General features: G+C 60.9%; 41 protein-coding genes and 2 tRNA genes (1 of these 43 running past the window's edge). 19 read left to right on the top strand and 24 right to left on the bottom strand.

Annotated elements, in window-relative coordinates:
- Both C8D82_RS02555 and C8D82_RS02550 read right to left on the bottom strand, forming a co-directional pair.
- Positions 1-1014 carry the 5' portion of a prepilin-type N-terminal cleavage/methylation domain-containing protein gene (locus tag C8D82_RS02555; protein ID WP_116882702.1) on the bottom strand. Its footprint begins 66 nt before the window's first position, so 1014 of the gene's 1080 nt are visible here — the first part of the coding sequence; it begins with the start codon at positions 1012-1014; its stop codon lies off the left edge, out of view.
- 9 nt (positions 1015-1023) lie between these two features.
- Entirely contained in the window at positions 1024-2013 is a 990-nt protein-coding gene (locus C8D82_RS02550; protein WP_116882701.1) for a LacI family DNA-binding transcriptional regulator, read from the bottom strand.
- A gap of 267 nt (positions 2014-2280) precedes the next feature.
- Here C8D82_RS02550 and C8D82_RS02545 point away from each other — a divergent pair, with 267 nt between their 5' ends.
- Both C8D82_RS02545 and C8D82_RS02540 read left to right on the top strand, forming a co-directional pair.
- Positions 2281-2817: a lipocalin family protein gene (locus tag C8D82_RS02545; RefSeq protein ID WP_116882700.1), complete on the top strand. Its 537-nt coding sequence runs from the start codon at positions 2281-2283 to the stop codon at positions 2815-2817.
- Positions 2814-3320 (top strand): hypothetical protein, encoded by a 507-nt coding sequence (locus C8D82_RS02540; protein WP_116882699.1) that lies wholly within the window; start codon positions 2814-2816, stop codon positions 3318-3320. The genes C8D82_RS02545 and C8D82_RS02540 overlap by 4 nt, the downstream gene beginning before the upstream one ends.
- Positions 3321-3324: 4 nt before the next feature.
- Here C8D82_RS02540 and C8D82_RS02535 read toward each other — a convergent pair whose 3' ends face one another.
- The 5 genes from C8D82_RS02535 to C8D82_RS02515 all read right to left on the bottom strand — a co-directional run bounded on the left by C8D82_RS02535 (position 3325) and on the right by C8D82_RS02515 (position 10795).
- The gene (locus C8D82_RS02535) at positions 3325-4347 is read right to left on the bottom strand and encodes a hydroxyacid dehydrogenase (protein ID WP_116882698.1); all 1023 of its coding nucleotides are present in this window, start codon (positions 4345-4347) and stop codon (positions 3325-3327) included.
- Between the two features lies 1 nt (position 4348).
- Positions 4349-8518: a LamG-like jellyroll fold domain-containing protein gene (locus C8D82_RS02530; protein ID WP_165832787.1), complete on the bottom strand. Its 4170-nt coding sequence runs from the start codon at positions 8516-8518 to the stop codon at positions 4349-4351.
- A 19-nt stretch (positions 8519-8537) separates the two neighbouring features.
- Positions 8538-9464 (bottom strand): prepilin-type N-terminal cleavage/methylation domain-containing protein, encoded by a 927-nt coding sequence (locus tag C8D82_RS02525; protein ID WP_116882696.1) that lies wholly within the window; start codon positions 9462-9464, stop codon positions 8538-8540.
- 316 nt (positions 9465-9780) lie between these two features.
- Positions 9781-10344 carry a LacI family DNA-binding transcriptional regulator gene (locus C8D82_RS02520; protein ID WP_116882695.1) on the bottom strand — a complete coding sequence of 188 codons (564 nt, stop codon included), beginning with the start codon at positions 10342-10344 and terminating at the stop codon, positions 9781-9783.
- On the bottom strand, positions 10271-10795 hold the full coding sequence (locus tag C8D82_RS02515; RefSeq protein ID WP_165832786.1) for a GntR family transcriptional regulator: 525 nt from the start codon (positions 10793-10795) through the stop codon (positions 10271-10273). Before C8D82_RS02515 ends, C8D82_RS02520 begins: the two co-directional genes overlap by 74 nt.
- A gap of 251 nt (positions 10796-11046) precedes the next feature.
- Between C8D82_RS02515 and C8D82_RS02510 the strand changes: the two genes are divergently transcribed.
- Entirely contained in the window at positions 11047-12063 is a 1017-nt protein-coding gene (locus C8D82_RS02510; protein ID WP_116882693.1) for a winged helix-turn-helix domain-containing protein, read from the top strand.
- Between the two features lie 9 nt (positions 12064-12072).
- Here C8D82_RS02510 and C8D82_RS02505 read toward each other — a convergent pair whose 3' ends face one another.
- The 4 genes from C8D82_RS02505 to C8D82_RS02490 all read right to left on the bottom strand — a co-directional run bounded on the left by C8D82_RS02505 (position 12073) and on the right by C8D82_RS02490 (position 18078).
- A complete protein-coding gene (locus C8D82_RS02505) occupies positions 12073-15501 on the bottom strand; it encodes an endo-1,4-beta-xylanase (RefSeq protein ID WP_116882692.1) in 3429 nt (1142 codons plus the stop codon).
- Between the two features lie 13 nt (positions 15502-15514).
- Positions 15515-16288: a DUF1559 family PulG-like putative transporter gene (locus C8D82_RS02500; protein WP_116882691.1), complete on the bottom strand. Its 774-nt coding sequence runs from the start codon at positions 16286-16288 to the stop codon at positions 15515-15517.
- A gap of 13 nt (positions 16289-16301) precedes the next feature.
- Complete coding sequence (locus C8D82_RS02495) at positions 16302-17381, bottom strand: substrate-binding domain-containing protein (RefSeq protein WP_116882690.1); 1080 nt, start codon at positions 17379-17381, stop codon at positions 16302-16304.
- A gap of 139 nt (positions 17382-17520) precedes the next feature.
- Positions 17521-18078: a helix-turn-helix domain-containing protein gene (locus C8D82_RS02490; RefSeq protein ID WP_116882689.1), complete on the bottom strand. Its 558-nt coding sequence runs from the start codon at positions 18076-18078 to the stop codon at positions 17521-17523.
- A 148-nt stretch (positions 18079-18226) separates the two neighbouring features.
- Here C8D82_RS02490 and C8D82_RS02485 point away from each other — a divergent pair, with 148 nt between their 5' ends.
- The 3 genes from C8D82_RS02485 to C8D82_RS02475 all read left to right on the top strand — a co-directional run bounded on the left by C8D82_RS02485 (position 18227) and on the right by C8D82_RS02475 (position 25128).
- Positions 18227-19516 (top strand): 3-isopropylmalate dehydratase large subunit, encoded by a 1290-nt coding sequence (locus tag C8D82_RS02485; protein ID WP_116882688.1) that lies wholly within the window; start codon positions 18227-18229, stop codon positions 19514-19516.
- A gap of 18 nt (positions 19517-19534) precedes the next feature.
- A complete protein-coding gene (locus C8D82_RS02480) occupies positions 19535-20059 on the top strand; it encodes a 3-isopropylmalate dehydratase small subunit (RefSeq protein WP_116882687.1) in 525 nt (174 codons plus the stop codon).
- A gap of 137 nt (positions 20060-20196) precedes the next feature.
- On the top strand, positions 20197-25128 hold the full coding sequence (locus C8D82_RS02475) for a fibronectin type III domain-containing protein (protein WP_116882686.1): 4932 nt from the start codon (positions 20197-20199) through the stop codon (positions 25126-25128).
- Between the two features lie 17 nt (positions 25129-25145).
- Here C8D82_RS02475 and C8D82_RS02470 read toward each other — a convergent pair whose 3' ends face one another.
- From C8D82_RS02470 to C8D82_RS20975, 3 genes are all read right to left on the bottom strand, one after another.
- Complete coding sequence (locus C8D82_RS02470; protein ID WP_165832785.1) at positions 25146-26327, bottom strand: substrate-binding domain-containing protein; 1182 nt, start codon at positions 26325-26327, stop codon at positions 25146-25148.
- Between the two features lie 85 nt (positions 26328-26412).
- Positions 26413-29031 (bottom strand): hypothetical protein, encoded by a 2619-nt coding sequence (locus tag C8D82_RS02465; protein WP_116882684.1) that lies wholly within the window; start codon positions 29029-29031, stop codon positions 26413-26415.
- A gap of 20 nt (positions 29032-29051) precedes the next feature.
- Complete coding sequence (locus C8D82_RS20975; protein ID WP_147835800.1) at positions 29052-30128, bottom strand: type II secretion system protein; 1077 nt, start codon at positions 30126-30128, stop codon at positions 29052-29054.
- Between the two features lie 302 nt (positions 30129-30430).
- On the opposite strand from C8D82_RS20975, the gene C8D82_RS02455 reads away from it, so the two are divergent.
- From C8D82_RS02455 to C8D82_RS02430, 6 genes are all read left to right on the top strand, one after another.
- A complete protein-coding gene (locus C8D82_RS02455) occupies positions 30431-31237 on the top strand; it encodes a 3'-5' exonuclease (protein WP_206212458.1) in 807 nt (268 codons plus the stop codon).
- Positions 31221-32066, top strand: coding sequence for a hypothetical protein (locus C8D82_RS02450; protein ID WP_116882683.1), 846 nt, complete (start codon positions 31221-31223; stop codon positions 32064-32066). Before C8D82_RS02455 ends, C8D82_RS02450 begins: the two co-directional genes overlap by 17 nt.
- Positions 32067-32131: 65 nt before the next feature.
- A complete protein-coding gene (gene hisB / locus C8D82_RS02445; RefSeq protein ID WP_116882682.1) occupies positions 32132-32728 on the top strand; it encodes an imidazoleglycerol-phosphate dehydratase HisB in 597 nt (198 codons plus the stop codon).
- Between the two features lie 65 nt (positions 32729-32793).
- On the top strand, positions 32794-34011 hold the full coding sequence (locus C8D82_RS02440) for an MFS transporter (protein WP_116882681.1): 1218 nt from the start codon (positions 32794-32796) through the stop codon (positions 34009-34011).
- Positions 34008-37715 (top strand): ATP-dependent RNA helicase HrpA, encoded by a 3708-nt coding sequence (gene hrpA, locus C8D82_RS02435; RefSeq protein WP_116882680.1) that lies wholly within the window; start codon positions 34008-34010, stop codon positions 37713-37715. Before C8D82_RS02440 ends, hrpA begins: the two co-directional genes overlap by 4 nt.
- 11 nt (positions 37716-37726) lie before the next feature.
- Positions 37727-38176, top strand: a complete 450-nt coding sequence (locus C8D82_RS02430) for a C-GCAxxG-C-C family protein (RefSeq protein ID WP_116882679.1) — start codon at positions 37727-37729, stop codon at positions 38174-38176.
- 8 nt (positions 38177-38184) lie between these two features.
- On the opposite strand, the gene C8D82_RS02425 is transcribed toward C8D82_RS02430, so the two are convergent.
- The 5 genes from C8D82_RS02425 to C8D82_RS02405 all read right to left on the bottom strand — a co-directional run bounded on the left by C8D82_RS02425 (position 38185) and on the right by C8D82_RS02405 (position 44245).
- Positions 38185-38640 carry an SHOCT domain-containing protein gene (locus C8D82_RS02425; protein ID WP_116882678.1) on the bottom strand — a complete coding sequence of 152 codons (456 nt, stop codon included), beginning with the start codon at positions 38638-38640 and terminating at the stop codon, positions 38185-38187.
- Between the two features lie 23 nt (positions 38641-38663).
- The gene (locus C8D82_RS02420; RefSeq protein WP_165832784.1) at positions 38664-39668 is read right to left on the bottom strand and encodes a tRNA dihydrouridine synthase; all 1005 of its coding nucleotides are present in this window, start codon (positions 39666-39668) and stop codon (positions 38664-38666) included.
- Between the two features lies 1 nt (position 39669).
- A complete protein-coding gene (locus C8D82_RS02415; RefSeq protein WP_165832783.1) occupies positions 39670-40416 on the bottom strand; it encodes a sigma-70 family RNA polymerase sigma factor in 747 nt (248 codons plus the stop codon).
- 29 nt (positions 40417-40445) lie between these two features.
- Entirely contained in the window at positions 40446-43415 is a 2970-nt protein-coding gene (locus C8D82_RS02410) for an AIR synthase-related protein (protein ID WP_116882675.1), read from the bottom strand.
- Between the two features lie 155 nt (positions 43416-43570).
- Entirely contained in the window at positions 43571-44245 is a 675-nt protein-coding gene (locus C8D82_RS02405; RefSeq protein ID WP_116882674.1) for a type 1 glutamine amidotransferase domain-containing protein, read from the bottom strand.
- A gap of 162 nt (positions 44246-44407) precedes the next feature.
- Here C8D82_RS02405 and C8D82_RS02400 point away from each other — a divergent pair.
- Positions 44408-44484 (top strand) — tRNA-Met (locus C8D82_RS02400).
- Positions 44485-44495: 11 nt separating this feature from the next.
- Here C8D82_RS02400 and C8D82_RS02395 read toward each other — a convergent pair.
- Both C8D82_RS02395 and C8D82_RS02390 read right to left on the bottom strand, forming a co-directional pair.
- Positions 44496-45836, bottom strand: coding sequence for an MFS transporter (locus tag C8D82_RS02395; protein WP_116882673.1), 1341 nt, complete (start codon positions 45834-45836; stop codon positions 44496-44498).
- A gap of 14 nt (positions 45837-45850) precedes the next feature.
- A complete protein-coding gene (locus C8D82_RS02390) occupies positions 45851-47293 on the bottom strand; it encodes a mannitol dehydrogenase family protein (RefSeq protein ID WP_116882672.1) in 1443 nt (480 codons plus the stop codon).
- Positions 47294-47373: 80 nt separating this feature from the next.
- Between C8D82_RS02390 and C8D82_RS20510 the strand changes: the two genes are divergently transcribed.
- From C8D82_RS20510 to C8D82_RS02365, 6 genes are all read left to right on the top strand, one after another.
- A complete protein-coding gene (locus tag C8D82_RS20510) occupies positions 47374-47625 on the top strand; it encodes a hypothetical protein (protein WP_133245023.1) in 252 nt (83 codons plus the stop codon).
- A gap of 6 nt (positions 47626-47631) precedes the next feature.
- Positions 47632-47708 (top strand) — tRNA-Met (locus tag C8D82_RS02385).
- Positions 47709-47949: 241 nt separating this feature from the next.
- Positions 47950-48981, top strand: coding sequence for a LacI family DNA-binding transcriptional regulator (locus tag C8D82_RS02380; protein WP_165832782.1), 1032 nt, complete (start codon positions 47950-47952; stop codon positions 48979-48981).
- Positions 48982-49000: 19 nt separating this feature from the next.
- On the top strand, positions 49001-52438 hold the full coding sequence (locus C8D82_RS02375) for a DOMON domain-containing protein (protein WP_116882670.1): 3438 nt from the start codon (positions 49001-49003) through the stop codon (positions 52436-52438).
- 11 nt (positions 52439-52449) lie between these two features.
- Positions 52450-53163 (top strand): type II secretion system protein, encoded by a 714-nt coding sequence (locus tag C8D82_RS02370; protein WP_116882669.1) that lies wholly within the window; start codon positions 52450-52452, stop codon positions 53161-53163.
- A gap of 2 nt (positions 53164-53165) precedes the next feature.
- Positions 53166-53966 carry a carbohydrate-binding family 9-like protein gene (locus C8D82_RS02365; protein ID WP_116882668.1) on the top strand — a complete coding sequence of 267 codons (801 nt, stop codon included), beginning with the start codon at positions 53166-53168 and terminating at the stop codon, positions 53964-53966.
- On the opposite strand, the gene C8D82_RS02360 is transcribed toward C8D82_RS02365, so the two are convergent.
- The 3 genes from C8D82_RS02360 to C8D82_RS02350 are packed head-to-tail and all read right to left on the bottom strand — an operon-like array spanning position 53914 to position 57543.
- The gene (locus C8D82_RS02360) at positions 53914-54831 is read right to left on the bottom strand and encodes an apurinic/apyrimidinic endonuclease family protein (RefSeq protein WP_116882667.1); all 918 of its coding nucleotides are present in this window, start codon (positions 54829-54831) and stop codon (positions 53914-53916) included. The genes C8D82_RS02365 and C8D82_RS02360 overlap by 53 nt on opposite strands.
- On the bottom strand, positions 54828-56342 hold the full coding sequence (locus tag C8D82_RS02355) for a TIM barrel protein (protein ID WP_116882666.1): 1515 nt from the start codon (positions 56340-56342) through the stop codon (positions 54828-54830). The genes C8D82_RS02360 and C8D82_RS02355 overlap by 4 nt, the downstream gene beginning before the upstream one ends.
- A 1-nt stretch (position 56343) precedes the next feature.
- Positions 56344-57543 (bottom strand): sensor histidine kinase, encoded by a 1200-nt coding sequence (locus C8D82_RS02350; RefSeq protein WP_116882665.1) that lies wholly within the window; start codon positions 57541-57543, stop codon positions 56344-56346.
- Positions 57544-57671 lie beyond the last annotated feature (128 nt).

Here is a 57671-nt window from a genome sequence, read left to right as displayed (position 1 = left end):
ACGTCCGTCCACCATCAATGCATTGGTCGCGTTGCCGTGCCGGAAATTCTTCGGCACCCGCACCGGCTGTTTCAACACCTCGTTCTCGCTGCCCAGAAACATGATGTCATTGTGACCGTCCATCAGATAGACGGTGCGCGACGGTGCTTTGAGCCGGTCCAGCTTGCGCCAGAAATTCAAATAGGAGATCGCGGTCAGGCCGGGCGCTCCCGTCACGCTGACGTCGCACGCGTAACTGATCAGCGCGCCCCGGTCGGGATGAAAATAACGCGCCTCGTTGTCTTCCGTGGCGCGCGCCCACGCTTCGCCGCCGGTCGGGCAGTAAAAGGTCTTGCGGGAGGGGAAATAACGGGAAAGGTCCTGATACCAGTAGTAGTAATATTTTCCGTCAAACCGCCGGTTGGATTGGCCGCTCACCAGATAACCGTCGTTGTCGTTGCCGTAAAAACCGAGTCCCAGCCCCATCGTTTTCTGGTTGTTCATGCAGGTCACCGCATTCGCCTTCTCCCGCGCCTTGTTCAAAGCCGGCAGCAGCATCGCCGCCAATATCGCGATGATCGCAATCACTACGAGCAGCTCAATCAGCGTAAATTTTGCGGTAGTCAGCCTTAAGCAGCGGTATGCGGGGGGCGTATCCGCCGCCCCCCGCGCCCCCTGCGTCCGGCAAGGTGCCGGTGCCGGGTACGGGGCGGTCGACAGGCGGAGGCGCGGTCGGCCGGCGGGGAAGGAAGATCCGCAATAACGTGAAGTTGTCTTCCCGCTTTTTTGCGGAAAAACAACTTCACGTTTTTGCTCCGACTTGCCGCTTGCAGAGCATTGGCAAAGGCGTAAGAGCTTGCGAAGAATGAGAGAGATGTTCAGATTGGTTGGTACGGGGAGAGACGCGGCGCAAATCGCCGCTTTCTCTCCCCCGAACCCCTCTCTTTTACGCAGAGCGGCAGCCGTGGACTGATTGTATATTTTACAAGTTGTGTTCACGAGCAGTTCAATCAGAGTAAAATCATACTTTTTCATCTTTTTCTCCTACTTGCTGAGTTGAAAAGGTGCAAATGATTCACGTAAAAAGATTTGTTCATCCACATGTTCCTTGACGACAATGGGGCCGTGGTCGAGATTCTTCAGGATGATTTCGGCGGCGCGGCGGCCGATCTCCGGCATCGGAATCGCGACCGAGGAAAGAGTCGGCGTCAGGTATTCCAGAAAACGGCTGTTGTTCCAGCCGATTACCGACAACTCCTCCGGCACCCGCACCTGACGGGCGGCCAGCACCCGCAGCAACTGGCAGGCGATCCGGTCGTCGGAGCCGATCACCAGCGAAAAATCCCCGGTGCGATCCCCGAAAATCCGCTCCACCGCTTCAAAGGAAATCTCCTCGGCCACAAACACTTCGCACTCTTCGGCGATCCCGGCGTTCTCGGCGGCGGCCTTGAAGCCCCGGATTCGTTCATTCAGGCCGACGCAGTCGAAGTGAAAGCTCAGGAAAGCGATCCTGCGGTGTCCCGCCATGATGCACGCCTCCGTCAGGCGGCGCGCGCTTTTGAAGTCATTGCCTTTCACGAAGGAGATCAGCTCATTTTCCGTCTCCTCCAGCGAGACCAGCGCGATGCCGCCGCGGATGGTCTCCTCGAACATCCTCTCATCCGCGGAGGCCGGCTGCACGATGATGCCATCCACCTTGCGCTGCATCAGGTTATGGAAAATCCGGCGTTCCTTGGCCGGATCGCCGTCCGTGTTGCACAGGATCACGTTGAAGGAGTCGCCGAGGGCCTCCTCAATCGCCTTGACCACCCCGTGCCAGAAGTCGTTGTCGATGTTATGGACCACCAGAGCGACGTTGTTGGTGCGCCGGAGCCGGAAGTTCCGGGCCTGTTCGTTGCGTTTGAAACCGTGCTTGTCCGCATATTCGAGAATCCGGCCGCGCGTTTTTTCCGCCACCCGCCGGTCTCCGTTCAGCGCCAGCGAAACCGTCGCCGCCGAAACCCCGAGATTGGTTGCGATGTCGTAGATTGTCATGCTGTCTCGCCTGTTTAATCGATTTAAATTTCAACAAAAAAGAAAAATCGATCCGTTTTAATCGATTTAAATATTCTGTCTATAATTATACCAAAACTTTCCGCCGATGTCAAGGGGCAATTGTTTAAAAGTTTAAGAAAAGTTGGAAAAGTTTAAGAAAACCGCCATTTGTTGAAATCGGAAGTTTAAAAAACGGGCGTGATTCTTTTCCGGGCTTGACACTTTCCGAAATAAGTTGTACAATAATGGCAAGGAGGAATAGATAAGATGAAGATACACCAACTGTTACAAATTGCGCTGCTGTTTCTGCTGGTTCTCGCCGGAGGCTGCATGTCGGGGCGAAGCACGGAAAAAATCCCGGCGGTCACCGGCTTCGAGCTGCCGCGTTACCTCGGCGCCTGGTACGAAATCGCCCGGCTGCCGCACCGTTTCGAGCGCGGTATGGACCGCGTCACCGCCGAATACACGCAAAACCCGGATGGAACCGTCAAAGTGGTCAACCGGGGCTTTCGCGACGGCGTCGAACACCGGGCCGAAGGTATTGCGAAATTCAGCGGAAAACCGACCGTAGGCGAACTGGAGGTCTCGTTCTTCCGCCCCTTCTACGGGGATTACCGGATCATCCGGCTCGATCCGGAGTACCGGCATGCGGTGGTCACCAGCTCGACCGACGACTATCTCTGGATTCTCGCCCGCACGCCGCAGCTGCCGGATGATGAACTGCTGGAACTGGTGGAATATGTCAAAAAATGCGGCTTCGCGACGGACCGGCTGGAATTTCCCGGACAGGAGAACTCCCGATGAAACCGCGTGAAATCGTCGTCAACGACCTGATGCAGCAGCAGTACTGCTATCGTCTCACGGAACCCGCCGGCAGGAATTTTCACGCCGGCTTCGAGCCTCAGCTGACCCCGAAGGAGATGTTGAAGCTCGGGGTGTTCGGCGGCAGATACATGACCGACTGCACCGCCGAGTTTCCAGACGACTGGTTTGAGCACGCCCGGCTCTGTCACGAGCGCCACGATCCTGAACTCAACTTCTTCAAAATCAACGCCTCGCTGCCGCTGGCCGTATGGCGGAAAAAGGAGTGGATCTACTTCGAGGACCCGCGCGGCTGGTTCCAGTGGTACTGCCGGTACTGGATGGGGCGGCGCTGCCCGGACGACGAACGCCAGATCCGGCGCTGGAAGGCGATGACGCGCCACCTCGCCCAGCTCCGCCATTGTCCGCTGCCCGGCGACTGGAACTGCCGCCGCAAACAGCGCCAGGCCCTGCTCCACTGGGCCTACGACTGCCGTAATCTTTGAATTTTCAACGATTTACGCAGTTCTCGGTCATAAAGGCAATCTTTTCCGGCGCGACTTCGTTGCGAAGCGGTTCGTTGCGGAAACAGCGGCCGAACTCCTCCAGCACCGTCGCGATATAGCTGCTGCGACTCGGGTAACCGGCGTTGTGCGGCGTCAGGACCACATTCGGCAGCGTATGCAGAATATGTTCCGCCGGAAGCGGTTCCTGATGGTAGACGTCGAGCACCGCGTTGAAACGCCCCCGGGCAAGTTCGGCGTAGAAATCAGCCTCGTTCATCAACTGTCCCCGCCCCCCGTTCACCAGCGTCATGCCGTCCTTGAGCAGGGCGAGGCGGGAGGCGTCGAGCATTCCGGCTGTGTTTCTGTTCAGTCCGGCCAGAGTGAACAGGATATCGCTCCGGCGCAGCACCTCCTCGAATCCGGCCAGCTCCACGCCGAACTCCGCGGCGCGCGCCGCCGCCAGGTGGCCGCTGAACACCAGAACCTTCGCCGGACGAAGCGGTTCGAGCATCCGCACCAGATGCTCCGCCACCATGCCGAACCCCCAGATTCCGACCACCGCGTTCCGCACCGAACCGCAGGCGGAACGGCCCGGAAAATTCAACCGTCCCGCCGTCCCGAACTCCGAATAGGCGGCCACGTTGCGCCGCCCCATCAGCGCCCCCATCAGACACCACTCCGCAACCGCGTGCGCCATGTCGGTATTGGCCGAAGTGACCTTCACCCCGGCCTCGAACAGCTCCGGCGACACATATCCGGCCAGCGAACCGGCGGCGTGGCCGACGATCCTCAGCTTCGGGGCGACGCGCAGGATTCCGGCGTCGATCCTCGGCGAAAACCAGGTCGTGACGATCCCCTCGGCTCCGGCGAGAAACTCCCGCCAGCGTTCCCGCGTTCCCTCAAAGCGGGTGAAACCGGGAATCGCGATCTCGTAACCGAGCCTTGCCGCCGTTTCTTTGGCCTGTGCGCTCCAGAGTTCCGGGAAGAAGCTCTCCTCGCGGGTTCCCGCATAAACTATCTTCGGCATATCAAAACGCCTCCTGTCCTATGATGTAAATTCGATCGGAGCTGCCCAGCACGGCAAAGCCGCTCCCCCCGGCAAGAAGCGGAGCCTGCGCCTCTCCCGGGTCATGAATATAGGCGTACCGCTTCACAACGGCGGGCGCCCCGGAAAGCTCATACAGAATGCCGTCACGCCCCGCCGCCAGCAGCGAATCGCCGCAAACACACATCGCCGCAAGCGGCGCGGGCAGTGTCGCCGCCGCCCGGAGTTTTCCGTCGAAGCCGACCTTCACCACCTGTCCCGGCAGCGTGCCGGCGTACAATGCCCCGTCCAACACCGCCAATCCGACCGGACGGCCCCCTACGGAGACGCTCCACGGCCTGAAGCCGTTCGCGGGCGGACAGGAGACCTGCAGACTCCCGTCGCTCCGGCCGGTGACCGCTTCGGCCCTGCCGTCGCCGTCAAGGTCCGCCGCAACTGCGGAATAAATCCACGGAGCAGTGGTTTTGCGGTCGAGTTCCCTGCCGTTGCGGTCGAAAATCAAATGGTAATAGTATTCGTTGCCCGCCACGATTTCGTCGTTGCCGTCGCCGTCGAGATCGGCGGCCAGTCCGACAGTTGCGCCGTGATAGACCTGTCGCCGCCACAGTTCCCGCCCCTCCGGGGAGAACACATGGTAACGCCACGCCTCGCTTCCGGCAGCCAGCGCCCAGCCGCCGTCCGCGAAACGAACCGGAAACACGGTACGCACCGTGCCGTTGCGCTGCTGCAAAACCGGAATCTCCCTATGCCACAGCAGCTTGCCGGAAACATCGAAAAGTGCGATGCTGCCGGGGGCCGGGCGGTTGCCGGTTCCGGCGGTTCCGGCGGCGTAGAGGCTCCCGCCCCGCACGTCAATCACGGCGACGGCAGTGACCGGAGCCGCAAACCGGTGCCGGAAAAGCTCTTTACCCTCGCGGGAGATCACCCGGAAGACACCGTCGGCAAATCCGGCTGCCAATGTCTGTTCCCCTGCCGCCAGCGCGGTCACGGCGGCATCGAATTTCAATGCCGGAAGTTCCGGGAGCGTCCGGGACGGGACGGCAGCAGCCGGAACAGGCCGGGCCGCCGCTTCGAGCCGCCGTTTCAGTTCACGCCATGCGTTTTGCGTAAACTCCAGCGCCACGTCGCGCGGCGCGTCGCTCTCCCACGCCACGGGGCCGAACTTCAGCCGCGTAGCTCCGGCGGCAGTCACTCCGGCGGGGGAAACCAGACAAGTATCCGCCGCGATTTCGATATCCGGCCCGGAAACCGGACCGGCGGCGAACAGGCTTTCCGGAGCCAGCCACAGGTTTTCCCCGAGCTGCCTGACCTCCGCCGCGACAGGCGTAAAGAGGTTGACAAAGCGGAGTTCCGCCCCCTTTTCCACAGTTTCCGCGCGGCGCTGCACCACGATCCGCGTCTCCGGCCCGGCCTGCGGGCTGCCGGAGTAATAGCCGTTATCCCGGCCGGCTTCCTCGTGGCCGCCGTCGAACTGCGAATAGCGGAAACTTTCCGCGCCGGTCAACTCCCGCCAGTGCAGTTCCGCGCCGTTCTTCTGGCGGAAGCTCTGCGGACCGGCCGGTTCTCCGAGCAGCCGCCAGCGGCACTGCGCCAGAAATTCGCCCGGCTCCCGCGCCGTCAGCTTATCGGCAATCCACACCCCCTGCCCGGCAATCCAGCCGATCCGGCGGTTCCAGTCGGCACATCCGCCGTACTCCTCGACCCGCAGCGAGAGCAGCGCCTGATTCCGTTTCGGAACATTCACGGCTCCAACGACCTGCGCAGCGCGGGAGCGGTGACGTCCCGCCGGATATGCGGTCCGGCCATTGCGGGAAACCTCCACGGTATTGTGTTCGTCCGGGTATTTCCTGATATAGTCGCCCTCGGTCAGCCACAGGTTCGGGCCGATCTGGAACCGGCTGATCCCGCCCGCGTCGAAGTGGCCGTGCGGCGCGCCGTTCATGCCGTTGACCATCAGAAATTCGCCGTCCCGGCGGCTCCACGAACTGCGGAACACCGCCTTGTCCAGCGTGGGACGGCCGAACAGCCCGTCAATCCGGAAGAATTTCTCCCGGAAGGCGTTGTTGGTGAAGATGTTCAATCCCAGCGTCTCTTTGCCCGGCTCCGGCAGGCCGCGGCGCGGCGCGATCTCCCGCAGCACGCTCCGGTAGAACGGCGACGGCGGATTTTCAGCCAGCCGCGCCAGCAGGAATTCGGCCTCCTCATCGTTGAACAGCTCCACAGCGTCGCGCAGCACGCTCCAGTGCCCGGCGCGCGCCATCGGGGCGTTGTCGCCGTAACCGGCGCTGAAACAGTCGGTTCCGCACAGATTCTTCACATAACGGATGTAGTCGCGGTAAGCGCCGTTGCGGAAAAAGTCGTCCGCATACAACCCGGAGGCGACCGCGTAATTCATGAAAATCCGGTAGGTGATATACTGGTAATTCGCGGAATCCTCCGGTGAAAACGGTTCGTTCTCCACACCGCGCATCGCGTTGGCCGCCACCGCTTTCCAGTAGCGTGCCGGTTCGTAGCTGCAATGCCGTTCCAGATAATCGGCGGCCATGTAGACGCTGCGCGAAGCGAAGATGTGGTGATTGGTCAGGTATCCGGTTTCGCCGGAGTCGTACAGCCGCATCGGCTCGGCCATCTCCCAGTAGTCGAGCATGTTTTCGACCGCCTTGACCATCAGTTTCGCGGCGGCGGCGCGGTCCTCCGCGGTAAAGGCGTCCGAAACTTCGACCGATTCGACCATCCACGGGAACTCGTGAAAGGTAAAGGAGGGCGGCGTGCCGCGCACCCCTCTGGCCGCGTCATAATGTTCCAGCACGATCCGGACCATATCGCCGAAGGCGCGGGCGTACTCCGGCTTCCCGCTTATCAGGAACGCCCGCGCCGGAGCGCGGAAAAGGCGGATCGCCGACTGGTTCGGGATATAATCCGGCGGCTCCGCATAGTGACGGCGCAGCGCCTCGACCATCCCGGCTGCGTCGGGCAACTCCCCCGCCCTTTCGCATTCCGAAATCAGCGGCACCTCCGCAGGGGCCGGAAACCGTTTGAAAAAAATATCGAGCGCCCTTTCCACCGCCTCGCGGGTCCGCCCTCCGAAATAGAGTCCGCCCACGCGCCAGTCGAGCATTTCCGGGAGCATCCGCAGCTCACAGCCCTCGGCCGGAACCGCCAGCTGCAAATTGGCCGCCAACCGGCGCAACGCCGCGTTACCGCGCGCATCCCCGTTGAAAATCAACGGCTTGCCGCTTTTGACGGCATCGGCGGCGGGGAGAATCGGCAGTTCGACCTTCCACTCCTTCCGAAACCGGTCGCGTACTATCGGCGCCCAGTCGTCGCGCCCCTGCTCCGCCGCAACGATCACCGCCGTGCTGAACGAACAGCTCCGGCGCGGCGCGGCCGGGAACGTCACCGGCCAGGCCGAACTGTCCAACCGGGGCAGCCGTCCCTCCGGCAGAGCCGCCGCCGGGAGCTTTCCCGCCGCATACTCCCTGATTTCCGCTTCGGTCAGCGCACCCCGGAACAGCATCGGTTCGTCGAGCAGTCCCGGAAAGAAATCTGTTCCGTAGGGAGAGCCGTTCCCGAAGAACAGCTCCGGGCTTTCCGGCAGCGGCTGCTTCATGCGCCGTTTGCAGAGCGGCCTGCCGTCCAGCCAGATCCGGATCTCTTCCGCCTTTCCCGTCACCGTCAGCAGACGCCAGCGGCCGGTTTCAAGCGCGACAGGAGCGGAAAAGCACTGTTCCCGGTTCGCGAGGTTCTGCACGAAAAAGCGGCCGCTCCGCGGGTTGCAGCCGACCCGCCAGCTTTTATTGAACACCGCGAAATAGAACGGTTTCTCCGGCAGTTCCTCCGGCTTGAACCAGAATTGAAAGCTGAATCCCTCCGCAAACCGGAACGGCTTCCCGTCGCGCTTGATCCACACCAATGCGCCGTTGCCGCGCAGGGAACTGCGGCTGTTTTTCCCCAGCACCGCCGGAGCCTCCGCCACCCGCTCCGGCGCTTTTCCTCCGGCCCGGTCCGGCTTATAGCGGCAGAATGCGCCACGCCGTGCCAGATCGTTCCGGTCCAGCTTCGTCAACGGTCCGGGCGCACCTTCAAACCCGAAGCGCAATTCCAGCTCCGCGCCGCAGGCTGCGGCGGCCACTCCCAGCAGCAAACTCTTCATTATCAACTTCATCGCAACCTCACATCGATTTCGGGCGGCCGTCCGCATACGTCTTGCCGTCGGGACGCCAGTGCACGATATCCCAGCCGGTCGAGGTCCCGGAATCCGGCCTCACATCGCTGCCGCCCGAACAGAAAACCGATCCGGCATGGGAACCGGCGTGCCCGTCTGCGAACAGCACATTCATCCGCCCCGAATGCACGAACCGGGCGTACTTCGTCCACGCCGCACCGGGCGACATGTAGAACTGGTCGGCGTCGCCGTGCAGCAGCGTCAGGCTCGGCCGCTTCACCCTGCCGGTCTTGACCGCCACGCACTGCTCGCCGGTGGAAGCGTTGGTCTTCCAACCGCCGTCCGTGCCGACCGAGCCGAAGTACTCATTGCGCCCGTACCCGCCCCAGCTGTTCGAGGTGTTGCCGAGCTTGGGATGCGTCGAAGTGATCGTCGGACAGAGCGGCACCTCCGGCCACGAGTAAATATAGTATCCGCGGGTGCGCGACTCGTAGAATATTCCGCTGTTCGCCATATTCTCCATCCCGGTCGTATGTCGCGCCAGAATCTCGAACCAGTTGTTGTGGGCGTTTTTCCGGTCCCGGCTGATCGCGTAGTAGTCGTCCGAATCCCCGCAGTACGACAACTCGATCAATCCGATCTGCTTGAGCCGGTTCACGCAGTCGATCGCCCTCGCCCGGTCGCGCGCCTTGTTCAGCGCCGGCAGCAGCATTGCAGCCAATATCGCTATGATTGCGATCACTATGAGCAGCTCAATCAGCGTAAAACTGCAGCGGGATAGTCTCCGACGGAGGATTTCGCACCTACTGGAGCGACCAGCGCTTTCGCCGCTGGACCACGACCGGCAAGGTGCCGGTGCCGGGTACGGGACGGTCGACAGGTGGGGGCGCGTTCGGCCGGCGGGGAAGGAAGATTCGCAATAACGTGAAATCATCTTCCCGCTTTTTTGCGGAAAGATAATTTCACGTTTTTGCTCCGACTTGCCGCTTGCAGAGCATTGGCGAAGGCGTGAGAGCTTGCCGGGAGTGTGTGAGAGGTTAAGATTGATTGGTACGGGGAGAGACGCGGCGCAAGTCGCCGCTTTCTCTCCTCCGAACCCCTCTCTTTTACGCAGAGCGGTATATGGAAAAAGATTGTATATTTGACAAGTTTTAATGACGAGCAGTTCGACAAGGGCTGCCGCTCCTGCGGCGCTGCGCGGACCGGTTTCATTCAATTCTGACGGCATTTTACAGTTCCTTTCCTGAAAGTCATACGGCAAGCCTGCCGCACAGGTTGATGTTTTTGACCGGTTCCGCCGGATTCTCCATCCGGGCGCAAAGCTCCCGGTAGAGGCACTGCCCAAGCAGCCGCCAGTCGATCGCAAGGGTCGGGAAGCGGAAGAAATCCGCGCGCAGGAGACGCTTCCCGTCGATGCTGAGCATCGGCACATATTCGAACGGAGGCTTTGCACCAGTCTCCGCCGCGGCTTCACAGGCCTGCTGGCAGACCTGATCCGACGTGAACAAATATCCGTTGGCCGGATCGAACTCCGGCGGAATCCCATCCGAAAACACGCAACTGCCCCCTTCGCTCCGCCACAGTGCGGCGAACAGCCGGCCGCGGGTCATGAAAAGTTTCCGGGAGCTGGAAGTGATCACCACATGGCGCACCCGTTTCAGCCGGAAATATTCGACCGCCTGCCGGGCCGCGTCCAGCGCATCGAGATTCACCACGCTCAGAGTGCCGTCAAGGTTGCCGTCAAACAGCGCCCCGACCGCCGCGCTTCCGGCCGGAAGCGGTTCCAGCGGCCAGTAAAAGGAGTTGAAGATCACCAGTCCCGTCCGCCTCCCGCGCGTTCTCCCGCAGCACCCGGTTGCAGTCGGAATCGTGCGGCAGCGGCGTCATCACGATGCAATCCCCGCGTTTCGACGCGCTCTGGCTGAATCCGAGCAGCGCCGTATACCACAGGCTTTGGCAATCCGCATCCAGTTCGGAGCCGATGAAGAACACGATCTTCCTGCCGCCGGCCCCCCCGCCGATCAGCAGCGGAGTTTCCTGCCGGCATACGTAAATGCCGCGCTTGGAAGCCTTTTCCAGCTTTCCCTGTTCGCACAGGAAATCGATGCCGCGTATCGCCGAACCGTAGCTCAAGCAGAACTTCGCGGCCAGCCGCCGCACTGACGGAATACGCATCCCGGGGCGGTATTCGCCCGCGAGCAGCCGCTCTTCCAGATAGTTGATCAATTGTTCACTGATTTCCGGTTTCCGCATCTGATTTTCCATTCCTGCCGGATGATCCATCCTGATTCGTCACACTTTTAATTATGACGCATCCGCCGCAGAAACGCAAGAGACATGAACCGGAAACGGATCACAAACTGATCCACACTGATCCAATATAATCAAATCTGATCCAGATCACGGATCAGTTTGGTCGCTCCCATCGCAATTTTTCCCGCAGGGCTTGAACCATGCCGGAAACCGGGCTATACTAAAAAAACGCGTTACAGAACCGCAATTTTCAGGGCTGCACCATGAAAACAATTTCGCCGCTCGCCGGTCAATTGGTCGAATATATTGAAAGCCGGATCGTCTCCGGGGAGTACGGCGTCGGCAGCCGGCTCCCCTCCATCCGCCGCTTCGCCGCCAAATTCCGCCTGAGCTACGGCACCGCCTACCGGGCCGTCGAAAAGCTCTGTGAAAACGGCCTGCTCGAACAGCGCGGCCCCTCCGGCGTCTTCGTCAGGGCGCGCCGAAGCATCGGCACCGGGCGCTCCGGCCGGATCGCGGTGCTGATGGAGCCGTATGTCGGGGAGTCCGGCACCGGGCTTTGCCACACCGCCTTCATGGGCATGCTCGACGCGGCGTCGAAGGCCGGTTATCAACTGCTGGTCCAGTATGTTTCCGGGACCGACATCACCCCGGAACTGATCCGCCGGACCGCCGGGACCGCCGACGGCGTGATCCTGCTCAATGAATACGACTCGGAGCTCGGCGACTATCCGCAGCTGCCCTGCCCCACCGTCGGCATGCTCGTGCAGAACTCCTGGAACGGGCGGATTTCCACCGTGAACCTCGATCCGCTGGAGATGGCGTGCTGCGCGGAACTCTATTTCCGGCGTGCCCGGACTTTTCTGCGCAGAGTGAAAATCTTCGCCAGCCCCAAGCCGGTCTACCTGACGCGCGGGCGGCTGTTCAAACGGCAGTGGGAGGAGCGCGGCGGCCGGGCGGAATTTCATGTCGGCCTGCCCACGGATGGTTACGAGGAAGATTGCGGCTACTTTTTCACGTCGGACCAACTGCTTCAGAGCGCCTCCGCCGCCTATCTCGCCGATACCGGCGAACAACTGGCCGACCGCTGCACCGTGCTCAGCGTGGACGGCAAACAGTTCCTCGACCCGGATTTCTTCCGCTTTCCGACCATCGCCGCCGACTGGCAGCGGATGGGCGAATGCGTCCTCTCCGAAATGCTCCGGCTGTTGAATGATCCGCGCGCCCTGCCCCGGAACATCAATATCTGCGGCAGGCTCCGACTGCCGCAGCAGGAGTGATTTACCGCATCAGGGAAAAAGGATCAACGGGTATTTGGCGGGGTCCTTGTTTTCGCCGATCCCCGGCGCAATCTGGATCCAGCCTTCACGCCCCTCGCCGTCGTCGTCGTTGATCAGCGCGTTGAACCTGGCTCCGGCGGCGAGCGCCTCCGGCGTCGTTCCCAGCACCGACAGCGGAATCGTCGCGTCATAGCAGGTCACCGTCCCCTCGCGGGAAGTTGCGAGCCGTATCCCGGCGGCACTTCCGGCTACATCAAAGCCGGATGGGGCACTCCAGATGAATACCTCACTCTTTCCGGAATCCAACCGGGAAAGGCCGATCTCCCACATCCGGTCCTGTCCGGGCAGCAGCAGCGCGAACTGCACGCAGTCTCCCTTCCAGACCCCGGCACCGCTGTTCGGCTGCACGTGGCGGTCGTCGGTCACCGCGAACCGCAGCCGCAGTTGCGTTCCGTCGCGGCGCAGCCAGACCCGGGCGGAACGGTCCTCCGGCCCCTGCCAGGTCAGGTGGACCTTGCCCGGATCGGCTTCGAAGAGCGAAATTGCCTGATCGCGGCGATCCATCCTGAAATCCGGCGCCTCCGGCTTCATCTCTCCGGAGGCGATGCGCCGCGCCGGTACAAGCGGCAGGCCGATGACGCCCGACGCACCGTCAGCCCCGATCGCATATTCCAGTTGCAATTCCGCCGCTTTCCGGTAAGTGACGGGGATGGATAATTCGCTGTTCCAAGACGCCTCGCTCCCGGCGGCGATGCGGATAACCCGTTCCGCCGGAACCGCAGCCACGCCTTCCGGTACAATGAGCTTCAGCCTGAATTCCCGTTCCTGCGCATACGGATTGCGTACACCGATCGCCAGTTTCACCTTGCTGCCCGGTACCGCCGGACCGTCGGTATCGATTGAAACCAGATTGCCTCCCCAGATGCAGTCCGACGCCTTTTTCAGCCGCAGGATCACCGGATCTCGTCCGGCTTCCGCCACCACGATGCCGCCCTGTACGGCGAGCGGCCTTGCATTTCCCATCAGGTCCACGGCTTCCGCGGCCGCCGCATCGGTGGAGAACTGCAACGGAACAGTCGCGCCCCGGTTGGTCTCGTTCCAGATTCCGGCCAGCAGTTCGCCGCCGCGGCTGAATAAATAGACATAAAGCTCCGGCGCTTTGCAGTCGATCCGCTTCAGGTACTGCGCCCCGGAAAAACATCCGGCAAGCGTGTTGTAGGCGACGTAGACCGCCTTGGGCTGGAAATCGTTGGTGATCATGCCGTAGTTATGCTCGCCGTTCTTCACGTCGAAGCCGTCGTTGCGCAGGTCGTACCAGTTGTAGCCGATCGCCCCGTTCGCCCAGCTGTAGAGCAGTTTCTTGAAGAGGGCCGCGGCCTGATTGCGTTCGCCGCCGAGTGAATTGAGTGCGGTTTCGTTGGCATACCACGGCACGGTGGTGCCGGTTCTTTCGCGCATCGGCAGGAACCGCTCTTCCACCGCCGCCCGGTAGGAGGCGAACCGCCCGTGCTCGTGGTAAGCGTGGATATCGAAGAAACCGCGCCCCTTCACCAGCGCCTCCTCGTGGAAATTCCCCTTTCTGGAGGGATGGTCCTTGACGGTCGCGAAGCCGCCGCTCTGGATGATTACCTCCGGATCCGCCGCCTTGGCGGCACGCCATGCGAGCTTCATCAGTTCCGCGTACTCATCCGAACCGTAGGAGGTTCTTCCTTTGAAATCCGGTTCGTTCCACACCTCCCAGAGGCGGATTTTCCCCCGGTAACGGGTCACGGTCGCGGAGATGAACTTCTCCCATGCCCCATAATCCGGCAAAGAGCGGAACCACTCCTTCCACTCCTTGCCGCGAACCTCGGGAGCCGCCGCCCAGCGCGGCGTATATGCCCAGATCGGCGCCAGTTCGATATCGTAACGCCCGAAAAGCTCCACCTTGCGGTCCATGCTTTCAAAGTTCCAGCGGTCCGGTGCGGGCTGAAGAGAACTCCAGCTCGCGTCATTGCGCAGCACTTTACCGCCGCAATACGCCATCGCCAGCGCCTCCAGCTCCTGATCGCGCAGGCTCCAGCGCTGCGGATGCGAGCAGATGCCGAACAGAAACCCTTTCGCCCTTCCCGGAGTCGGCCCGGCAGGTTTCAGCCATGCGAACGAACGTTTCGACACTGCGACATCCCCCTTGTCATTCGCGGCGGTGATCCGGCAGCTCACATACCAGATTCCCAGCGCCGGCAATGTCCCTTCCAGAGGACGGCTGACGGCTTCGCCGGGAGCGAGTTTCAGCGGGAATGCGTTTTTCACGCTTCTGCCGTAATAGTCGACCAGCTCCACTTCCGCCTGCACCTCAAGCGGCACGGCGGCGCGGTTGATGAAGCGGAACGCCGGCTTGCCCTTCTCTCCCGCCAGCAGCAAATGGAGCGGATTGCCGGTGTCGACCTCAAAGCCGACCGCTTCGGCAGCCGAGCGGCGGCCGAAACGCTCCGAACCGGTAAAGCAGAGCCGGAACTCTCCCGGTTCCGGTTCCACCGTGATCGAGGAGTAATATCCCGTCGGAGCTTTCGACGCGGGAAATTCGAAACGCAACTCTTTCTGACCGGGCGCGAAATTACACTTCGCCTGAAATTTCCGGCCGGTTGAGTCGGTGTAACTCAAAGCGGCCGTCCCCTTTCCGGTGCTTCCGGCTCCGTCCAGCCGGAATACTGCCAGTTCAGCGGGAGCATACGGCGTCAGGGAGAGCTTCCGGTCAACCATCGTGAATTTTTTCCGTTTTTCAACGGTTCCGGCCATCTCCCAGCCGGAATCGGTCAATTTCAGGGAGGCTTCCGCCGGATTCCCCCTCAGCGCAAAGTTTTCCGAACGGTCGAAGTTCAGGAAAGGTTCGCCGCACACCAGCAATTCTCCTTGCCGCTCATGCAGTTGCAGCTTCCCGATGAAAAGTTCCCCGGCGCCGGAACCGGCGGGGAAATTGACCGCGACACCGCTGAAACGCAACGCGCCGTCCACTTTCCGGTCGGCGTTGCCGCCCCAGCTGCTGTTCGCATCCGTTTCCGAAATCCGGTAGGAGAGGGTATTCCACGCCCCCCGCTTCAAACCTTCCCCGGCCGGATAGAATTGAAAGGTTTCGCCTTTGGCGTCGGTAAAGCGTACCCCGATCCTGCCCACCCGCGTTTTTTCCGGCACATAGACGGTCAATCCGGCGGAAGCCTGTTCGACCGGAGCGATTTTGCGGTTATTCCGCAACTTGAGCTCCGCAAACCGGTGACGCCTTTCCCCCCAGGTCAGTTTCAGGCACGGCGCCTCGCTCTCCGACGGAACGGCCGGAGTCAATGCCTGATCCCGTTTCTCTCCCTGAATCAAGGCAACCGCCACAGAACCGTCAAAACGGATTTCCTCCCCGGCACAGGCCAGGGCGACAACGGACACGGCAAGCAGAATAAACGTTTTCATCGCATTTCCCTTTCTATCGTCCGGGTTTCAGGCTGAGCGCATCGTCGACGTCGCCGAGCCGGATCGAGCCGACGTGCGCGTCAAGCCACAGCACATTTTTGGTGCCCAGATGGCGGAATGAATATTCGCTGCCGCCCTGCACGTTGTCGATCTTGTTGCACTCCTTGAAGTTGTTGATATCCGGCTGCTGCTTGAGGTTGGCGATCCCGTCCGGATTCAGGCCCAATTCCGAAACCCACAGGATGCGTGAATTCGGAACCGGGGCACGCGTCGAGGTTCCGCGCGATACGGTGGCCGGAGTAATGCAATAGGAGACTTTCTGCCCGATCGCTGACGGCTGGTTCAGCGTCGTCGAACGGTAAGGAGACATTCCGAGCAGTTCGATCGACTCGCTGAACGAATTCATTGAGTAACTGCAGGTATCCGACCTGATCTCCTTGATCTCCGGACAGCGCAGCGGACCGAAGTTGCGCAGCCTCGCCGCCTGATCCCAGGTGATATCAAGCCTGCTCGTATCCTTCGACAGATAAGGGAGCACCCGGAAATACCACCAATGGAAGTTCCGGCCATACCCCAGCACATCCGGCGGACGCGCCGCCGGATAAAACTGATTGTCGGTTCCGTACAAATTCAATGCGACCCCGATCTGCTTGAGATTGTTCAGGCAGGTGGTCTTGCGCGCAATCGCCCGCGCCCGGTTCAACGCCGGCAGCAGCATCGCCGCCAGAATCGCGATAATCGCAATCACCACCAGCAACTCAATCAGAGTAAATCTAAGACGCTTCATATTCGTACCTCCCTTATCCTTGCGCAACCGGCAGACAGCCGGGCTGCATGAGTTTGACGCTTCCCCGTTCAATGATCCGCGGCGAAATTTCGACCTGAAAATTCCGGTCGAACCTGCGGTTGACGATATCCGAAGCCATATCCAGCACCTCCCGGGCGATATCGGCGCGGGCCGAGGCCGCCACGGAAAGCCGTTCCGCTCCGGCGATCTTCACATCGCCGAGCGCCAGCATGCTGATCTCCTCCGGTACGGCAATTCCGTGTTCCGCGAGAAAACTCATCGCCGCCACCGCGGTCATGCTGCTGCCGACGAATATTGCGCTGTATTTGCGGAGCCGGTTCAAATTGCGCGCCAGATAACCGCGTGTGCGTTCACTTGAATCCTCGCCTGACTTCGTGCCGCAGTCGAGCACATCCACATCACAGCCGAACGTCCCCGCCGCCAGCCGGAAGCCCTGGATCAAGTCGTCCGAAGCGACCCCGTGCGGTTCGGTACGCAGAAACGCCATCTGCCGGTGCCCGTGACGGAAAAAATAGTTTGCGACGATCATTCCCGCCGCCTGGTTGTTGCCGTTTACAAAGCGGACCCGGTCCACCCGCGCCGCGTTCAGGCACAAGATGCACGGCACCGGAGCGTTGACCAGACTGCGCACCTGATCCGCCGTCAGCAGGTCCCGCGCCAGCGAATTCGCGACGACCACGTCGGCGGACAGCGCCGGAAGCATCCGGCAGAAATCCTCCCGGTGATCGACCGGAACGATCTCATGGGCGAAATTCATCTTCTGCGCCCGTGCCGCCAGAAGCGCGCTCATATCCCGGATCGACGGACTCGGCCAGTCGCTCTCAAGGATCAGCAGCTTCGGCTGTTTCCCGATTTCGGGATGGCGCACGAACGTGCCGGAGCCGATCACCGACTCCAGGTGTCCCTGCTCGCGCAGCTTGCGCAGCACCGGGTCGACCGTGAACCGGCTGACCTGATACTCCTGCATCAACTGCCGCACTGACGGAAAGCTCTCGCCCTCCGTCATCGTTTCGATCCGGTCCCGCAACCGGCCGTAAAGCAGTTCAGCCTTGTTTTCCTTATTCAGCTCCATCCGTCGTTCCGTGTTCTTTACCGACACACTTATCTCAAAAAAAATCGTGCCTTTCACAGACACACTTTAATTATGACACAAACCCGGTCCGATGTCAAGAGGGTTTTCGTTTTTTTCCGGAAAAATTATCACTTTCCGGTCAATAGTTCACTTTGCTTTTAATGAAGAGCACCTTCACCTTCCGCGCCGTATCGTTGCGCAGCTTGTGCTTGCGCGACGGCAGGATGCGCACTGTGTCCCCCTGGTGCAGCGGGAACTCCTCATCCTCGAACACGATCGTCGCCTCCCCTTCGACCAGATAGGCGATCTCCTCCTCGAAATGCTGAGAAAACCCCTCGTTCGTCTCGCTGTGCGCATTCAATTCCATCAGCAGCAGCTCCACGCCGGACTTCACCGGTCCGGGAGTCAGGTTGAAATAGACCGAATTTTTCTCGTTCGGATTGTGGATGCGTTCCAGCTCCGAAGCACGCCGGATCAGCGACGCGTTGTCGATCTCCTCAAAGAACAGCGACGACAGCGAGATGTCCAGCGTCCGGCAGATTAATCTTAATACACTCAGACTCGGATTCCCGATCCCGCGCTCCAACTGGCTGACCAGTGCGGTACTGATCCCGGAGATATCAGAGAACTCCTTGATGGTCAAATTCTTATCTTTTCTGTACTGATGAATTTTCCTGCCGATCCGATTTTCGATCATCGCGTTTTCCCTTTCCTTTTTTCATACTATAGCACCCTTTTCTGTTAAATATAATTAATTTTTATAAAAATATTGAAAATTTCAGTTTCGGTGCTATCTTAAACAATGTAGCGTAATATCATTCAACCAAAGGAGCCAGTGAAACAAAATGGGAAAAACTGTCGCACAAAAGATTTTCGACGCTCATGTCGTCGACAAGCCGGCGGACGGTGTGTGGGTGCTCTCGCTCGACCGCGTTTTCTGCCATGAAATCACCACTCCGATCGCGATCAACGATCTGGTCGCGATCGGCAAGGACCGCGTTTTCGATCCCTCCAAAATCAAGGCGGTGATCGACCATGTGACCCCGGCGAAAGACTCCAAGACCGCCGAGCAGGGCAAGACCATGCGCGACTGGGCGCACCGCCACGGCATCAAGGACTTCTTCGACATCGGCGCGAACGGCGTCTGCCACGCGCTGTTCCCGGAAAAGGGATTCGTGCGCCCCGGCTTCACCGTGATCATGGGCGACTCGCACACCTGCACCCACGGCGCGTTCGGCGCGTTCGCGGCGGGCGTCGGCACCACCGACCTCGAAGTCGGCATCCTGAAGGGCGTCTGCACCATGCGTGAGCCGGAAACCATCAAGGTCAACCTGACCGGCGAACTCAAGCCCGGCGTCTACGCCAAGGATGTGATCCTCGCGGTGATCAAGATGCTGACCGTGAACGGCGCGACCGACAAGGTGATCGAATTCGCCGGTCCGGCGGTCGACGCGATGAAGATGGATGCGCGCATGACGCTGTGCAATATGGCGATCGAAGCGGGCGGCACCTGCGGCGTCTGCTACCCGGACATGGTCACGGTGGATTATCTGTGGCCCTTCATCCAGGACGAATTCGCCAGCAAGGAAGCGGCTCTCGCGGAATACTCCAAATGGCTCCCCGACGCCGACGCGGTCTACGCCAAAGAGCTGACGCTCGACGTTTCGACACTCGAACCGATGGTCACGTTCAACTACAAGCCGGATCAGGTCAAGACCGTCCGTGAAATGGAAGGCACTCCGGTCAACCAGATCTACATCGGCAGCTGCACCAACGGCCGTCTTGAGGACCTCCGCATCGCGGCGGGCATCCTGAAAGGCAAAACGATCAGCCCGAAAGTCCGCGCGATCGTGTCGCCCGCCACGCCGAAAATCTACCGCGAGGCGCTGGCCGAAGGATTGATCCAGATTTTCATGGACGCCGGTTTCTGCGTGACCAATCCGACCTGCGGCGCCTGCCTCGGCATGAGCAACGGCGTGCTGGCCGGCGGCGAATCCTGCGCTTCGACCACCAACCGCAACTTCAACGGACGCATGGGCAAAGGCGGCATGGTTCACCTGATGAGTCCCGCCACCGCCGCGGCGACCGCAATCGCGGGCGTGATCACCAATTCGCCCCTTTTCACCGGAAAGTAACCGAAGGCTGAGGATAAAATGAAAAACTTCAACGGTAAAATTCTGTTTCTGGACCGTTCGGACATCAACACCGACGAAATCATTCCGGCCAAGTACCTGACCGAGCTGACCAAGGCGGCGCTGAAGCCCTATTGTCTTGAGGACCTGTCGCAGCCCGGCTTCGATCCCAAGAAGGACATCGAGGGCAAGAGCGCGATCGTGACCCGCGCCAATTTCGGCTGCGGCTCCTCGCGCGAGCACGCTCCGTGGGTGCTGGAATACAACAACATCAACATCGTGATCGCGGAGAATTTCGCGCGGATCTTCCGCCAGAATATGTTCAACTGCGGCCTGATGGCAATCCAGCTCGACGCGGCGGTTATCGACGAAATTTTCAAAACCTTCTCCGGAACCGAAGCTGAACTGACCACCGATCTCGACAAGCAGACCTTCACCATCACCAACGGCAAGGTCACGAAAAGTTATCCTTTCGCCATCGGCGATTTCGACCGGGAACTGGTGAAAGCGGGCGGCTGGGTCAGCTACGCCGACAAGAAATACTGATTTTCAGTTCTGCTTTCCCAAAGACCGTCCATTGCGGACGGTCTTTTTTGCTTTTCCGCCCGGCCCGGCCTTGAAGAAGCTCGCCCGAACCGTTATATTGACATGCGCAAATTCATAGATAAAGAGGAGGATACTTCATGGCCGTCTACACCGATACAGTTCTGATGGGGATGGAAGAGCTTAACCTGCAGCCGGGCGATACCGCCAAACACACCACCATCCTGACCGGCGGCACCCTGAACGTGGGAGCCGGAGCCGTCGCCGCAGATACGCATATCATCCATGACGGTTCCCCGGATCTGGAGTGGCCGGAGCTGGTCGTCTCCGGCGAAGCCTGCCGGATTCAGGCGGACGGAGGCACGATCGAAGTACATGCGGGCGGCACGGTTTCCGACGCCGTGCTGAACACCAAGGCCCTGCTGCGGGTCAACGGCGGCGCCGCAACCGGCATCACCGCCAATGCCGGTTCGATGCTGCGCCTGGAGAACGGCGGCTCCGTCGACGGCGCCGCCATAGCCGAAGGAGCCATCTTCGGCTGGGGCTTCCACTGCTCCGCCTCCAATCTCAGCGGCATTGCCGCGGGAATGGAGATCAAGGCTGATGTTTCGGAAAATTACCATATTTTCAATGAAGAAATCTTTACGGTAGGCAACGGTCAGACTTCCCTGGATGCCGAAGCGGCTCGGGGGGGCAAGCTGGTCGTCGAAACCGGCGGCACCGCCACCGGCTTCACCGCCGCATCGTCCGCCGATGTCAGCTACGACTTCGGCACCACCGTTTACGGCACCGCCGAAAATGGCGTCATCATCAAATCCACGCCCGACTCCTCGATGAATTACCGGGTCAAAACCGAGCAGAATGTCGGCCAACGGCAGATCGCCTTCGGCGGCTTCGTGCAGGACAAAGCGGTCCAGAACGTCCGTTCCGGCGGCGAAACCAGCTATATGACCGTCGAGGCCGGCGGCGTGCAGAACGCCGAAACCGGTTCGCGCGTCAACGTCAGCAAGGTCCACGGCACGCTCAACCTCGCCTCCGGGGCCGTTTCCAATTATCTGGAAGTGTACGACGGCGGCGCCGTGCACACCCAATCCGGCGCCGTGCTCAACAACGGCACGGTCTACAAAGGCGGCGTCCTGCGGCTTGCGGCGGGAACCGTATTGAACGGCACTACGCAGGTCACCGGTTCGCTGATCGCCGCCGGAGCCGTCGATGCCTCCGGCAGCGTGATCGACTTCACGTTGGCCAACGGGAAATTTCCGATCGATCCGGAAGAATTCACCGGCGTGATCGTCAACGACATCACGCTGCTGCAGGGAGCCTCGTTTTCCATCACGATCGCCGCATCCGGCATGGAGGCGGGGGAATACCGGCTGGCCGGAAATGCGGCAAACTTCACCGGCACCGTCTCCTGCCATCCCGACGCCAACACCTCGCCATACGCCGTACTGGACCTGCAGAAGAACAGTTCTTTCGCGCTGGACGGCAAACTTTATACTCTGGCGCTGAACAACGCCGACGAGCTTGTACTGCAGGTTCGTCCGGTCACCTCCGGGGATGTGACGCTTCCGCAGCAGGTCACCGATGCGGCCGTCAACGTCTATGTCGGACAGGCCGTCAACATTTACTGGACGAAGGTGGCTGCCAACTCTCCGGTCACCTATGAAGTCCGGTATGCGGTTCCGGGGACAGGATTTGCCGATGCCGAAACCATCACGGTGGAACAGGAGTGGGCTTTTATCGAGGAACTTGCAAACGGCAACTACGAATTTCAGGTGCGCGCGATTGATTCGCAGGGACAGGCGGGCGCATGGAGTGAAACAGGGTCTTTCCGGATTTCGGATTACGAAGCCGCCGACCTCGCCGTCACCATGACCACCGAACTGTGGGGACACGACTATCTGCCGGAACTTTACGGTCCGCCCGCCACCTCCCAGCCGAACGATGTAACCGGTTATTATTACGCGGATGCCGAAAAGCTCAACAACACCCAGGATTCGCTCTACTGCTGGGGCGCCGCCAGTTCCAATATCCTGACCTGGAGCGGCTGGGCGGCCAATTCCCCTTACGCATTCGCCAACGAAGATGAAACATTTGAATATTACATCGATTTCTGGAAAAACGAGGGCGGGCTGGAAAGCGACGGGTTGAGCTGGTTCCTGAACGGCACCGGGCTTTCCGGCACCATCACCGTCCCGGCGGAGGGCGGCAACCTCTTCCCGCAGCTCGACGCTTCGGATTACATCGCCGTGGTCGACGTCAGCACCGAAACCGACACGCTGCTCAATCTGCTGGCCGACTACTTTGATGCGGGCTACGGCGTCTCCTACGCGATCTATTCGGACGCGGGCCTTGCTCACGCGATCACCGGCTGGGGATATGAGACCGACGCCAAGGGCAATACCTATCTCTATTACAGCGACTCCGACAGCGATTACTGGAGCGGAAGCGACGACCGGCGCGACGCGGTCAACCGCCTTTCCAGAACCCGGGTGACGGTTCACGACGACGGACGGCTCTATTTTGAGGATTACATGGTTTCCGGAGCCTATCTGGGCAGTTTCGCCGCAATCCGGCAGTTCGACAAGATTTTCCTCGGGCAGCATGAAACCTTCGACGACGCCCGCAAGCTCGACTTTTCCGACGGCGAAGCACTCCGCGCCGGAAATCTCGACGGCGAAAACGACGACGACTATTACAAATTCAACACCGCATTCGCGGGCCGTGTGGAGATCAGCGTGTCGATGACCAGCGACGATCCGCTGCTGACCGGCCTCTGCATCAGCATCTATGACGCGCTGAAGAATCTGATCTACTCCAGCGTCACAGCCGCGCTGACCCAGTCGTTCGCGTTCAATTCGATCGCGGGAGGACTCTACTATCTGGTGGTGACCGGGAACGAACTCGTCACCGGCAACACGCAGCTGCCGGGGCTGAACAATTACCACGTCGAAGTCGACATCGAATCCCGGAACGTCTCCCGCGACGACGACAACTGGACTCAGGTGCTGAATAAGACCGAGTACACCACGGCCCTGCCGGACGATCAGCCGGAGGTTGCGGTCGAAAGCCTGTTCGGGCTTGCGGATGAAACCACTGGAGAAATCCTGCCCAACTGGGTCGGCTCCGATGACAAAAAGGATATGCGCGCGCTGCAGGTCGAGGCCTCCGGCCGCTATACGCTTCAGATCAGCGAAGTCACTTCCACTCTGAAACTGACCGTCTACCGGCTGGCCGGCGACAAGCTCAGGCAGGTCAAAAGCGTCACGGTCAATGCCAATACCAGAGAGGAGAGGCGCGGACTCTTCGATCTTCTGCTTGAAGGCGGAGAAACCTATTTCATCCAGGCGGAATCCAACACGAAACAGGGAACGGAATATGACGTTTCCCTTTCCGGCGACGTGTTCCTGCAGGCAGACAACGACGACGACTTTCTGGCGGATGCGGTCAATAATTCGGTCTATGCCGTCACCGCCGCGCCGAATGAGGCGGGCCATCTGGAACAGTTGTCCATTTTCGGAGACAACTGGGTCGGCTTCGGCGATAAAATCGACTACCGGGTATTGGAACTTTCCGAGGCCGGCTCTCTGAATTTCACGGTCAGCGCGCTGGACGCCAGGGCCAGCGGCACTTTCACCCTCTACCGGCAGCTCGACAACGGCAAATTGCAGAAGGTGTTCACGATCAACGCCAACAGTTCCGGCGGAAAGTTCAAAAACGACGTGCTGCTCAACGCCGGAACCTATTTCGTGAGTTTTGAGTCCAAGAGCTGGAACAACGGCAGAAACACCGATTATACCGTCACCGTCGACGGCGAACTCTTCGTCAAGGCGGTCAATGACGACGACACTGCCGCACTCGCGGCTTCCGATCCGGCGTACACCGTCCGGATCGGCGCCGACAGCGCGGCACTGGCCCCGGTTTCACTCTTCGGCGACAACTGGGTCGGCTACAACGACAAGGCCGACTACCGCGTGCTCGAACTCTCCGAAGCCGGTTCCTACAATTTCACCGTTTCGCAGCTCGACGCCAGAGCCAACGGCGCGTTTTCACTGTGGCGGAAGCTCGACAACGGCAAATTGCAGAAGGTGTTCACGATCAACGCCAACAGTTCCGGAGGGAAGTTCAAAAACAACGTGCTGCTCAACGCCGGAACCTATTTCGTCAGCTTTGAATCCAGAAGCTGGAACAACGGCAGAAACACCGATTATACCGTCACCGTCGACGGCGAGCGTTTCGTCAAGGCGGTCAACGCTGACGACACCGCCGCGCTTGTCGCAGGGAATCCGGTTTACACGGTCAAAACTTCTGCTCTCGGCGAAAGTTTCGGCACACTGGCCCCGGTTTCGCTCTTCGGCGACAACTGGGTTGGCTACAACGACAAGACCGACTACCGCGTGCTCGAACTCTCCGAAGCCGGTTCCTACAATTTCACCGTTTCGCAGCTCGACGCCAGAGCCAACGGCGCGTTTTCACTGTGGCGGCAACTCGACAACGGAAAATTGCAGAAGGTGTTCACCGTCAATGCCAACAGCTCCGGCGAGAAGTTCAAGAACAATGTGCTGCTCAACGCCGGAACCTACTTCGTCAGCTTTGAATCCAGAAGCTGGAACAACGGCAGAAACACCGACTACCTTGTCACGATGACCGGCACGGCCTTCGGCAAAGCCGATTCCAGTGATGACAACTGGCGGGGAGCCCACGTGGTTCCCGTTGACGCCGAAGCGGTTCAGGATGAGTGGGTCGGCTATTCCGACCTGCGCGACTGGGGGAAATTCGAAGTGGGCGAGGACGGAACCTGTACCTTGCAGCTCACCGGCGTAACCGGCAACTTCGCCTCCGTCTCGCTTTACCGCCAGAAGTTTGACGGCAGAGGTGTGGAGAAAGATCCGGCCCGGATCGCTTCAGTGAGATGCAACAGCGGCACCGCCGAGCTGATCCGCGACCTTCAGGCCGGCATTTACTACTTTGCAGTGGAAGCGCAGGGCGACGCGAAAAAGAGCGGCACCGGCTACAACCTCGGCATTCAACTCGACGAGTTCGGCAAGAACAAAGGCGGCATGCTGGCCTGACAAGTTCAGCAACGGGTTTACCGTTCCGGCATGTCCGGCGCCGGAACGGCCCCGAGCTGCGGAAGCAACCGGCGCAACTCCGATTCCGACCGCCGAAGACGGCCGCAGCAGCTGTCGCGTATCAACACTTCGAGCTGCGGCAGCGCAGCTTCGCTGAATTTCTCCCGTTCCTCCAGAAAATCCAACGCCCGCTTCAGCATTCGCCCCGCCATATAGCGGTACGGAAACAGGACCGTCGAAAGCGGCGGATCCACATATTGCGAAAAAGCGAAATTATTCACGCCCATCACCGCCATTTCCTCCGGCAGTTTCCAGCCGCTTTTACGGGCGGCGATCACCAGCCGCATCGCTTCGATATCGTCATAGCAGATCACTGCCAGATCGCCGCGCCGGCATTCCCAGCCGGCCAGCGCCGCGTCAACTTCGGCCGGGGACGGTCCGGCAAACACGCCGTCAGGCGCTCTGCGGAACTCCTCGGCACATTCGCAATAGCAACGGAAATGGGTTTCCCCTTTCCCTTCCTCATCCCGCCTGCCGAAATACGCAATATGGCCGAAGCCCAACGCACGGAAATACCGGAATTGGAAATAAACCGTATCCCGGTCAAACCATGAGTACAGCTCGCGCGGTTCATAACACAGCTCTTCATAGCCGGTCACCAGCCTGCCCAACACCAGCGGCAGCGGCACACTTTCAAGGAATGCGCGCGCCGCGTCCGTTAAGAAACGCTCCCGTTCCGCAACAAAGATCATCGCACGGCAATTACTGCGCTTCATCGCCCGGACCGCCTGCATGGCGCCCTCCCAATCGGCGGCGACATGATGCTCAAGCTGCAACTCGAGCCGGCCAGCCTCACGTTGCAGTTCAATCAGCAGCGAAGTGGAAAATTCACTGACCGCCGGAAACAGCAGCACCCCGATTCGCCGCAGCGAAACAACCTGCAGGCGCGACTGAGTCCTGCCGATCAGATGACTGGTATCGCAGCGGACAAAATTGCCGAGACGCCCTTGCGATTCAACCACGCCGTTTTCACCAAGGAACATGATCGCCTTGCGAACGGTATGCAGATTGCAGCCGAATTTCTGCGCCAGGGATCGCACTCCCGGCAATTTGCTGCCGGGAACGAATCCCTCGTCGCGAATCATCGCAATGATCGCATTGAGCACCTTCTCATAGACAAATGGTTCCGATTCCATCATTTTCCCCTGATTCACGCAAATATAACGCCCATCGCACGCAATTGCAACCGGAGAAAACGTTTTTCCCGCCGGACATGCGCATTCTTCACGGAGCCGGCCGTACCAGCTCATAAGCCATAGCCGGTCCCGTTCGGGCGAACGTGTCGGCGACAAACGTAATTTTTTCCCTGTTCCGCTCGAAGGGAATTTCCGCCAGGCGCCGCCCGGAACAGTCCAATGCGTACAGTTTCCATTCCGCCGGCGGCAATGCAAGCGTGAAATCCGCAACGGCTTTCCTGACCAGCAGCGGCCCGCTGCCGTAGTCCTCCACCACCATCCCGGAACTGCGCAGGGTCAATCCCTCGCGCCGGACATTGCCGATATGCAGCACCAGAAGCCGCGACGACTCCGGCAGCGGGCGGTTATCCAGCGCGATGACGCCGGCGGCGCAGGCGCTTTTCCGGTTCCGTACAGTCAATATTCCGCCGGAGAGTGTTTCTCCTTCCGGCAGAATCAGCGTTTCACTGCGCGGCGTTACCGCCTGGAAGAGGTTTCTCCGGAAATCGACGTGAAGTTCGCCTGTGGAACTGGCAACCTCCGTAACCAGGTTTTTCGGATTTCGCAGTACGGGCACTCCTTTCCGGACCTCGCCGATGATCTCCGGCGCCAGAGCATAGAGCTGTTCCGTGCCTGCGGGAAGCCGCGTGGCCTCTCCGCGCCAGACAATGGACCCCGTCCGGCACCGCAAAGCCAATTCTCCCGCCGCCTCGGGATAAAGCTGCCGGTAATCCTTGTGGGCTTCAGGCGAGACCGCCACCGGGACGCAGTTCCGGGCCGGTTTCACATCACGCCGCAGGAAAAACACCGCGGCCAGACGGTCGCCCAGCAGCCGGACCGGATCATCCGCCGCATCGAAACAGCCCGGATTGCTCAATGTGTGCGAATAGGCAAAACGATTCAGCGCATCCCAATCCTGAAGCGCCGCATAAGCTGCAAAGATCGGCGTTCCCTGCATGCGGTAATCCCCCGGACCGCTGAAATCAAATTCCGAAACGGTAAACGGCCGGTCGAAAAGCCGGGTCGGCGCGATCCGGGCCGGAGATTGCAGGCGATCCGCAATTACGCTCCGGCCATGAAATTTCATCGGCAGCTCCCACGTTTTTTCAGGAAAAACCGGATGGTCATAATAGAGATGCTGATCCACATAATCATACAGCTCACGATGCACGGCAAGATTCGGCGAGGCAATGAAATTCTGTTCCGTCAGCGGCACACGCACTCCCAGGCCGCGCAGAAACTCCGCCATGTCTTTGTAATAAGCGATATAGACATCGGAAATGAATTTCCGGAACAGTTCCGGGTCAGGCTCTCCACCTTTCATTCCCCCCGGATACCGCCGCTCAAACTCCGCCCGGTAACGCTCCCGGACTCCTTTGGAAACCCCGTTCATGATCAGGTGGAACGGCGTATTTTCATTGATGATGCTGAGCTTCAGCAAGGCAGGCTCCTCCGCCAGCGTCAAGCCGGTATAAGGATTGCGGTGAGTCAGCAGATTCCTCGAAAATTCCTTCAGGTTCCGGTTCACTTCCGGAATCAGCATCGCGGCGAGCTTGTAGTCACGGTCGTTCCGTATCTGCGGGAATTCTCCGGCGGCAGGTTTTCTCGACATGAAAAGATCGATCGTCACATAGATTCCCCGCTTCTTCAAAGCGGCGATCAGATATTCAAATTTATCCAGTTGTCCCGGATGCAGTGAAACGCTGTCCCGTCGTTCCGATGCAAGTATTTTGTCATCAAAGTGATGCAGCCGGATCACATTATATCCGGTGCGCGCGGAGATTTCGGCAAGTTCTTCCGCCCGGTCATGTGACGGGAAGCAGGCGGCATGGACAAGGTTGGCTCCGTAGAAGCGGACCGGCCTGTCATTCCGTTCGAAAACGAAATGACCGTTTTCCACTTTCAGAAATCCGTATTTCCCGGCGGGAGCATCCAGCAGAAACGAGAAATCCAGTGCGGAACCTTTGCACACTTCGCGCCGGAACGGCAAACGCTTCCAATCGCCTTTCTCCCGTAAAACCCGGCTTTTTTCCCGGTTTTCCAACACCTCCTCCGTCGCGGAGCCGGAGACGGCGGCAACCATCCACAAGCCGGTCAGCCCGGAACGGCGCAGCAGGATATGTCTGACCGCCCCGCCCCGCAATGCGAACGAACTCGCGTAAAGTCCGACAACCGAGCTTGGATTCCGTCCCTCCCAGGCGACGATGCCGTTGCATAGAGCAGTCGGCTCCCACCAGTTGCCGACATCCCGGCCTGACAGCACAGGCAATTCCTCCTCGGAGCCGTCCATATAGGCGATGCGGATGTATCCGAGCGGCCGCTCGAAAGCAGGAAGCCAGGCGGCGGCGTGCAGCAGGAATAACGTTTTCAACGTTTTTCCATTCAGATCAATCCGGGCGGATGACGCAAAGTCCCGCTGCGGCGTTTTCCCCAGCACAATCGCGGCACGCCGTCCTCCGGCAATTCTGAACTCAACCGGCGCACAGCGGATCACACCGGGGGCAAGAGTGCGCAGATCATTCTCCGCGCCCTGATCGGTCCAGCCGCCTTTGCCGTCATCCGCCGTATCGTCGCGAAATTCCGAATTGGCCGCACGGCTCAAATCCAGCGGCACGGCGCCGCACAGCACTCCGCAGGAAACGATCAATGCGACAATGAACTTGAACATAAAAATTCCCTTTCGCTTTTTCAGACATCCAGATCATCGCAACGGAACCGGACCTGATTTTGCCGGACCCGGTTGACATGCGGTCCGAACAGGTCCCCGACATGCCCGTCGCCAAAAGCCATATTGCTGAAGCCGCCATGCGGGAAATAGAGACTTCCCCAGCTCCCCATATAAGAACCGCTCTGCTCCCACAATACAAAATACCCGCTGTCCATTGTCATGAAATATCGCGAAGGCGCCTTAAGCCGGGTACGCTTCACCGGTTCGTTAGCCCAGCCCGACTGAAAAAATCCCCGGTGGCGATTTCCCGCATATCCGCCATATCCGGGGGTAAGCCGCACCCCGTCAACCGTGGTGGACGCCCAGCCGTACTGAGTTCGCGACGGATCGAATTCCGGGCACGGCGGAACCGCGTAGGTCGCCCACAGATCAGTCGCGGCAGGAACGTAATTGCCTTTCCGGTAACGCTGCTGAAACAGGCTTTCCGCATAGACCGCAAGACTTTGAAACCAATCCACGTTTCTCCAGCCACCTCCCAGCGGAGCCAGCATCCGGACAGGGCAGATATATCCGCCGTTGTCGTCGGAATAAAACATATCAATCTGCCCCATCTGCTTCAGCGTTCCCTTACAGCTGACGCTCCGCGCTGTCATTCGCGCCTTATTCAGCGCCGGCAGCAGCATACTTGCAAGGATCGCGATAATAGCAATCACCACGAGCAGCTCAATCAGCGTAAAACTGCAGCGGGATAGTCTCCGACGGAGGATTTCGCTCCTGCCGGAGCGACCAGCGCTTTCGCCGCTGGACCACGACCGGCAAGGTGCCGGCGCCGGGTACGGAACGGTCGACAGGCGGAGCAGCGGTCGGTCGGCGAGGGAAGAAGATTTCGACTTGCCGCTTGCAGAGCATTGGCGGAGGCGTGAGAGCTTGCCGGGCGCATGTGAGAAGTTGGGGATATTCGGTACGGGGAGAGACGCGGCGCAAGTCGCCGCTTTCTCTCCCCCGAACCCCTCTCTTTTACGCGGAGCGGGAATGAGGGGCCTGGGGAGCAGAGCGGCAGCGCAGAAGTGATTGCATACTTTATGAATTACAGTCATCAATAATTTAATCAATGTAATTTTTTTTATTCTTCTGCGGACTTTTCTTTCCGTAAAACTTCTTTTGTACGGCATCATTTTCCCTCCTGCATGATTAACGGTGGTCTTCTGGTTGTCAGTTGTAATCGGCGCCTCTGTTATATATTTTACTATAACAAACTGTCAATGTCAATACCTCTCCGTAATTTTTCCATGAAAAAGTTCTGCCGGGAAGCGGGCAGATTTCCTGAATTTCCTTTGCAATCCGGTTCCGGCGGTGGTATATTCCAGCAGTAATCATTATTTGACAAGGGAGCGCATCGATGATGCAGAATTTACAGTTGGAGCGGCCGCTGGTCGTTTTCGATATCGAAAGTACCGGCGTGATGCCGCAGCGGGACCGGATCGTGGAAATCGCGGTGCTGAAGATTTTCCCGGACGGGCACACCCAGAACACCGTCCGGCGGCTGAATCCCGAAATGCCGATTCCGCCGGGAGCCACCGCGATCCACGGCATCAGCGACGCCGACGTGGCCGACTGCCCGACCTTCCTGCTGATCGCGGAAAAGCTGTTCCGCTACATTGAGGACTGCGACCTCGCCGGCTACAACATCACCGGTTTCGATATCCCGATGCTGGAAGCCGAATTCAAGCGGGCCGGTTTCACTTTCAAGGTGGACGACCGCAAGGTGATCGATGCGTACAACATCTTCTGCAAGCTCTATCCGCGCACCCTGACCGCCGCCTATCAGTTCTTCTGCGGCAAGGAGCTGGAGGGCGCGCACGGCGCCGCCGCCGACACCGCCGCGACTTTCGAGGTATTGCTCGGCCAACTGGAAAAACACCCGGAATTGCCGCGCACCGTGGCCGAACTCGCCGATTTCAGCGATCTGGCCGGGCCGGACGCGGTGGACCGCACCCGCCGCTTCAAGTGGAGCGACAACGAGGTGATCGTGAACTTCGGCAAGAACGCGGGACGCACCCTGCGCGACATCGCGTCGAACGATCCGGGTTTCCTGCGCTGGATCGTCCGCAGCGACTTCACCGACGAGGTCAAGGAGATCGCAAACAACGCGCTGCTCGGCAAGTTCCCGACCCGGGAGAATGCGGCCAATGGCGCAGCGGAGTGACCTTGCCTCCTTACTGAGCCTGCTTGACGACGAGGATGAAACCGTCGCCGTCAATGCGATGGCCGAACTCCTGAACCGCGAAGCGGAGCTGGGCGACGCGCTGGCGGTCCTTCAGGAGTCGGATCATCCGCTGTTGCGCCGCCGCAGCCACCAGCTGCAGGCGGCGATTACGCTGCGCCGCCGCCGCCGGGAGTTCGCTTCCCGGCTGAACGCGCCCCATATCGACCTGATCGACGGCCTGATTGACGTGCACCTGCAGTGGTATGACAACGACTCCCGGCCCGAACTGGTCCGTATCTGGGAAAAATTCCGGGCCGAGGCGAACCGCTGCCCGCTGCGCACTCTGGAGAACATCGCTTACTTCATGCGCAAATGCGGCTTCACCGCCCGCAACGAGACCACGATGCGTCCCGAATACTACTGCATCGGGCCGGTCTTGGAGAACCGTTGCGGAGCCGTGGCGATTCTCGCCGGGCTGGCGCTGGAGGTCGCGGAGCCGGAAGCCGGCCTCCGGCTGGTCCGGGTGCTCGGGGATTTCGCGCTGTACGACGGCGAGGGCCGGCTGCTGGTGCCGGAGCACGACTGGCAGATCTGCGCCGCCCCCGGCATCAGCCATTGCGAGTTCTGGGACCGGCGGATGCTGCTGCGCTTCGCGGCGCTGAACCTCTTTTCCTGCGCGGTCAACAGCGACAGTTTCCGGTATGTGCTGACCATCGCCCAGGCGCTGACCGGCAGCGACACCGACGAGCCGATGGATTACTTCCCCTATCCGTATTATCCGGCCGACGACGATCCGGAACCGGAAAAAAATCAGGACCCGTCATTGTAAAGCGGCTTTTCCCGTGTTACATTATAGGAACTTGTGATGTAACTCTGTTTCAATGAGGTATCTTTATGGCTACGGAACGCTTCGCGGCGGTCAGGCGCACCACCCGCGAAACCGATATTGAAGTGAAGATTTCGCTTGACGGCACCGGCCGCGGTCAAATCGACACCGGCATTCCCTTCATGGACCACATGCTCGAACTCTTCGCCCGGCACGGCTTCTTCGATCTTGAAGTCAAGGCGGTCGGCGACCTCGCCGTGGATTACCACCACACGATGGAAGATCTCGGGCTGGTGCTGGGCGACGCGCTGGCGAAAGCGCTCGGCGACAAGGCCGGAATCCGCCGCTACGGCAATATGATCCTGCCGATGGATGAAACGCTGGTGCTGGTGGCGCTGGACCTCTCGGGACGGCCCTGTCTGGTCTGGGATGTCGACTTCCCCGCGCCGGGCATGATCCGCGACCTCGACGTGCGGCTTTTTCATGAATTTTTCCTGGCTCTGGTCAACAAATCCGGTATGAATCTGCATGTGAAGAAACTGGCGGGCGAAGAGGTGCATCATGTCGCCGAAGCGATCTTCAAGGCATTCGCCAAGGCGCTCGACCAGGCGACCGCCATCGATCCGCGCGTGGTCGGGGTGCTTTCCACCAAAGGGTCACTGTAATTCAACTGTTTTGCGGGCGCATTCCGGGCAAGGGTGCGCCCGTTTTGTAATGGAACTGTATATCTATGGCTAAGAAAATGGTGTTCGGGCGGTACGACTATGCCGCATTTTCCTGTTTCATCGCATACGCCTGCTGTTCGCTGGTGGTGCCGGTCTGTCTGGTCCAGCTTGCGCAGTCGCTCGGCTTCCCGCTCGGCGAAGGCGGCAAAGGCGCGGGCGGAGCGCTGCAGCTCGGCCGGAGCATTCCGATGGTGGCGGCGATGCTCTTTTGCGGTTTCGCGGCGGGGCGCTGGGGCAAGGTGCGCTCGCTCGGCGTGGCGATGGTGCTGATGAGCGTCGGAATCGGGCTGGCGGCGATCGCCCCGGCCTACGGTCTCCTGTTCGCGGCGGTCGCGGTCGCCGGACTCGGAGAAGGCGTGGTCGAAGGACTCGCGACCCCGGTGATCCAAGACCTGCACATCGACGACGAACCCGGGCGTTATATCAACTTTTCGCACTCTTTCTGGTCGGTCGGCGTGGTCGGCACGGTGATGCTGGCCGGATTGCTGCTCTACTGCGGCGTGTCATGGCGCTTCGTCCTCGCCGGAGCCTGCGTGATTTCGCTGGTCCCCGCTTTTCTGTTCCTGCTGCCCTATCACGGCCCCCAGAAGCCGGACCGGCAGGAGCAGCTGCACTGGACGACCGTATCCGGCCATGCGCTGGAGCTTGTGAAAACTCCGCGTTTCTGGCTCTTTTTCACGGCGATGTTCCTCGCCGGAGGCGGTGAATTCTGCCTGACCTTCTGGGTGTCGAGCTTTATCCAGCTCGACTACAGCGCGTCGGCGCTGATGGGCGGACTCGGCACCGCGTTCTTCGCGGGCGGCATGATTGTCGGACGCATGGTTTCGGGCTTTCTGGTCAGCCAGGAAAAACTCCGGCATCTGGTGGTCGGCTGCGCGGTTGCCGGAACGCTGCTCGGACTCTTCCCGCCGCTGCTCTCCGCCGACATGATCTGGATTCTCTTCGGATTGCTCTTTTTCCTCGGCATCGCGACCGGTCCCTTCTGGCCGAGCATCCAGAGCTACTGCGTGGACCGGGTCAAGGGAGACTCCACGATGATCTTCATTCTGCTCTCCTGCGCGGGAGTGCCGGGCTGCGGCTTTTTCGCGTGGCTAATGGGAGTGGTCGGCGACCGCTGGGGACTGCGCGACTCCTTCTTCCTGGTTCCGGCCTGCTATGCCGGGCTGGGACTGCTGATCGCGTATGACTGGTGCGTATTGCGCCGGGAAAGACAGCGAAAATGAATCCGCGCCCCGAAAATCCCGATTACGCGGCCAGTTGCGACCGCTTCCGGGTCGAATTTCCCGAAGAACTGCCGATTTCCCGCCACGTCGATGAGATTAAAAAGGCGTGGGAATCCAGCCCGGTGATCATCGTCGGCGGCGACACCGGCAGCGGCAAGACCACCCAGCTTCCCAAGATCGCACTCGCACTCGGCTACGGGCGGCGCGGACGGATCGGCTGCACCCAGCCGCGCCGGATCGCGGCCTCGGCGATGTCCCGCCGCGTCGCGCAGGAACTGGGCTGCGAACCGGGAACCGGCGTCGGCTATCAGGTCCGCTTCGACGACCGCACCACAAAATCGACTGTACTCAAGTTCATGACCGACGGCATCCTGCTTGCCGAAACCCGCAACGACCGCAGCCTGCGCCAGTATGAGGTATTGATCATCGACGAGGCGCACGAACGCTCGCTGAATATCGACTTCCTGCTCGGCTACCTGAAAAACCTGCTGCCGCACCGGCCCGACTTGAAAGTGGCGATTTCGTCGGCAACGCTGGATACGCAGGAGTTTTCCCGGTTCTTCAACGACGCGCCGGTGATCGCGATCGAAGGGCGCACCTATCCGGTCGAAGATGTATTCATGCCGCCGGAGTACGACGAGGAGCTTTCCGCGCAGATTGCCCGCGCGGCGGAATTTGTGACCAGCCTGGACCCGCAGGGCGACATTCTCGTATTCCTGCCCGGCGAACGGGAAATCCGTGACGCAACCGACGTGCTGACCGGCCGCAGGCTGCGCAATACCGAGGTGCTGCCGCTCTTCGGCCGTCTCTCCGCCGCCGACCAGCAGAAAGTGTTCAATCCGGGGGGGCAGCGCCGGATCGTACTGGCGACCAATGTGGCCGAAACCAGCGTGACCATCCCGCGCATCCGTTTCGTGATCGATTCGGGGCTGGCGCGGATCAAGCGGTTCAACCCGCGCACCCAGATCGAGGAGTTGCAGGTCGAATCGATCAGCCAGGCGAGCGCCCGGCAGCGGCGCGGCCGCTGCGGCCGTATCGCCGACGGCGTCTGCGTGCATCTGTACAGCGAAGAGGATCTCGAACGCTCCGCGCCCTATACCGATCCCGAAATCAAGCGGACCGGGCTGGCCGGCGTGATCCTGCAGATGGCCGCGCTCGGACTGCCGCGGATCACCCACTTCCCCTTCATCAATCCCCCTCCCCCGGCGGCGGTGCGCGAAGGGTTGCGCACGCTGGAGGACCTGCGCGCACTCGATCCGGCGGGAAGGCTGACCCGTGAAGGCTGGAAACTCGCGGAGCTGCCGATCGACCCGCACCTCGGCAAGATGCTCGCATTCGCGGAAAAGCGGCGGGTGCTCCCGGAGCTGCTGGTGATCGCGGCCTATCTGTCGATACAGGACCCGCAGGAGCGCCCGCTCGAAAAGCAGCAGGCCGCCGACGAGGCGCACCGCAGATACCGGGACAAAAAATCCGACTTCGTGACCATCCTGAATCTGTGGAACGCGATTCAGCAGGAGTGTCCGTCAAACCGGCAACTGCGTGTTTTCGCCCGCAGGAATTTCTACAATTTCAACCGTCTGCTGGAGTGGCGCAATCTCGCCGCCGATCTCGCCGACGCCGCCGCCGACCTCAAGTGGAGCGGCGCAAAACTGCCGAAGCTGCTGGAAAATCCGCCGTATGACCAGGTGCACCAGTCGATTCTGGCGGGGATTCCGCGCCACATCGCCCGGTATATGCCGGAAGAGCAGCACTATCTCGGCACCGGGGCGCGCAAATTTCTGATCTTCCCCGGCTCCGGGCTGTTCAAAGCCAAGCCGGCGCCGGAGTGGCTGATGAGCTTTGCGCTGGTCGAAACCAGCCGCCTTTTCGCACGGCAGAACGCGGCGATCCGCCCCGACTACCTCGAACAGGCCGCGCCGCATTTGTGCACCAGAATCTACGACCAGCCCTACTGGGACGCCGAATCCGGCTTCGTATACGCCCGCGAGCGGCTCACTTTCGGGGGGCTGCTGATCCACAACGGGCGGCGGGTGCTTTACAGCAAGAGCCATCCGGCGGAAGCGCGTGAAATCTTCATCCGCGAGGCGCTGGCGACCGGCAGCGTGATCATTCCGAAAACGTGGATTGAAAAGAGCGCCCATGTGCTCGAATCGCTTGCTCTGCTGGAGGAAAAGGTCCGCCGTCCCGGCACTATCCTCGATCCCGAAGCTGTGGTCGAACACTACCTGACGCTGCTGCCGGAGGGAATCGACAGCGTCAAATCACTGAAGGAACTGATCCGCAATGATTCGCAGGATTACTCCATCACGCCGCAGGATGCGATGCAGGAGCAGTTCCGGCAGTGGGAAGAGGGCGATTACCCCGATGCGCTCGCCTTTTCCGGCCAGTCCTTCCGGCTACGCTACTCGTTCACGCCGGGTGAGCCGGAGGACGGGCTCACGCTTTACGTTCCCTCCGACCAGCTGAACCTGCTGCCCGGCCATGCGCTCGACTGGCTGGTACCCGGCTACCTGCCGGAGAAGGTCGAACTGATGATCCGCGCGCTGCCCAAACCGGTCCGGCAGGCCGCCGGCCCGATCGCGGAGACGGTCGCCGCCTTCTGTGAAGCGGTGAAGTCCGGCGCGGTCTTTTCCGAACAGCCGCTCGCGGCGGCTCTGGCCGAATACCTGCGCGACAATCTGGGAGAACCGGTCGCGCCCGCCGATTTCGACAACGTCCGGCTCCCCGAATACCTGACCATGAAGCTCGCCGAACTCAACCGCAACGGCAAAATCGTCCAGCTTCACCGCGAAATCCCGGCCTCGGTCCAACAGGGCTCCCGCCTGAGCCGCGCAGTCGCCGGAGCGAAGAATTACACCGCCGCCGGCTGTACCGCATGGCCCGGCCTGAAGCCCCTCCCCTTCGAAGTGGAGCTGCCCAACGGCAACGGCAAAACCGCCTATCCGGCACTGTGCGACGAGGGCGAAAGCATCGGCCAGGCGCTCTATCTCAAGGAATCGGAAGCGCGGATGAACCACCGCAAGGGAATCATCCGGCTCTTCAAACTCGAAAACGCCGCGCAGCTGAAATTCTTCAAGCGCACGATCCGGTTTTCGCGTCAGGCGGAGCTGTCGTGGTTCCTGAACTACCGCGACTACGCCGACGACCTGCTCGACACCGCAATCGCCGCCGCCTTCGAGAGCGATCTCTGGGAAATCCGGGACGGCCTCGCCTTCGGCATCGGCGCGGAGCACGCCAAACAGGAGCTGGGCTGCTTCGTGGACCGGATGGTCAAACAGCTCGAAGGCTACTATGCCAACTACCAGCTCGGCCGCGACCTCGCCAAACGGATCAAGGCGCAGTGTCCCGAAAGCGCGGCGGATATGAAACGCCATCTCGACTTTCTGTTCCGCAACCGCTTCCTGAAAAGCGACTTCGTATTCGAGGACTATCCCCGCTATTTGCGCGGCGTGAAAATCCGGGCGGAGCGGGCGGCGGGAGCGCCGGGGCGCGACGAAACCAAACTCGACGCCATCTCCGACTATCTCGACCGCTTCCATCTGGCGGCGGAAAGCGTGCCGGAGCTGACCGACAAACCGCTGCTGCACGACTTCTGGCGGCTGACCGAGGAGTGCCGCCTTGCGGTTTTCGCGCCGGAAGTGCCGCTCGGCGAACGCGCCCCGCTGAAAAAACTGGACAAGGCATGGGAAGAACTGCGGTTCTGAAGGAGGAAAACATGGCGGACAAAGCGGAACAGGCACGGCAGCTTTTCTTATCCGGCGCGAACTGCGCGCAGGCGGTATTGGGCGCGTTTCACCGGGAATGCGGACTTGACTTCGACGCCGCGATGCGGCTGGCCTCCGGCTTCGGCGGCGGGATGGGGCGGCTGCGCGAGGTGTGCGGTGCCGTTTCCGGGATGTTTCTGGTCGCAAACCTGCGGCGCGGTTATTCCGACCTCTCCGACAAGGAGGCGAAAGACGCGCACTATGCGTTTATCCAGAAGCTCGCCGCCGAATTCCGGGCCGAAACCGGTTCGATCGTCTGCCGCGAACTGCTCGGGCTGGCCCCAAAGCAGAGTGACGCCCCGGTCTCCGAGGCGCGCACGCCGGAATATTACCGCAAACGCCCCTGCGCCGACACGGTCGCTCTCGCCGCCGCAATTCTCGAACGCAACCTCGACAGCTGACCGCCGCTTCACTTTTTCAGCCGCTTCTTCTTGGCGGCTTCATACTCCTCATCGGAAAGGATTCCATCCTGATGCAGCCGGTAAAGGGCGCGCAGGTCCGTTTCCAGATCGGAGGAGGCGCTTTCCTCTTTTTTCAGCCCCGCTTCCTCCAGCGCATCCTTCAGGATGCCGCCGCCCATCTTCGCCCACGGCTTCAAGTCTTTGCGCGCCTGTTTCGGATCGAGCACGATGCCGGAACCGGCCAGACCGCGCCTGCCGATGCCGACGAGAATCCCACCGGCAATAAACAGAAACATCCCGACAAAAAAGATCGGAAAAATTCCGCCGGGATGCGGCATGCCGCCCGCCGCGATGCCGCATCCTCCGGAAGCAACCGCCCCGAAGCAGCAGAGGAAGCCCGCCGCCCCCAGAACCATCCCCAGATAGTAAAGCCCCTTGCGCGAATCGGAAATATCGTCGGACATCTTCACTCCTCCCGGTTCATTGTTTATCGCCGCAAGCGCCGTTCCGCCGCCGGATTCGCTTCCAGCTGCGTCCAGTAACTCTCCGAATGCTCCTGCTTCGTCCGCGCGAGAAACGCTTCAAAGTCCGCCCGCGTCGCCACCGCCGAAGCCAGCGCCTTCATCACACTGTGGAAACCGCGCCCCTTCAGATAGTCGTGCAGGATTTTCCGGGCCATGCGCATCGCGCTCTCTTCGCCGTAAAGTTCGATCATCCCCTCAACATGCTCCCGGATTACGCCGAACCATTCGTCGATATCCGGCGGTACGTAAGCGTCGCCCAGTGACAGTTCGTTGAAAAGCCACGGATTCCCCATTGCACCGCGCGCCAGCATCACCAGCGAACAGCCGGTTTCGCGCCGGATTTCCTGATATTTCACCCGGCCGGTCACGCCTCCGTTGGCGATCACCTGAACTCCGGGAAGCGCCTCGCGCACCGCCCGGATCATGCCGAAATTCACCGGCCCGGAGTAGAACGCCTCCTTGATCCGCCCGTGCACGGTAATCGCCTGCGCCCCCAGCTCCGCCAGGCCTTTCGCCAGCGCCAGCGTCGGCGCGGGGTCCTCCGCATCCACGATCCGGATTTTGGCGGTCACCGGATGGCGCGACCGCTCCGCAATGATCGCGAAACAGGCCAGCGCCGCGTCGAGATGCCGTCCCAGTTCCGCCCCGGCTCCCTTTTTCGCAACTTTCGGGACCGGACAGCCGAGGTTGAAATCCACCACGGAAAATTCGTACTCGTTGACCACATCCGCCGCGCGGCGGATGAATTCGTGATCCGCCCCCACCAGCTGCACGCCGAGAAACTCCTCCTCCGGCCCGCGCCGCAACATTCCGGCGGAACGCTCGCGGGCGTAGGTCAGCGACGCGACATCCACCATTTCCGTAAAGGCGAACCGGCAGCCGCCCGCCCGCGCCGCACGGCGGTAAGGCAGATCGGTAAAGCCGGACAACGGCGCCATCAGCAGCGCATTTTCGGGATAGAGAGGCATATCAACGCATATTTTCCAATTGCGCATGCAGCTTGCGCAGCGCCTGATTCTGAATCTGCCGGACCCGCTCGTTGGTGCAGTTGAGTTCGGTTCCGACCTCGTCGAGAGTGCGGATCGGTTCGCCGTCCAATCCGAACCGGAGGCGCAGCACTTTCTGTTCGCGTTCCGTCAGGGTTTCGAGCAAGGAGAGCAGATTCTCCACATCCTCCAGCTTGATCAACTGCTGGTCGGGAGCCGGCTCGGTATCGTCCTGAAAGAAATCCTGAAATTCGCCGCCGTCCGGATCACCGTCCGAAATCGGCGCATTCAGCGACTGCACGTCGATCTGGCGGCTGCCGCGCAGCCGGTTCACGGTCGCCAGCGGCAGATTCGCCGCCTCGGCCACCTCTTCGTCGCTCGGCGCATGGCCGAGAGCCTCGGTCAGCTCGTTCACGATCCGCCGGATCTTGCGCCAGTGGGTCTGCGTCCCGATCGGAACCCGGACCATCTGCGCCTGCTCCGCAATCGCCTGCCGGATCGCCTGCTTGATCCACCATGCGCTGTAGGTGCTGAACCGCGCCCCCCGGCTCGGATCATAGCGGCGGGCGGCGGTCATCAGACCGCGGTTCCCCTCCGACACCAGATCTTCCCATGGGAGCCCCCGGCCCAGAAAATCATTCGCGATCTTCTGAACCAGCCGGAGATTTTCCTCAATCAACGCCTTCACCTCGGCGTTCTTCAAGTTCTTTTCCTGCTTCGGAGTCTCCACTTCATCTCCTCCGGGAAGTTTGGAGCCGTTTAAATCTGGTCGAGCGTCCCCTTGTACTCCTTCAACAGGGCGTCGAGCGTGACGGTATACTTGCCGGACCTGCCGGCGAGAATCAATTCAGGTTCCGCGATCACCTTGCCGACCTCGGCGAACGGAATGCCCGCCAGCGCGGCCTCAAACGCGGCCTTGTGCTCCGGAGCGACCGTGGCCACAAACCGGCTGTTCGATTCGGAGAACAGCACTTCAAGGTCGGAGCAGCCCTCCGCCGGAACTTTCGCCAGGTCGATCTCAAGGCCGAGACGGCCCGCCATCGCCACCTTTGCAAACGCGACCGCCAAGCCGCCGAGCGCCGGCGACTGCAGCGAATTGACCAGCTCGGCGCCGGTCGCTTCGGAAACCGCATGATAGGTCCTGACCGCCTGCTCCGCATCGACCTTCGGCACATTGTTGCCGGTCGCGTCGAGCATCGCATAGTATTCGCTGCCGCCCAGCTCCGGCTTCGTGACGCCGATCACATAGACGAGGTCACCGGCCTGCTTCGCATCGAGCGAGACCGACTTGGTCACATCGTCCATCTTCGCGATCGCGCTGAAGAGCAGCGACGGCGGAATCGAAATCTTGCGGCCGCCGCGGGTGCTGTCGTTCTTCATCGAATCCTTGCCGGAGATCAGCGGCACCCGGAACTTCTTCGTATAATCGTAGAGCGCCTGATTGGCGCGCACCAGCTGCGCGAGCTTGTATTCGCCGTCGGGCGTCTTTTCACTCTGCACCGGGTCCGGCCAGCAGAAGTTGTCCAGCCCCGCCACCTTGTCGAGCTTGCCGCCGACCGCAATCACCCGGCGCACGCCGAGGTCGAGGCAGCTGGCCGCCATGTGGTAGGTGTCGATGTCGCTGTAACGCGGCAGAATCGCCGCCGACAGGATCACGCCCTCCTTGCTCAGGGGTTCGATCATGGTCACGGTCGCGTCGCTCGCGACGTCGCGGCACTTGCCGACGAACGGCTTGATCACGCTCAGCCCCTTGACCTCATGGTCATACTGGCGGGCCTTATATTCATCGGAGCAGATGTTCAGCCGCCCCATCATCTTCGCCAGATCGGCGGCGACGTCGCGCTTCGACAGGTCCGGCTCGTCGAATTTCGGAGCCTTCCATTTCGCGGTAAGCGCCATGCGCGGCAGCCCGTCGTGCATGAATTCGATGTCCAGACACGCGACGGTCTTGCCGTTGTACTGCATGTGGAACTTGCCGTCGTCGGTGAACTCGCCGAGCACCGAAACTTCGACATCGCGTTCCTTCGCCAATGCCTTGAACTCCTCGATCTTCTCCGGCGGAACCGCGAAGCTCATGCGCTCCTGCGCTTCCGAAACCAGAATTTCCCACGGCTGGAGACCGGCGTATTTCACCGGGGCCAGCGCCAGATCCATCCGGCAGCCGTTGCAGAGTTCGGCCATTTCGCCGACGCTCGACGAAAGCCCGCCCGCGCCGTTGTCGGTGATGAAACGGTAGAGGCCGCGGTCGCGCGCCTCGCGGATGAAGTCGCCGAGCTTCTTCTGGGTGATCGGGTCGCCGATCTGCACCGCCTGCACCGGGCTGTCCTTGTGCAATTCTTCGCTGGAAAAGGTCGCGCCGTGGATGCCGTCCTTGCCGATCCGGCCGCCGCCCATCACGATCAGGTCGCCGGGCTCGATGGTCTTGCTTGCGCCGGGCACGCCGTGCACCGTCTTGGGCAGAGTTCCGACCGTGCCGCAGTAGACCAGCGGCTTGCCGATGTAACGCGGATCGAAATACTCCCAGCCGTTGCCGTACGGGATGCCGGACTGGTTGCCGCCGTCGATCACGCCCTTGTGGACGCCGTCGCGCAGCCGCCGCGGATGCAGCAGCCCTTCCGGCACATCCGCCTCCTTCGTAAACGGCGAACCGAGGCAGTAGCCCCAGACGTTGATCAGCAGATCCGCCCCCTGCCCGGTGCCGAGCGGGTCGCGGTTCACGCCGACGATGCCGGTCATCGCGCCGCCGTAGGGATCGAGCGCGGAGGGGCTGTTATGGGTTTCGACCTTATAGACGAGGTCGAGCTTGTCGTTGAAATCGATCACGCCGGCGTTATCCTTGAAAACCGACACCAGCCAGTCGACCTCTTTGGCGATCTCCTTGGTGCTCTTCTGGATAAAGGTCTTGTAGCAGGAGACGATCTCCTCTTTTTCACCGGTCTCGAGGTTTTCATAGTCGATTTTGGCGCTGAAAATCTTGTGCTTGCAGTGTTCGCTCCAGGTCTGGGCGAGGACTTCAAGCTCCACATCGGTCGGATTCCGGCCGAGACCGTAACTTTCGCGGTTCTTCGCGTTGCGGAAGTAGTTCTGGATCGCCTTCATTTCGTCGAGAGAGAGCGCGAGCGTCCCCTTGCGGCTCAGCTCCATCAGCCCCTCGTCCGAAACCTCAAGATCGTATTCGCGGACCTGACCGCCGCCCTGCCCGGAAACCAGCGGCAGGTTCAGCGGAATCCCGCCGGCGGCCTCTTCGCCCGACATCACCAGCACCGACTGGATCAGCTCGTTCGCCAGCAGCTTCGAACCGATCGTCTCGGCCTCGGCGCGGGTCAGTTTCGGCCCGTAGAACAGATACTCGGTCGAACTGAACACATGCTCATCCTCGCGCAGCTTGCGGCCGACGATGTCGCCCACCGCCGAACGGGCGGAACGCCCGACGTTGTCGGTCACGCCCGGCTTGAAGCCGACCACCACCAGAAACTGGCACTCCGGGAGCGGCTGGAAATTCTCGGATTTGGCCGCGCCGGAACGCCATCCCTGCAGAACCGGATTGTAGAGCAGCGACGCGACCTTGCGCACTTCCGGCTCCGTCAGCGAAGCGCTGACCGTGTAGACGTCGCGGCTCCAGACTTTTTCGACCGGATAGCCGAAGAATTTTTCAACTTGCTTTTTGACCCCCTCGCCGCGGGCATCGCGCCACTGCGGCAACGGCGAAATCTCAATCCGATAATTCATCAACCAAAACCTTTCCCATGACGGTGTAAGAATCCAAATAAGTTCACGGGTAATTTACACCCGTTTCCCTTCGGATACAAACCGGGAAAGGGAAAATCCCCCCGGAAATCCCCTTTTCCGTCAGAACAAATCCACTCCGGCCGGACCGGACCGGATCAGCGCAGCAGTTTCAGCAGCAATTCCGCGGTCTTCCCGGCGGATTGCGGATTCTGCCCCGTGACCAGCTTGCCGTCCGCAATCGCGAACTCGCTCCAGTCGCCGCCTTTACGGTACTCCGCGCCCAGCTTCCGCAACCGGTCCTCCAGCAGGAAGGGAACGATCCGGTTCAAGCCCACCAGAATTTCCTCCGAATCGGAAAACCCGGTGACCTTCCGCCCCCGCACCAGCGCCGAGCCGTCCGGCATCCGGGCCGCAAGCAGCGCCGCCGGGCCGTGACACACCGCCGCGACCGGCTTATCCTGCGCGACGAACTCCTCCAGCAACGCGGCGTTGACCGGATCGGCCGCCAGATCCCACATCGGCCCGTGTCCGCCGGGATAAAAAAGCGCAACAAAATCGGCGGCGCGGCAATCCGCCAGCCGGACTGTTTTACCCAGCACCGTTTCACCCGCCTCCCCGAACCGGCAGACGGACGGGGAGCTGTTCTCCGGCTGCATGCTCTTCGGATCGATCGGCACACACCCTCCCGCCGGGCTGGCCACCGTCACCTCAAAGCCCGCATCGAGGAATGCATAATACGGCGTGGTGAACTCCTCCATCCACAATCCCGTCTCATGACCGGAATCTCCCAGAGAACCGTGCGACGTAACCACCATCAGAATCTTTTTCATACTCTCTCCTCCTTATGATAATCCCGCGAGTTCTCCTGATTGAGAACTCCTCGTTTTTCTTCGACATTCACCCGATTTCTCCGGAAACAGCGGAGATTTTTCGTTTTTTTTACAAAATTGAGCTTGCAAAAAAACGAAAGCCGGTTATTTTATGCGAACAGTGGCGGCTTAGCTCAGTTGGTTAGAGCGTCGGAATCATAATCCGCAGGTCCCTGGTTCGAATCCTGGAGCCGCTACCATTTTTTTGCTTTCATATCTCCGGGCGGCGTTTTCCCGGGCTCTCCTTTGAATTGCGGACGCGTGAACCGATCAGCGCGTAAAAGAGAATGACCAGTTCACAGAAGATCACAATCAGCCACGTCCAGCGCCACGTGCCGAACAGGTCGGCCGCAATCCCCTGCAGAACCGGAAACACCGCGCCGCCGAAAACTCCCATCATGAAAATGCCGGAGGCCTTCGCCGTGTATTTTTCGAGTCCCTGAACGGAAAGGGTAAAGATACAGCTCCACATCACCGATTGGAAAAAACCGAGCAAGGCAATCAGCCAGAGATTGTTGCTTCCGACCGCGACGGTCATCAGCACGATCGCGGCCAGAGTCACCGTCGTCAGCTGAATACGCGGCGAGATTCGGTTCATGGTGCTGGAAATCATGCGTCCGACCATCATGCCGCCCCAGTAGATGGTCGCGAGCATTGCGGGAATGCCGAGATCAAGCTCGCCGATCATCAGCCGCTTTCTCCCGAAAAAGCTCAGCGCTTCGCCGTTGCCGCCCATCTCCAGCGCATGCAGATTGATGTTCGAGCCGACCGCCACCTCCGCTCCCACATAGAAGAAGATCGCGACCACGCCGAGCGTGAAATGCCGGAACGACCAGATGCTGCGTTCCAGACGCTCGCCTTCTGCCGCCCGAGTGTTCGACAGATCGGGGATGTACATGCGCATCGTCGTCAGCGTGGTGATCACGACGAAAACCGCCAGAATCAGGAACGGCGCCATCAGCTGGCGTACTTCGACCTCCTCGATCGCCCGTCCTCCGAAAATCAGCGTGGTGACGAAAAAGGGAGCGATCATCGTGCCGAAGGAGTTGATCGCACATACGATATTCATCCGCTGCACGGACTGCGTTCCCGGCAGCTCGTAGGCGGAGATATAGGGATTGATCACCACCTGCGACAGCGCCGCCGCCGTCCCCATCAGGAACGAGCCGGTCAGGAATATGAAGTATCCGCCCGGCACATGCGCTGCACCGATGCCGACCACCGCCGCCGGAAACGTGACCGTGAACCAGGACGAAGCCCAGAACATCGCCAGCCCGGCGATCATGAAGCCCAGCGAACGCAGCAGCGTCCGTTTATAGCCGACCCGGTTGATCCAGCGTCCGCCGAAAGGACTGCAGATCAGGTAACCCAGAAAGAAAAAGAAGGAAATCAGGGTTACGAACGTATTTTTCAGGGCTCCCGCATCCGCCAGAAAAGCGATTTTCAGCGGGCCCTGACACTGGCCGTTGACCGTCGTCAGAAACCCCACGATAAAGTAGATGAAGGTCAATACGACGAACGGGCCAAGTTTGTCGGCGCTGCGCGTTTCCATGGTCGGACTCCCGGTCAGGACCGCAGAACCGCTTCAAGCACCGGGGAAACGCCCTTTTCTTCCAACTCCTTTACCATCTTCCGGTAAAGCACCGGGAAGCGGGCGTCGCCGCGCAGATCGACGGAAGCGAACGGCGACAATCCCAGAAAGACATCCGGATCGGCGGAAGCGATCAGCTTGCGGTCCTCTTCGGTCAGCCACGGCTCGTCGACCGTATAAGGTGCGCCGTTGTCGTCCGTTCCGTGCTTCAGGTAGCGGCGGTATGCGGCGGCGAAGAACGCGACACGGGTCAGGTCCGCCTTATCCCGCAGCATCTTGCCCAGATTGGGCATGATGTACACCGGAATCTTGGAGACGCCGTCGAAGCAGAGCCGCGCCAGCTGGTCGCTGACGGAGCGGTTGCCGAACCGTTCGATCAAGGTCTGCTTATATTCGTCAAGGTTGACCGTCCCCGGTGCCGGGACATAGGGAGTGATATCCTTATCCATGAAGTCACGCAGATAGCGGGCGAACCGTTCATCGTGCATCGCGTCATCCACCTTGCGGTATCCCGTCAGAAACGCGGGATAGGAGAGCATCGTATGCGATGCATTCAAAAGGCTGAGCTTCATATTCTCGAAGGCGGTCACATCGCCGGTGAATTCCACGCCGACCCGCTCCCACGCCGGGCGGCCCGCCGCGAATTTATCCTCGATCACCCACTGAATGAAATCCTCGCAATAGACCGGCGCGGCATCGTCGGTGCCGTTGGAGGCATTCAGCCGCTCACGGTCGGCGGGGAGCACGGCGGGAGTGATCCGGTCGACCATCGAATTCGGGAAAGTCACATTGGCCGCCACCCACCCGGCCAGCGCCGTATCCTGCGCTTCAAAAAAGGCCGTAAACGCGCGGCGCGCCGTACTGCCGTTGTGCTGCAGATTGTCGCAGGAGAGAATCGTAACCGGCCCGCCGCCCGACTCCATGCGGCGGCGCAGCCCCGCCGCGACAAAACCGAACACCGTCGACGGAGCGGCGGGATGCTTCAGGTCATGCTGCACGCCTTCGTTCGCAAGGATGAATTCTCCCGTCGATTTATCCAGATTATAACCGCCTTCGGTGATGGTCATCGTGATGATCCTGATCGCGGGATCGGCCAGCTTCGCAATCACGGCGCCGGGGTCTTCCACGCTCCACAGCAATTCGACCAGCGAACCGATGAGGAACGCCTGATCCCGTCCGTCGCGGCCGCAGACCGTCAGCGTGTACTCGCCCCGCTGACCGCGCAGCGCCTCCACCAGTTTTTCGTCCGAGGGCAACAGTGCGATGCCGCAGATTCCCCAATTGTGCTGGTCGGGGTATTCGAGCAGCAAATCGGTATAATATTCTTCGTGGGCGCGATGGAAGTTACCGACTCCGATGTGCGCGATGCCGGCCTTGACATTCCGGCGGTCATACTTGAATTTTTCAACAGTGTTCATAACCATGCCTCTCCTCTTTTCCGCATACGCGGTACGGTAATTCTGTTTTCCTCAAAAATTCTCCGTAGTATGAATGTACAATGCCGATTGCGATCTTTCAAGTCCTCTTCCAGACCAATACCGGTTCTGAATATGCAACTTATTTTCCTTCAAGCTATTCCACTCCATGTCCGCTCTTCGGATTTTCCGGTGTTTTTCATCCCTGCACGGAAAATACCCGGCAATTCGGCGCGGCGGCCTCTCTAACCGCTCCTGAGAGCTTATCCCTAAATAATGGCGAATTTTTCCGCTCCCCGGACTTGCAAAATCCGGGAACACGGATTATTTTATAAAACAGTGGCGGCTTAGCTCAGTTGGTTAGAGCGTCGGAATCATAATCCGCAGGTCCCTGGTTCGAATCCTGGAGCCGCTACCACTTTTCAGATTTTACGAGGTCCGAATTTCAATCGCGGTCTGTTTTGCGCGGGTTCGACGAATGTTGCGCACGACAGGCAGGTTACTTGAAATTGGGATTTTTTTTTGTCCTTTTTGCCGCTTTCAACTGCCGCATTGCCGATTTTTCAAAAAAATTTTCCTCCTCTCTTGACATTTCGTTGCAAGTTTGGTATAATTAAAATATAGAACGTTTCATGAATCGTTACAAGGATTTCTTTACAATGGCTCAGACTCAGACGGTGAAATTGAAGGATATCGCGGACCGGGCGGGAGTTTCCGTCGCAGCGGTTTCGGCGGCGCTGAACGGAACGGGCACGGTTTCAGCGGCGATGCGCGAACGGGTGCGCAAGGTGGCTCAGGAGATGAACTATGAACCCAATTTCGCCGCCAAGCTGTTGAAGCAAAAGCAGAACAACGACCTCGGGCTGATCGTCAGCGACATCCCGGAGCGGATTTTCGGTTCCGGCTATTTCATGCCGATGATCTCCTGCTTCATCCGTCAGTGCGAAGAGCTGGGCCTGCGCTGCCAGATCGAATACTACGACCTGAGCAAAGCGGAAAAACTTCCGGCGCTGCTGACCAACGGCCTCGCAGGAGGCGTGCTGCACGGCGGAGTGATCTCCCCGGCGCTGCGCGAATGGCTGAAAAAGAACCCGGAATTTCCGTTCGTCGCCTTCGAGGAGGAGGCCGAATACAACATCATGTCCGACTACTCCCTCTCGTTCTACAAGGCGGTGCAATATCTGGTGGCGCTCGGCCATCGCCGGTTCGGGCTGGCCGGAGGCCCGCTGCAGTACCGCCGCCAGCAGCAGATCGAAGACGGATTCCTGCGGGCAGTCCGGGAGTTCGGGCTGGAATCCCGGCCGGAATGGAATGCCCGGTTCGCACTCGCCAGCGACGCCGACACCCTGAGCGAGGCGGTCGGATGGGGCCGCGCGCTGTTCCACCGCCCCGACCGCCCCTCCGCGCTGGTCTGTACCGACGGGCGCGCGGCGCGCGGCATCCTGTACGCCGCCTGCGAAACCGGCGTCCGGGTGCCGGAGGAGCTGAGTTTGCTGGCCTGCAGTTCCCAGACCGAGGCGGAACAGAGCTTTCCCGCCGTCAGTTCGATCGCATGGAATGCGCCGGAAGCACTTTTCAAAGGAGTCTATCTGCTGCGCAGCCTGATGGAGCACCGCCCGCTCCTTGAACACACCATCGAAATCGAACCGGTGATGACGCTGCGAAAAACCACCGGAAAACATTCCGCCTAACCCCGAGGAGTCCTGCAACATGATTTTCCCCCGTTCCGTATCGCTGACGGCCGCCATTCTGTCGGCCTGCGCACTTGGCGCCGCCGAACCGTCAGCCTCCATTCCGCCGCTTTCGGCACCGGTCACGCTGGACGGCAAGCTGTCGCCCGGCGAGTGGGACGACGCGGCGGTCCTCCGGCGGATCTTCAAGCTCAACAACCGGATTCCCGGCATTCCGGCCACCGAGTTCCGGGCCAAATATACGCCTGAGGCCCTGTACGTCGCCGCGATCGGCACGGAACCGGACCGCAGCCTGCCGCAATCGGTCCGCCGCGGCTGGGACGACCTGCTCTTTCACACCGACGACGCGTTCAGCGTGATCCTCGGCCAGCCCGATGCCAACGTCGCGGTGCAGGAGGCGATCAATATGGGCGGTTACGAGGGGGCGATGGGCGGCAGGGCGGCGCCTGCCGACTTCTATTACACCTACACCGTCAATGCCGCCGGGAGCTGCCAGCGAATGTTCAATGAAATGCCGCTGGAAAAGGCGCTGTTCGAGGCCGCCGCCGGCAGGGAAACGGGAAAGCGGTGGATCGCGGAATTCAAAATCCCGTTCCGGTCGTGCGGGCTTGACGATCCGGCGGGGAAGCTGCTCTACGCCAACTTCTTCCGCTGGCGGGCGCCGGAAGCGCAGGCGTGGAATCACAAGCGGTTCAAAGGGTACGCCGCGATGCCGTTCGGAACCCTTCTGCTGCTGCCTCCGGGGCGGGAGGCGGAGCGCACCGTGGAGAACCGCCCGCCCCGGCCCGCTCCCGCCGCGAAACAGTGCCGGGCCGAGCTGCAGTACAGCCCGCTCACCGGCGCCATCGTCGGCAAGGCGCACTTGACCGGCAAATGGGAAAACCTGACCGGTATCCTGAACGTCACCGGCTTCCCGGAGCTGCGGCGGCAACTGGCCGGGCGGACCGCCATCAACCGCGATGCGATCGTGCAGCAGGACGGCGAACATCTCGCCTATGTGATCCGGAAGCTGATGCCGGGCAGCCAGCCCGCCCGGCAGGCGGTTTTCACGGTCAAGGACAATTCCGGCAGAACCGTGGCCGAAACCCGGCTGGAGTGCCCGGCGGTGACCGCTCCCGAATGGTTCGGAACCGCGGTCGCCGGGGAGTATGTCAGCGAAAAATGCCCCGCGCCGTGGACGCCGCCGGCCGTGCGGGGCAACCGGGTGACACTGATCCATGACAGCTTTTCATTCAATGACTTCGCGCTGCCCTGCAATGCGGTGATCGAAGTTGCCTCCGACGGCGGCTGGCTTCACTTCAGCGGTAACCACACCCTGACTGCCGCGGGAAACGAAGCCCGCGGCGAGGCCCGCCTTGCCGCCGGAACGCTCCCGCTGGAAATCCGCAGCCGCATGGAGTTCGACGGCTTCACGGAAGTCAAGTTCCGGCTGCCCGGCGTCGATCCCGGCAGAATCGACGCGGTCCGGCTCCGCATTCCGGTGCCGAACGAACAGGCGAAACTGCTGCTGCCCGGCCAGTCCGTGCAGGACGCGGCGGCGCTCCCGCCGTCCGGCTACTGCGGCCCCGGCCGCCAGTTCTGGCTCGGCACCTACGACCGCGGCCTCAGCTTCAGCTTCGACACCGAACTGTTCTTCGGCAGGAATCCGCGCCGTCAGATCGAAGTGATTCCGGGAAAAGAAACGACCGAACTGATATTCAACTTCGCGGACGGGGCCGGACAGTTCGAGCGCGACACCGTGTTCCGCTTCTTCCTGCAGCCGACGCCGACCAAACCGCGCCCGGAGCGCCCGATCCGCGACCTGACCGAACGCAAGTGGGAACAGTGGAGCGACTGGCACGGTTATCCCGACACCGGTAAGATTCCGGAACTGCGCCGGTGGACCGACGAGCTGAAAAAACAAAATAAGATCGGCATTCTCTACACCTGTCAGGGATTGCGCGAGGACGCGCCGTACTTTCAGGAGTTCCGCAGCGATTTCGAGCTTCAGCCGCGCTGGCGCTACTACCGGCACCGCGGGCGCAACTGCTACGCGACCAACAAACGCGGCCCGGAAGGGGAACTGCAGCTCTACTACTGGGAACAGTTGATCGAACACGGCGGCGTGCGCGGCATCGCCTCCGACGGCACCAGTCCGGCATGGGGCGACGCCAATCCCGCCCTCGCCGAAGTCGACGCGCCGGACCGCCGCGCAAAGTGGGAAGAGATGAGTTCGCGCGTCGTCGCCCAGCGCAACTTCCTGAAACGGCTGCGCGGCCTCTTCACGGACACCGGCGAACCCTTCGCGCTGCTGGCCCACACCGGCGGCGGACTGGATGTGAACACGCTGAGCTTCTTCGACGGTTATATGGAGGGCGAGCAGATGACCCGCTTCAAGACCGGCTATTTCCTGCCCGAAGCGGTCTATGCGACCGGCTACAGCGGCCTGCCGTGGGGATGGCGTTCGGTCTTCTGGTCGAAACACTGGCGCAACTATCTGGCGCAGGAGAGTTCGCTGGCCTATTCGCTGCTGTACAACACCGAATTCAACGGCAACTTTCAGGCGGAAAACCCGAACTACGACCTTGAGCTTACCCGCGACTTCGAGCGCGGCAAAGGGGAGTTTCACCCCTTCTGGAAAACCGACAAGCGGGTCGCGTTCCGGTCGGAACGCGCGAAGATGAGTTTCCACACCGCCCCCGGCAAGGCGCTGATCGCGGTCAGCAACCTGACCACGGAACCGGCGGAATACGCGCTCGACTTCTCCAAACTCTTTCCCGACGGGGAGTTTCACGCGGTCGAACTGCTTTCCAACCGTCCGGTCACCTCCGCCGCCGTGACCGGAAAGCTCGCGCCGCACAGTTGCGACGTGATCCGCATAGATGCCGGAAAGATTCCGGCGGCTTCCGTTCCCCTTCCGCCGCCCCCCTCCCCCGCCTTCGCGATCGAAACGCCGAATCCCGCCGACTGGGAAGCCAACCTGAACCGCAAAACCGTATCGTTCCACGCCGGGGGAAACGGCTTCCGGCTGGAATCCCGCCCCGGTTCGCACGCCGCCGTCGCGACATTCCGGCATCCTTTTGACCGCGATCTGGAAATGGACCTGCAAGTGAAGCTGCCGGGCCGCTTCCGCTTCACCCTCGGCCCCGTGACCGTCGGCTACGGCAACGGCTGGGTCGGATACGGCTGGTTCGTGCAGGGGCCGGTCGCCAAGCGGGGAACCGGACATGTGTACTATCAGGTCCCGCCGGTCAAAGACCGTTTCGCGCCGCTGCGCATCAGCCTGCGCGACGGCGTACTCAACGTGGTCTACAACCACATGCCGGTCGTGCGGGACCTCAAGCTCGACCTGCCCGCCGGCAACCGGTTCACCCTCCAGACCTGGCACGACGACAAGCTCGAATTCCGGCTGGTCAAAGCGGCGAGCCGGGGAGAGAACATCATTCAAAGCAATCACATCCATCCGGTACTGAAATAAGGAGCACAACTATGAAACGGTCTTTTACCCTCATTGAGCTGCTCGTGGTGATAGCGATCATCGCGATCATCGCAAGCATGCTGCTGCCGGCGCTGAACAAGGCGCGGGAGCGAGCGCGCGCCACGACCTGCCTGAACAACCTCAAGCAGAACGGCACGGCTTCTTTGATGTATTCCAACGACTACCGGGACTGGCTGCCGCCCTGCGCGACAACCGCCAGCTTGAACCGTTCCCGCTGGTGGCAGCTGCTCTCCGGCTGGATCGACGGCAACAACCCGACTGCCTACTGCAATTACCTGCCGACGCCGGCGGAAGGGAAAAGTTCGATTTTCGTCTGCCCGAGCCAGGAGCCTTTCGTACTGCGCAAAGGCCCCGCCGGGGAGTACCTGACCTACGGTATGGTCAGCAACGACGGCAATTCCGGCGGCGTCAAGTTCAATGCGGACGGCAGTGTGAAATCCACCTCCTACCGCCATCTGCCTCGGCTGAAGAAACCGCATCTTGAAGTGATGATCGGCGACAGCCGCCGGGGGGAATGCACCATGCTCGACCACGCCCAGAGCTTTTTCATCCAGCACGGCGACTCCGGCAACCTGGCCAAGCCGATGACCAAGACGCTGCATATGCGCCACTCCGGGCTGGCCAATGCGGTGATGGTCGACGGCAGCGCCCGCGCCGTAAAGCGCGGCGAATGCAAGGACCTCAGCTTCAGCTACTGCCTGTGACGATGAAAAAGAGAGCATTCGCCTTGCTTCTGGCCGCCGCAACCGGCTGTTCCGCCGGTTCGGAAATCATCGCCCGGCGCGCCGCCGCCGAGCCGACGGTCGACGGACGGCTCGATGAACCGGACTGGAAAACGGCCCACTGGGTCACGCTCGACGGCAGCCGTCCGGCCCGGCCGCAAACCGACGCCCGATGGGAGGAGATTTACCGGGCCGCCGGCACCGTCGGCTACGCCCGCGAACAGTTCGCGCAGTCGGTCCGGGCGGCGGCGCTCTGGACCGCTTCCGGCCTCTATTTCGCCTTTGAAGTGGAGGATGCGGACATCACCGCCCGGATGAAGGACGGCGACACCCTGTGGCTGGAGGATGCGGTCGAGCTCTTTCTCGCCCGCCATGCCCGGCCCGGAGAACCGTTTCTGGAGCTTCAGCTCAGCCCGGCCAACGCGGTCTACCTCGTCCCGCCGCCGGGGAAAACGCTGCCGCGCCCCCGCACCGGCGTTTCTGTTGACGGCACCTTGAACCGCAGTCTGGAACGGGACCGCAAATGGACCGCCGAACTCTTCCTGCCGTGGGATGAGCTGGAACGCGCCGGCCTCGCCGAACGACCCGGCGCCGGAAACGGCGGAACGGTCGCCGCCGTCCGCTTCGCGGCGTGGGACCTGTCGATCTATTCGCAGCTCCGGCTCAACCGTTTCACGACGCCAGGCAGGGCCAACCCGGCCTTCCCGGAATTTTACCGGCCGCTCCGGCTGGTCAGCCCTCCAGCCAGCGCTTCAGAAGCCGGAGATCGGCCGCACTCCCCTTGACGACTTCCAGCACGTAATAATCGACGCCTGCTTCCCGGCAGGCGCCGACAAAACGAGGCAGGTCCATTTCGCCCGGAGTGTCGAGCGGCAGGTGACCGTCTCCCCACTCCTCAAGCGGATACCCCTCGCGGGTGTATTTGGAGGCGTGCAGGTGAACCATCCGCACCCGGCCGGTTTTCAGAAACGCGGCGGCCTCCAGATGGAAATCAAGTTCGAAGAGCCGGGCGGTCATCCAGAGATGGCCGGTATCGAGGCAGAGCGGATGGTCCAGCAGCGCGGCGTCGGCAGCAAGCATGTTCGACGCGCCGTAGGCGGGGAAATCGTTTTCGATGCAGAACAGGAAACTCCGGTACTTCCGGCGCAATTCCGCCAGGCGCTCCCGGACCCGGAGACGGCGCCTCCGGAACTCCGCGCCCAGCGTATAACGTCCGTTCAGCCGTTCGCGCGGCCCCATCGCCAGTTCAGGCCGGAACACCGTTTTCATGCACTCGTCATAGCTGCGGCCGCCCCCGAAGGCCGGAACCGGCCGGTCGGTCATATAGAAACCGTGAAACACGCACGACTTGATCTTCAGCTTGCGGAACAGCTTCACATTCGCCTCGATTCCTTCGAACGTCGGTTCGGCCGATTCCGCCGCCAGATTCCAGTTGAACGGCGAATTCAGCGGCCCGTGGGCGCTGAGCGGCACACCGGCGGCCGCCAGCGTTTCGATCTCTCCGGGTTCACTCGAATTATGCAGCTGCACTCCGAACTCCCAGCCGTAATTCTCCGCCGCCTCCCGGCACTTTTCCAAATTCTTCAGGCCGGTCTTGCCCCGAAACGCGGTGGAAGTCATCTCCACTCTGAGCTTTTGATTCGCATTCATGAACAGATATCCAATTCCCGCCGCAGCGCCTGACAGCTCTCGAAGGAGCTGCCTTCGCGGATTTCAAGAAACATCGGAGCGTGATTGAGCTGCCCCGCTCGCCATGCCATAAAGAGCGAGGAGAGCGAGATCAGCTTGCCGAACAAGCCGGAAAGCGCCGCATGGTTGGTATACGAACCATCCTCCTCCACCCGGATCTGGTGCAGGTGAAATCCGACCACCTCCCGTCCCATCGACGCATACCACTGACTCAGCGTATACAGACTCGAATACGGCGCATTGTTCCGAACGTGGCCGATATCGAGCTGCAGGCCGATCCGCGGCGTACCGGCAACCGCGCGCATCGCTTCGATCCACTCCCGGCACTCCTCCGGCGTGTATCCGAAGCCGCGGTCGCCGCTCTTGTGGTCGCGCGCGCTCATGTGCAGATTCTCCACTCCGACCACGATTCCGGCGTCCGTGACCGGCTTCAGCAGCGCGCACATCTTTTCGAGCATCAGCTGCCGCACCTCCGGCGCCCGGCGGAACACGCTCAATTTCACCCGGGGCGCGTGAATCGCCACCGAGTCACAGTGCAATTCCACCGCCAGCCCGGCGGCACGGGCGATCTGGACATCCCCTTCGAGAATGCCGTCCCGCCAGCGTAAATCCGGTAACTGCAAGGACAAATAGCGCCCGCCGCGCCGCCGCCACGCCGCCAGCCGGGTCAGCAGCAGCGACACATCCAGCTTCGCGATCGAATCATAACGGAATTCAAAGGCCGGCACCTCCGCCTCCACCGCCAGCGCCAGGGAATCCAGCGGCGCGGCCATGCCGGAGATGCCCAGATGGTTCAGCCACTCCCGGCGTTCGTTTTCCGGCCAGAGCCGGGGATCGGCGGCCGGGCACGCGATATCGCGCCGCGACCAGTTGCCGGAGTCGTCCAGCGTGAAAAGCGCCAGCGCGGGTGCGCCGCCGGCCGCCTTGTCGGGATCCAGCCCGCGCACCAGGCTGTACTTCACCTCACGGGTGTCGCTGTGGTAATGACCGGCCACCAGCTGGCCGATGGTTCCGGCCGAAGCGGCCTGTTCCAGCAGCTTGCGGTCGCCGTCGTCGAGCGTCGCCATCGGGCAATGGGTCACGGCCAGCAGATTCTGCCCTCCCTGCCGGGTCAGTTCTTTCAGAAGCTCACGGTCGCGCGCGGCGAACATCCTCGTCGAGCTGTCGAGCAGCACCACATGGTCGTACTGCCGGGGAGTCGCCAGAATCGCGGAACTGCGTTTTTTCCAGGCCGGATCGCGCATCTCCGCATTGCCGGGAGTCAGCAGGAACGGTATTTTCGTCTTTTCCAGCTTCAGCCTGATCCGCATAGCGGCGGCCTCGGTTCCGGTTCCGGTCAGGTCCCCCGCCCCGACGATCAGGTCTACTTTCTGCGCCTTCGCTTCCGTCAGCGCCCAATCCAGCACAGTTTCCTTTACGGTATCCGCCGCGTCAGGCAGATGAAGATCGGCCAGAATCGCTACAGTAAACATCTCACTTCTCCTCAAAATTGTCGCTGTCTGCCGGGGAATCCCCGGACCCGTCCGCCAGCATCCGAAGCCGCCGGTTGCCGCGCGGGAACCGGATCTGGAACACCGCCCCCCTGCCCGGCACCGACACGATCCCGAACTCCGCGCCGTGTTCGCGGCAGACCCGTTCGATGATCATCGTACCGATCCCGTTGCCGCCGGACTTGTTGGTCTTGAATGCGGTGAACATCGTATTCAGCTCCTGCGGCGTAACCCCCCGGCCGGAGTCGGAAAACTCCACCGTCAGGAAGTCCGCGTCGGAATAGCCGTAAATGTTCAGCGCCCCGCCGTTGCTCATCGCCTGCACCGCGTTGCGGATGATGTTGTAAAACGCCTGCTTGAGCTGCGCCGCGTCTCCCTGCACCGGCGGCAGCTCTTCACTGCCCCAGGTACATTTGATGTCGATCAGCCGCGCTTCAATTTCGGGGCGCATGAAGGTCAGCACGTCGATGATCAGCTGCCGGACATCCACCGGCGCGAAATTGGGTTCGCCGGGGCGGATCGCGCTCAGGAAACGGTGGATGATGCTGTCGAGCCGCTCCACTTCCTCCTTGCAGATCCGCACCATATCGGCCGCGTCTCCGGGGGGAATGCTCCCGGAACCGTCCACGGAACGCTCCAGAAGCTGCAGATTCAGATAGAGGCTGTTCAGCGGATTGCCGATCTCGTGGGCGACTCCTGCGGCCAGCATCGAAACGGCCTGTACCGTCTCGTTTTCCAGCTCGTTCATCGTCCGGTTGCGGCTCTCGGTCACATCGCGGATGATCACCGCCGCCAACCCCGCGTCTTCGGGATACGGCACCAGATAAAACTGCACGAAGCGACGCACCGGATAGAGGATCTCCACCTCCTGCCGCGCCACGCGCGTCCACTCCTCCTCGTCCTCGCGGAGGATGCGCCGCCAGTCCACTCCCTGCAGCAACTGCGAAACCCGGAGCGAGGTGATATCCTCCGGCAGCGCCAGCAGCTCCCGCGCGGCCCGGTTGAAATAGCGGATCTTCAACCGCCGGTCCACCACCAGAATTCCCTCTTCGACCGCGTTGAACACCGTCTCGAAGAAGCCGCGTTCGCGGGCCAGCCGCAGGATGTACGCCTGCCGGCTGTTCGCATCCAGGTCCTCCAGCCTTTCGCTGAAGCGGTCCAGAAAGTTTTGTTTCACAGCCATAGTCGTTCCCTGTTGAAAAGAAGCAAATTCAACCACACCTGTCCTAACAATTTTCAAAATGGCGTAATTTTCTGATTACGCCCCCTCATTTTCATCTATTTCACACCAATTCTCAAAAGTAGCCCCCC

Source organism: Victivallis vadensis, from assembly GCF_003096415.1.
GTDB classification, from domain to species: domain Bacteria; phylum Verrucomicrobiota; class Lentisphaeria; order Victivallales; family Victivallaceae; genus Victivallis; species Victivallis vadensis.
The sequence above is the reverse complement of the archived record's forward strand: the minus strand, read 5'-3'. Positions and strand labels throughout refer to the sequence as shown.

Excerpts from the sequence above, each read along its gene's own strand:
- C8D82_RS02525 (WP_116882696.1), bottom strand. The coding sequence starts at position 9,464 with ATGATTTCACGTTATTGCGAATCTTCCTTCCCCGCCGGCCGAACGCGC.
- C8D82_RS02505 (WP_116882692.1), bottom strand. The coding sequence starts at position 15,501 with ATGAAAACGTTTATTCTGCTTGCCGTGTCCGTTGTCGCCCTGGCCTGT.
- C8D82_RS02450 (WP_116882683.1), top strand. The coding sequence starts at position 31,221 with ATGGCGCAGCGGAGTGACCTTGCCTCCTTACTGAGCCTGCTTGACGAC.
- C8D82_RS02380 (WP_165832782.1), top strand. The coding sequence starts at position 47,950 with ATGGCTCAGACTCAGACGGTGAAATTGAAGGATATCGCGGACCGGGCG.
- hrpA (WP_116882680.1), top strand. The coding sequence starts at position 34,008 with ATGAATCCGCGCCCCGAAAATCCCGATTACGCGGCCAGTTGCGACCGC.
- C8D82_RS02545 (WP_116882700.1), top strand. The coding sequence starts at position 2,281 with ATGAAGATACACCAACTGTTACAAATTGCGCTGCTGTTTCTGCTGGTT.
- C8D82_RS02540 (WP_116882699.1), top strand. The coding sequence starts at position 2,814 with ATGAAACCGCGTGAAATCGTCGTCAACGACCTGATGCAGCAGCAGTAC.
- C8D82_RS02535 (WP_116882698.1), bottom strand. The coding sequence starts at position 4,347 with ATGCCGAAGATAGTTTATGCGGGAACCCGCGAGGAGAGCTTCTTCCCG.
- C8D82_RS02530 (WP_165832787.1), bottom strand. The coding sequence starts at position 8,518 with ATGAAGAGTTTGCTGCTGGGAGTGGCCGCCGCAGCCTGCGGCGCGGAG.
- C8D82_RS02510 (WP_116882693.1), top strand. The coding sequence starts at position 11,047 with ATGAAAACAATTTCGCCGCTCGCCGGTCAATTGGTCGAATATATTGAA.
- C8D82_RS20975 (WP_147835800.1), bottom strand. The coding sequence starts at position 30,128 with ATGACTGTAATTCATAAAGTATGCAATCACTTCTGCGCTGCCGCTCTG.
- C8D82_RS02375 (WP_116882670.1), top strand. The coding sequence starts at position 49,001 with ATGATTTTCCCCCGTTCCGTATCGCTGACGGCCGCCATTCTGTCGGCC.
- C8D82_RS20510 (WP_133245023.1), top strand. The coding sequence starts at position 47,374 with ATGCCGATTGCGATCTTTCAAGTCCTCTTCCAGACCAATACCGGTTCT.
- C8D82_RS02455 (WP_206212458.1), top strand. The coding sequence starts at position 30,431 with ATGATGCAGAATTTACAGTTGGAGCGGCCGCTGGTCGTTTTCGATATC.
- C8D82_RS02500 (WP_116882691.1), bottom strand. The coding sequence starts at position 16,288 with ATGAAGCGTCTTAGATTTACTCTGATTGAGTTGCTGGTGGTGATTGCG.
- C8D82_RS02440 (WP_116882681.1), top strand. The coding sequence starts at position 32,794 with ATGGCTAAGAAAATGGTGTTCGGGCGGTACGACTATGCCGCATTTTCC.
- C8D82_RS02350 (WP_116882665.1), bottom strand. The coding sequence starts at position 57,543 with ATGGCTGTGAAACAAAACTTTCTGGACCGCTTCAGCGAAAGGCTGGAG.
- C8D82_RS02370 (WP_116882669.1), top strand. The coding sequence starts at position 52,450 with ATGAAACGGTCTTTTACCCTCATTGAGCTGCTCGTGGTGATAGCGATC.
- C8D82_RS02395 (WP_116882673.1), bottom strand. The coding sequence starts at position 45,836 with ATGGAAACGCGCAGCGCCGACAAACTTGGCCCGTTCGTCGTATTGACC.
- C8D82_RS02475 (WP_116882686.1), top strand. The coding sequence starts at position 20,197 with ATGGCCGTCTACACCGATACAGTTCTGATGGGGATGGAAGAGCTTAAC.
- C8D82_RS02550 (WP_116882701.1), bottom strand. The coding sequence starts at position 2,013 with ATGACAATCTACGACATCGCAACCAATCTCGGGGTTTCGGCGGCGACG.
- C8D82_RS02390 (WP_116882672.1), bottom strand. The coding sequence starts at position 47,293 with ATGAACACTGTTGAAAAATTCAAGTATGACCGCCGGAATGTCAAGGCC.
- C8D82_RS02485 (WP_116882688.1), top strand. The coding sequence starts at position 18,227 with ATGGGAAAAACTGTCGCACAAAAGATTTTCGACGCTCATGTCGTCGAC.
- hisB (WP_116882682.1), top strand. The coding sequence starts at position 32,132 with ATGGCTACGGAACGCTTCGCGGCGGTCAGGCGCACCACCCGCGAAACC.
- C8D82_RS02430 (WP_116882679.1), top strand. The coding sequence starts at position 37,727 with ATGGCGGACAAAGCGGAACAGGCACGGCAGCTTTTCTTATCCGGCGCG.
- C8D82_RS02515 (WP_165832786.1), bottom strand. The coding sequence starts at position 10,795 with ATGGAAAATCAGATGCGGAAACCGGAAATCAGTGAACAATTGATCAAC.
- C8D82_RS02480 (WP_116882687.1), top strand. The coding sequence starts at position 19,535 with ATGAAAAACTTCAACGGTAAAATTCTGTTTCTGGACCGTTCGGACATC.
- C8D82_RS02360 (WP_116882667.1), bottom strand. The coding sequence starts at position 54,831 with ATGAATGCGAATCAAAAGCTCAGAGTGGAGATGACTTCCACCGCGTTT.
- C8D82_RS02355 (WP_116882666.1), bottom strand. The coding sequence starts at position 56,342 with ATGTTTACTGTAGCGATTCTGGCCGATCTTCATCTGCCTGACGCGGCG.
- C8D82_RS02405 (WP_116882674.1), bottom strand. The coding sequence starts at position 44,245 with ATGAAAAAGATTCTGATGGTGGTTACGTCGCACGGTTCTCTGGGAGAT.
- C8D82_RS02365 (WP_116882668.1), top strand. The coding sequence starts at position 53,166 with ATGAAAAAGAGAGCATTCGCCTTGCTTCTGGCCGCCGCAACCGGCTGT.
- C8D82_RS02410 (WP_116882675.1), bottom strand. The coding sequence starts at position 43,415 with ATGAATTATCGGATTGAGATTTCGCCGTTGCCGCAGTGGCGCGATGCC.
- C8D82_RS02425 (WP_116882678.1), bottom strand. The coding sequence starts at position 38,640 with ATGTCCGACGATATTTCCGATTCGCGCAAGGGGCTTTACTATCTGGGG.
- C8D82_RS02470 (WP_165832785.1), bottom strand. The coding sequence starts at position 26,327 with ATGATGGAATCGGAACCATTTGTCTATGAGAAGGTGCTCAATGCGATC.
- C8D82_RS02465 (WP_116882684.1), bottom strand. The coding sequence starts at position 29,031 with ATGTTCAAGTTCATTGTCGCATTGATCGTTTCCTGCGGAGTGCTGTGC.
- C8D82_RS02420 (WP_165832784.1), bottom strand. The coding sequence starts at position 39,668 with ATGCCTCTCTATCCCGAAAATGCGCTGCTGATGGCGCCGTTGTCCGGC.
- C8D82_RS02495 (WP_116882690.1), bottom strand. The coding sequence starts at position 17,381 with ATGGAGCTGAATAAGGAAAACAAGGCTGAACTGCTTTACGGCCGGTTG.
- C8D82_RS02490 (WP_116882689.1), bottom strand. The coding sequence starts at position 18,078 with ATGATCGAAAATCGGATCGGCAGGAAAATTCATCAGTACAGAAAAGAT.